Source organism: Leisingera sp. G5_S3_59_S7 (assembly GCF_054968485.1).
Window position 1 is genome coordinate 1 of sequence record NZ_JBQKUH010000025.1, and the last position, 53,005, is coordinate 53,005.

The 53,005-nt window shown below is 65.0% G+C and carries 59 protein-coding genes; 36 read left to right on the forward strand and 23 right to left on the reverse strand.

Annotated features, from left to right (window positions below):
- The 4 genes from ACTRWG_RS12465 to ACTRWG_RS12480 form a co-directional block, all read left to right on the forward strand.
- Positions 1 to 432: hypothetical protein (locus ACTRWG_RS12465; protein ID WP_462829375.1), on the forward strand; the 432-nt coding region annotated here is incomplete at its 5' end.
- Between the two features lie 122 nt (positions 433 to 554).
- Positions 555 to 923 carry a DUF6497 family protein gene (locus ACTRWG_RS12470; RefSeq protein ID WP_462829376.1) on the forward strand — a complete coding sequence of 123 codons (369 nt, stop codon included), beginning with the start codon at positions 555 to 557 and terminating at the stop codon, positions 921 to 923.
- Positions 924 to 1,137: 214 nt separating this feature from the next.
- Positions 1,138 to 1,278, forward strand: a complete 141-nt coding sequence (locus ACTRWG_RS12475; RefSeq protein WP_008556504.1) for a hypothetical protein — start codon at positions 1,138 to 1,140, stop codon at positions 1,276 to 1,278.
- 69 nt (positions 1,279 to 1,347) lie between these two features.
- The gene (locus ACTRWG_RS12480) at positions 1,348 to 1,692 is read left to right on the forward strand and encodes a hypothetical protein (protein WP_027238159.1); all 345 of its coding nucleotides are present in this window, start codon (positions 1,348 to 1,350) and stop codon (positions 1,690 to 1,692) included.
- An 86-nt stretch (positions 1,693 to 1,778) separates the two neighbouring features.
- On the opposite strand, the gene ACTRWG_RS12485 is transcribed toward ACTRWG_RS12480, so the two are convergent.
- On the reverse strand, positions 1,779 to 2,924 hold the full coding sequence (locus ACTRWG_RS12485; protein WP_027238158.1) for a DcaP family trimeric outer membrane transporter: 1,146 nt from the start codon (positions 2,922 to 2,924) through the stop codon (positions 1,779 to 1,781).
- Between the two features lie 677 nt (positions 2,925 to 3,601).
- Between ACTRWG_RS12485 and ACTRWG_RS12490 the strand changes: the two genes are divergently transcribed.
- The 3 genes from ACTRWG_RS12490 to ACTRWG_RS12500 all read left to right on the forward strand — a co-directional run bounded on the left by ACTRWG_RS12490 (position 3,602) and on the right by ACTRWG_RS12500 (position 6,630).
- Positions 3,602 to 3,805 carry a hypothetical protein gene (locus ACTRWG_RS12490; protein ID WP_008555836.1) on the forward strand — a complete coding sequence of 68 codons (204 nt, stop codon included), beginning with the start codon at positions 3,602 to 3,604 and terminating at the stop codon, positions 3,803 to 3,805.
- A gap of 128 nt (positions 3,806 to 3,933) precedes the next feature.
- Positions 3,934 to 5,979 carry an acetyl-CoA carboxylase biotin carboxylase subunit gene (locus ACTRWG_RS12495; RefSeq protein ID WP_435659869.1) on the forward strand — a complete coding sequence of 682 codons (2,046 nt, stop codon included), beginning with the start codon at positions 3,934 to 3,936 and terminating at the stop codon, positions 5,977 to 5,979.
- Between the two features lie 147 nt (positions 5,980 to 6,126).
- Positions 6,127 to 6,630, forward strand: coding sequence for a hypothetical protein (locus tag ACTRWG_RS12500; protein WP_462829377.1), 504 nt, complete (start codon positions 6,127 to 6,129; stop codon positions 6,628 to 6,630).
- Between the two features lie 19 nt (positions 6,631 to 6,649).
- Here ACTRWG_RS12500 and ACTRWG_RS12505 read toward each other — a convergent pair whose 3' ends face one another.
- The gene (locus ACTRWG_RS12505) at positions 6,650 to 7,084 is read right to left on the reverse strand and encodes a DUF4174 domain-containing protein (protein ID WP_435659868.1); all 435 of its coding nucleotides are present in this window, start codon (positions 7,082 to 7,084) and stop codon (positions 6,650 to 6,652) included.
- A 177-nt stretch (positions 7,085 to 7,261) separates the two neighbouring features.
- Between ACTRWG_RS12505 and ACTRWG_RS12510 the strand changes: the two genes are divergently transcribed.
- The 7 genes from ACTRWG_RS12510 (at position 7,262) to ACTRWG_RS12540 (ending at position 13,969) form a co-directional block, all read left to right on the forward strand.
- The gene (locus ACTRWG_RS12510) at positions 7,262 to 8,197 is read left to right on the forward strand and encodes a hypothetical protein (RefSeq protein ID WP_462829378.1); all 936 of its coding nucleotides are present in this window, start codon (positions 7,262 to 7,264) and stop codon (positions 8,195 to 8,197) included.
- Positions 8,163 to 10,292, forward strand: a complete 2,130-nt coding sequence (scpA, locus tag ACTRWG_RS12515; RefSeq protein WP_462829379.1) for a methylmalonyl-CoA mutase — start codon at positions 8,163 to 8,165, stop codon at positions 10,290 to 10,292. The genes ACTRWG_RS12510 and scpA overlap by 35 nt, the downstream gene beginning before the upstream one ends.
- Before the next feature lie 291 nt (positions 10,293 to 10,583).
- Positions 10,584 to 11,072, forward strand: coding sequence for an MAPEG family protein (locus tag ACTRWG_RS12520; protein ID WP_462829380.1), 489 nt, complete (start codon positions 10,584 to 10,586; stop codon positions 11,070 to 11,072).
- Positions 11,073 to 11,157: 85 nt separating this feature from the next.
- Complete coding sequence (locus tag ACTRWG_RS12525) at positions 11,158 to 11,766, forward strand: VOC family protein (RefSeq protein WP_462829381.1); 609 nt, start codon at positions 11,158 to 11,160, stop codon at positions 11,764 to 11,766.
- Positions 11,763 to 12,284, forward strand: a complete 522-nt coding sequence (locus tag ACTRWG_RS12530) for a GNAT family N-acetyltransferase (RefSeq protein ID WP_027238150.1) — start codon at positions 11,763 to 11,765, stop codon at positions 12,282 to 12,284. Before ACTRWG_RS12525 ends, ACTRWG_RS12530 begins: the two co-directional genes overlap by 4 nt.
- 10 nt (positions 12,285 to 12,294) lie before the next feature.
- Positions 12,295 to 12,993, forward strand: coding sequence for a molecular chaperone DjiA (locus ACTRWG_RS12535; protein WP_027238149.1), 699 nt, complete (start codon positions 12,295 to 12,297; stop codon positions 12,991 to 12,993).
- A complete protein-coding gene (locus tag ACTRWG_RS12540; protein ID WP_462829392.1) occupies positions 12,974 to 13,969 on the forward strand; it encodes an endonuclease/exonuclease/phosphatase family protein in 996 nt (331 codons plus the stop codon). The genes ACTRWG_RS12535 and ACTRWG_RS12540 overlap by 20 nt, the downstream gene beginning before the upstream one ends.
- 56 nt (positions 13,970 to 14,025) lie before the next feature.
- Here ACTRWG_RS12540 and ACTRWG_RS12545 read toward each other — a convergent pair whose 3' ends face one another.
- Positions 14,026 to 15,075, reverse strand: a complete 1,050-nt coding sequence (locus tag ACTRWG_RS12545) for a hypothetical protein (protein WP_462829382.1) — start codon at positions 15,073 to 15,075, stop codon at positions 14,026 to 14,028.
- 185 nt (positions 15,076 to 15,260) lie between these two features.
- Here ACTRWG_RS12545 and ACTRWG_RS12550 point away from each other — a divergent pair, with 185 nt between their 5' ends.
- Positions 15,261 to 15,641, forward strand: coding sequence for a hypothetical protein (locus ACTRWG_RS12550; RefSeq protein ID WP_259958901.1), 381 nt, complete (start codon positions 15,261 to 15,263; stop codon positions 15,639 to 15,641).
- Positions 15,642 to 15,670: 29 nt separating this feature from the next.
- Here the strand turns inward: ACTRWG_RS12550 and ACTRWG_RS12555 are convergent, their stop codons facing one another.
- The 4 genes from ACTRWG_RS12555 to ACTRWG_RS12570 form a co-directional block, all read right to left on the reverse strand.
- Positions 15,671 to 17,257 carry a Ppx/GppA family phosphatase gene (locus tag ACTRWG_RS12555; protein ID WP_027238145.1) on the reverse strand — a complete coding sequence of 529 codons (1,587 nt, stop codon included), beginning with the start codon at positions 17,255 to 17,257 and terminating at the stop codon, positions 15,671 to 15,673.
- A 52-nt stretch (positions 17,258 to 17,309) separates the two neighbouring features.
- On the reverse strand, positions 17,310 to 18,017 hold the full coding sequence (locus ACTRWG_RS12560; RefSeq protein ID WP_027238144.1) for an HdaA/DnaA family protein: 708 nt from the start codon (positions 18,015 to 18,017) through the stop codon (positions 17,310 to 17,312).
- Positions 18,018 to 18,022: 5 nt separating this feature from the next.
- Entirely contained in the window at positions 18,023 to 19,096 is a 1,074-nt protein-coding gene (locus ACTRWG_RS12565; protein WP_027238143.1) for an AI-2E family transporter, read from the reverse strand.
- Positions 19,097 to 19,321: 225 nt separating this feature from the next.
- The gene (locus ACTRWG_RS12570; RefSeq protein WP_027238142.1) at positions 19,322 to 20,686 is read right to left on the reverse strand and encodes an FAD-dependent oxidoreductase; all 1,365 of its coding nucleotides are present in this window, start codon (positions 20,684 to 20,686) and stop codon (positions 19,322 to 19,324) included.
- Positions 20,687 to 21,021: 335 nt separating this feature from the next.
- On the opposite strand from ACTRWG_RS12570, the gene proS reads away from it, so the two are divergent.
- From proS to ACTRWG_RS12600, 6 genes are all read left to right on the forward strand, one after another.
- Positions 21,022 to 22,380, forward strand: coding sequence for a proline--tRNA ligase (gene proS / locus ACTRWG_RS12575; RefSeq protein ID WP_027238141.1), 1,359 nt, complete (start codon positions 21,022 to 21,024; stop codon positions 22,378 to 22,380).
- Between the two features lie 139 nt (positions 22,381 to 22,519).
- Positions 22,520 to 23,035 (forward strand): carboxymuconolactone decarboxylase family protein, encoded by a 516-nt coding sequence (locus ACTRWG_RS12580; protein ID WP_027238140.1) that lies wholly within the window; start codon positions 22,520 to 22,522, stop codon positions 23,033 to 23,035.
- A 326-nt stretch (positions 23,036 to 23,361) separates the two neighbouring features.
- Complete coding sequence (locus ACTRWG_RS12585) at positions 23,362 to 24,648, forward strand: lipoprotein-releasing ABC transporter permease subunit (protein WP_027238139.1); 1,287 nt, start codon at positions 23,362 to 23,364, stop codon at positions 24,646 to 24,648.
- Positions 24,641 to 25,324, forward strand: coding sequence for an ABC transporter ATP-binding protein (locus ACTRWG_RS12590; protein WP_027238138.1), 684 nt, complete (start codon positions 24,641 to 24,643; stop codon positions 25,322 to 25,324). Before ACTRWG_RS12585 ends, ACTRWG_RS12590 begins: the two co-directional genes overlap by 8 nt.
- A gap of 134 nt (positions 25,325 to 25,458) precedes the next feature.
- On the forward strand, positions 25,459 to 26,103 hold the full coding sequence (locus ACTRWG_RS12595) for an efflux RND transporter periplasmic adaptor subunit (protein ID WP_259958909.1): 645 nt from the start codon (positions 25,459 to 25,461) through the stop codon (positions 26,101 to 26,103).
- Positions 26,104 to 26,242: 139 nt separating this feature from the next.
- Positions 26,243 to 26,566, forward strand: coding sequence for a bactofilin family protein (locus ACTRWG_RS12600; RefSeq protein WP_027238136.1), 324 nt, complete (start codon positions 26,243 to 26,245; stop codon positions 26,564 to 26,566).
- Here the strand turns inward: ACTRWG_RS12600 and ACTRWG_RS12605 are convergent.
- Positions 26,563 to 27,384, reverse strand: a complete 822-nt coding sequence (locus ACTRWG_RS12605) for a class I SAM-dependent methyltransferase (RefSeq protein ID WP_462829383.1) — start codon at positions 27,382 to 27,384, stop codon at positions 26,563 to 26,565. The two genes, ACTRWG_RS12600 and ACTRWG_RS12605, sit on opposite strands and share 4 nt — an antisense overlap.
- A gap of 97 nt (positions 27,385 to 27,481) precedes the next feature.
- Here ACTRWG_RS12605 and ACTRWG_RS12610 point away from each other — a divergent pair, with 97 nt between their 5' ends.
- Positions 27,482 to 27,823 carry a zinc ribbon domain-containing protein YjdM gene (locus ACTRWG_RS12610; protein ID WP_027238134.1) on the forward strand — a complete coding sequence of 114 codons (342 nt, stop codon included), beginning with the start codon at positions 27,482 to 27,484 and terminating at the stop codon, positions 27,821 to 27,823.
- Here ACTRWG_RS12610 and ACTRWG_RS12615 read toward each other — a convergent pair.
- From ACTRWG_RS12615 to parE, 6 genes are all read right to left on the reverse strand, one after another.
- Positions 27,820 to 28,254: a DMT family transporter gene (locus tag ACTRWG_RS12615; protein ID WP_027238133.1), complete on the reverse strand. Its 435-nt coding sequence runs from the start codon at positions 28,252 to 28,254 to the stop codon at positions 27,820 to 27,822. The genes ACTRWG_RS12610 and ACTRWG_RS12615 overlap by 4 nt on opposite strands.
- Before the next feature lie 152 nt (positions 28,255 to 28,406).
- Complete coding sequence (locus ACTRWG_RS12620; protein ID WP_027238132.1) at positions 28,407 to 29,087, reverse strand: hypothetical protein; 681 nt, start codon at positions 29,085 to 29,087, stop codon at positions 28,407 to 28,409.
- A 15-nt stretch (positions 29,088 to 29,102) separates the two neighbouring features.
- On the reverse strand, positions 29,103 to 29,759 hold the full coding sequence (locus ACTRWG_RS12625; protein ID WP_027238131.1) for a DNA-3-methyladenine glycosylase I: 657 nt from the start codon (positions 29,757 to 29,759) through the stop codon (positions 29,103 to 29,105).
- A gap of 30 nt (positions 29,760 to 29,789) precedes the next feature.
- A complete protein-coding gene (locus ACTRWG_RS12630; RefSeq protein WP_027238130.1) occupies positions 29,790 to 30,551 on the reverse strand; it encodes a hypothetical protein in 762 nt (253 codons plus the stop codon).
- Between the two features lie 1,115 nt (positions 30,552 to 31,666).
- Entirely contained in the window at positions 31,667 to 32,458 is a 792-nt protein-coding gene (locus ACTRWG_RS12635; protein WP_027238129.1) for an NYN domain-containing protein, read from the reverse strand.
- Positions 32,455 to 34,413, reverse strand: coding sequence for a DNA topoisomerase IV subunit B (gene parE, locus ACTRWG_RS12640; RefSeq protein ID WP_027238128.1), 1,959 nt, complete (start codon positions 34,411 to 34,413; stop codon positions 32,455 to 32,457). Before parE ends, ACTRWG_RS12635 begins: the two co-directional genes overlap by 4 nt.
- Positions 34,414 to 34,625: 212 nt before the next feature.
- Between parE and ACTRWG_RS12645 the strand changes: the two genes are divergently transcribed.
- From ACTRWG_RS12645 to ACTRWG_RS12670, 6 genes are all read left to right on the forward strand, one after another.
- The gene (locus ACTRWG_RS12645) at positions 34,626 to 35,000 is read left to right on the forward strand and encodes a hypothetical protein (RefSeq protein WP_154667866.1); all 375 of its coding nucleotides are present in this window, start codon (positions 34,626 to 34,628) and stop codon (positions 34,998 to 35,000) included.
- Between the two features lie 169 nt (positions 35,001 to 35,169).
- Positions 35,170 to 36,585 (forward strand): pyridoxal phosphate-dependent decarboxylase family protein, encoded by a 1,416-nt coding sequence (locus ACTRWG_RS12650; RefSeq protein WP_027238126.1) that lies wholly within the window; start codon positions 35,170 to 35,172, stop codon positions 36,583 to 36,585.
- A 369-nt stretch (positions 36,586 to 36,954) separates the two neighbouring features.
- Positions 36,955 to 37,563 (forward strand): carboxymuconolactone decarboxylase family protein, encoded by a 609-nt coding sequence (locus ACTRWG_RS12655; protein ID WP_027238125.1) that lies wholly within the window; start codon positions 36,955 to 36,957, stop codon positions 37,561 to 37,563.
- Between the two features lie 181 nt (positions 37,564 to 37,744).
- Positions 37,745 to 38,686: a polyphosphate kinase 2 gene (gene ppk2, locus ACTRWG_RS12660; protein ID WP_027238124.1), complete on the forward strand. Its 942-nt coding sequence runs from the start codon at positions 37,745 to 37,747 to the stop codon at positions 38,684 to 38,686.
- 63 nt (positions 38,687 to 38,749) lie between these two features.
- Entirely contained in the window at positions 38,750 to 39,385 is a 636-nt protein-coding gene (locus ACTRWG_RS12665) for a DUF1007 family protein (RefSeq protein ID WP_027238123.1), read from the forward strand.
- A 1-nt stretch (position 39,386) separates the two neighbouring features.
- Positions 39,387 to 40,301: a nickel/cobalt transporter gene (locus ACTRWG_RS12670; RefSeq protein ID WP_027238122.1), complete on the forward strand. Its 915-nt coding sequence runs from the start codon at positions 39,387 to 39,389 to the stop codon at positions 40,299 to 40,301.
- A 3-nt stretch (positions 40,302 to 40,304) separates the two neighbouring features.
- Here the strand turns inward: ACTRWG_RS12670 and ACTRWG_RS12675 are convergent, their stop codons facing one another.
- Positions 40,305 to 40,955, reverse strand: coding sequence for a TIGR02453 family protein (locus tag ACTRWG_RS12675; protein ID WP_027238121.1), 651 nt, complete (start codon positions 40,953 to 40,955; stop codon positions 40,305 to 40,307).
- 118 nt (positions 40,956 to 41,073) lie between these two features.
- On the opposite strand from ACTRWG_RS12675, the gene ACTRWG_RS12680 reads away from it, so the two are divergent.
- Positions 41,074 to 42,456 carry an MATE family efflux transporter gene (locus tag ACTRWG_RS12680; protein WP_051357892.1) on the forward strand — a complete coding sequence of 461 codons (1,383 nt, stop codon included), beginning with the start codon at positions 41,074 to 41,076 and terminating at the stop codon, positions 42,454 to 42,456.
- A gap of 25 nt (positions 42,457 to 42,481) precedes the next feature.
- On the opposite strand, the gene ACTRWG_RS12685 is transcribed toward ACTRWG_RS12680, so the two are convergent.
- Positions 42,482 to 42,850, reverse strand: coding sequence for a DUF1428 domain-containing protein (locus tag ACTRWG_RS12685; protein WP_036798033.1), 369 nt, complete (start codon positions 42,848 to 42,850; stop codon positions 42,482 to 42,484).
- A 172-nt stretch (positions 42,851 to 43,022) separates the two neighbouring features.
- On the opposite strand from ACTRWG_RS12685, the gene ACTRWG_RS12690 reads away from it, so the two are divergent.
- Complete coding sequence (locus ACTRWG_RS12690; protein ID WP_084299659.1) at positions 43,023 to 43,469, forward strand: nucleoside deaminase; 447 nt, start codon at positions 43,023 to 43,025, stop codon at positions 43,467 to 43,469.
- A 24-nt stretch (positions 43,470 to 43,493) separates the two neighbouring features.
- Here ACTRWG_RS12690 and ACTRWG_RS12695 read toward each other — a convergent pair whose 3' ends face one another.
- Positions 43,494 to 43,856, reverse strand: coding sequence for a PRC-barrel domain-containing protein (locus tag ACTRWG_RS12695; protein ID WP_027238117.1), 363 nt, complete (start codon positions 43,854 to 43,856; stop codon positions 43,494 to 43,496).
- Positions 43,857 to 44,034: 178 nt separating this feature from the next.
- Here ACTRWG_RS12695 and ACTRWG_RS12700 point away from each other — a divergent pair, with 178 nt between their 5' ends.
- Complete coding sequence (locus ACTRWG_RS12700) at positions 44,035 to 44,799, forward strand: hypothetical protein (protein WP_027238116.1); 765 nt, start codon at positions 44,035 to 44,037, stop codon at positions 44,797 to 44,799.
- A 21-nt stretch (positions 44,800 to 44,820) separates the two neighbouring features.
- On the opposite strand, the gene ACTRWG_RS12705 is transcribed toward ACTRWG_RS12700, so the two are convergent.
- Both ACTRWG_RS12705 and ACTRWG_RS12710 read right to left on the reverse strand, forming a co-directional pair.
- Positions 44,821 to 45,234 carry a hypothetical protein gene (locus tag ACTRWG_RS12705; protein ID WP_027238115.1) on the reverse strand — a complete coding sequence of 138 codons (414 nt, stop codon included), beginning with the start codon at positions 45,232 to 45,234 and terminating at the stop codon, positions 44,821 to 44,823.
- A 14-nt stretch (positions 45,235 to 45,248) separates the two neighbouring features.
- Positions 45,249 to 46,451: a pyridoxal phosphate-dependent aminotransferase gene (locus ACTRWG_RS12710; RefSeq protein WP_027238114.1), complete on the reverse strand. Its 1,203-nt coding sequence runs from the start codon at positions 46,449 to 46,451 to the stop codon at positions 45,249 to 45,251.
- 96 nt (positions 46,452 to 46,547) lie between these two features.
- On the opposite strand from ACTRWG_RS12710, the gene ACTRWG_RS12715 reads away from it, so the two are divergent.
- The 3 genes from ACTRWG_RS12715 (at position 46,548) to ACTRWG_RS12725 (ending at position 47,803) form a co-directional block, all read left to right on the forward strand.
- Complete coding sequence (locus ACTRWG_RS12715; RefSeq protein ID WP_027238113.1) at positions 46,548 to 46,964, forward strand: helix-turn-helix domain-containing protein; 417 nt, start codon at positions 46,548 to 46,550, stop codon at positions 46,962 to 46,964.
- A gap of 7 nt (positions 46,965 to 46,971) precedes the next feature.
- Entirely contained in the window at positions 46,972 to 47,229 is a 258-nt protein-coding gene (locus ACTRWG_RS12720; RefSeq protein ID WP_008554023.1) for a succinate dehydrogenase assembly factor 2, read from the forward strand.
- 76 nt (positions 47,230 to 47,305) lie between these two features.
- Complete coding sequence (locus tag ACTRWG_RS12725; protein WP_209320225.1) at positions 47,306 to 47,803, forward strand: MarR family winged helix-turn-helix transcriptional regulator; 498 nt, start codon at positions 47,306 to 47,308, stop codon at positions 47,801 to 47,803.
- 520 nt (positions 47,804 to 48,323) lie between these two features.
- Here the strand turns inward: ACTRWG_RS12725 and ACTRWG_RS12730 are convergent.
- Complete coding sequence (locus ACTRWG_RS12730; RefSeq protein ID WP_462829384.1) at positions 48,324 to 49,247, reverse strand: hydrogen peroxide-inducible genes activator; 924 nt, start codon at positions 49,245 to 49,247, stop codon at positions 48,324 to 48,326.
- A gap of 141 nt (positions 49,248 to 49,388) precedes the next feature.
- Here ACTRWG_RS12730 and ACTRWG_RS12735 point away from each other — a divergent pair, with 141 nt between their 5' ends.
- Positions 49,389 to 49,628 (forward strand): YdcH family protein, encoded by a 240-nt coding sequence (locus ACTRWG_RS12735; protein WP_027238109.1) that lies wholly within the window; start codon positions 49,389 to 49,391, stop codon positions 49,626 to 49,628.
- A gap of 13 nt (positions 49,629 to 49,641) precedes the next feature.
- Positions 49,642 to 49,833 (forward strand): hypothetical protein, encoded by a 192-nt coding sequence (locus ACTRWG_RS12740; protein WP_027238108.1) that lies wholly within the window; start codon positions 49,642 to 49,644, stop codon positions 49,831 to 49,833.
- 135 nt (positions 49,834 to 49,968) lie between these two features.
- Here ACTRWG_RS12740 and ACTRWG_RS12745 read toward each other — a convergent pair whose 3' ends face one another.
- The 3 genes from ACTRWG_RS12745 to ACTRWG_RS12755 form a co-directional block, all read right to left on the reverse strand.
- Positions 49,969 to 50,397, reverse strand: coding sequence for a VOC family protein (locus tag ACTRWG_RS12745; RefSeq protein WP_027238107.1), 429 nt, complete (start codon positions 50,395 to 50,397; stop codon positions 49,969 to 49,971).
- 75 nt (positions 50,398 to 50,472) lie between these two features.
- Entirely contained in the window at positions 50,473 to 51,909 is a 1,437-nt protein-coding gene (locus tag ACTRWG_RS12750) for a porin family protein (RefSeq protein WP_462829385.1), read from the reverse strand.
- Between the two features lie 3 nt (positions 51,910 to 51,912).
- Positions 51,913 to 52,818 (reverse strand): hypothetical protein, encoded by a 906-nt coding sequence (locus tag ACTRWG_RS12755; RefSeq protein WP_027238105.1) that lies wholly within the window; start codon positions 52,816 to 52,818, stop codon positions 51,913 to 51,915.
- Between the last annotated feature and the right edge of the window lie 187 nt (positions 52,819 to 53,005).

Genomic DNA, 53,005 nt, shown 5'->3' on the forward strand with positions numbered 1-53,005 from the left:
AGCGTGACCCGCAGCCGTTGGCATATCATCCGCACGGACAGCAGCCTGACGCTGTCGCGCCGCCTGCCTGCGCGGTTTGATGTGGCGGCAGAGACTGCGCTGCCCGCGGGCGACCCGCTGCGGCTGGCGCATCAGATCCGTCAGGACATGTGGCGCAAGCTGCAGTCTTTGCGCGGCTTCTCCCCGGTGGTGGAAATCACCACCGAAGGGCAGGGCCTCAAGGTGCGCGCAGGCGGGCAGGTGACGGGCCGGGTGCCCGGCAATGCCGCCGGGCAAATCGCTGAGATCCTGGAGAACCCGGCCAGCCGGGCCCGCTGGGTCCGCCATGCCGGCAGGCGGCAGGGGGGCGGGCTGCGTGATTCCCGGGCAGATGCGGGAGATTCGCACAGATTCGCGGCAAAAATTGACATGAAGAGCGAATCAGCGTCATGATCCGCTCCAGCCGATATCAGACAGCGCGCGCGATTTGCGCAGCGCCTGCAGCTCCGGCCGGAGGAGCCCGGGAAACCGGGGGCCGGGGCTGCGGATATCTGGCGGCCATCCCCTTTGCGTTCTTGGCCCAGGCCGCGCTGGCCGCAGACGCCATTGCCGTGCCCTCGGGCCAGCCCGTGACGCTGGCCGAGGTGCTGCTGGACCAAGCACCCGGCCAGCCGGGCCAGACCTGGGCGCGGTTCCGTTTCCTGGCGCCGCAGATCGCCCGCGGCATCGGCACCGTCAGCTATGACACCGCGGCCCCCGACATGGACCACCTGTGCGGCACCCTGGCGCTGCCTTACCTGGCCGACCGCGGGATGACGGCCGCGCGGGTGGTGATTTCGCTGTCCGACCGGGAGCTGCCCTTTGGCGCGCAGGACCCGGAGGCGACCCAGTTCTTTGAGGCCTACCGCCCCGACGGCGCGGCCTGCATGTGGGAGGCTTTCTGATGCGTCCACAATATCTTGCGGGGCAAAGCTCAGATCGGCGGAAACTTGCGGCATTGCAGCCACAGCGCTGCCAATTGCCGCGATTTGCATGTGACTCGGATGCAAACCGGGCTATCCTCGGCCCGGGCAGTCGTTTGGCTGCCTTCGCATTGAGGTTGAGGCAGGCGGCGGGCGCAGCCCCCGCAGGTTTCACAAATTTTATCAGGAGACAGAAATGTCCAAGAGCATCAAGCTTATCGCCCTGGCCGGCCTGCTGGCCGCCGTCACCGCCTGCGCCCAGCAGGAAGAAGAGTTCGTTGTGGTTGAGCCGCAGCCGGTCTCGCAAGAGCCGGAATTCACCGGCAAGTACAACTAATCACTACAGGGGTCCGGCCCTGCGGCCGGCCCCCGCCGCCCCGTGGGGTGCCGGACAGGAGGCACCCATATGCTGAAACACCGCGGGTTCCCGGGCCGTATGCCCGGCACTGATTTCCAATTCACCATCCGCCGCCCCAACCCCAAAGGGGTGACGCCGCTGATCCGGCGCGAGCGCTTCCGCGACCGCAAGAACGTCGACAGGCGCGTCGATGCCGTCTTCATGCAGGCGCTGTGGGAGCATTTCGGCGACCAGCCGTTTGAACGCGGCAACCTCGACGCAGGGCGTCTCAGCTGGCTGTTCGGCCGCGAGGTGATCCCGGCCGAAGATCCGTTTGATCCGGAAAGCTATGAGGCGCTGCTGGTCATTGACGAGTCCGCGGCGCGCGCCGCGTTCCCGGAGGCGTTCAGCTGATGCAGGCGCCCCGCACGCATATTACGCCCGCAACCCCGCAAGGTTTCTTGCGGGGCAGGGGTCTGCGCTGCGGGGCGGCCCGCCTTTCAGAAGTCCAGCTGCACCGCCAGCTGGATCCGGTCGCCGTCAAAGCTGTTGCCGGAGATCGTGTCGTTGCGCTCGCCAAAGATATATTCGGCGCTGAACGTCAGGTTGTCGGTCGGGCTGTAGAACGCATTCACGTGGATGGTTTCCAGCTCGGTGAACGACAGCGTGCCGGTCGAGGTCGGCAGATCGTAATCTTCGCGCCCGTAGGCGACGCCGACATTCCACTGGTCGTTGATCTGCTGCCGGAATTCCAGCGTATAGCCGTCCACGTCGTTGGCCTGGCCGCCGACAATGGCATCGCCAAGCCCGATCAGCAGCGGGCCGATCGCCTCGCCGGTGACATATGTGGCCTGGATCAGGCCGCCGGTCCACGGGGTGATCGCGCCCGACAGGGTGACGCCGGTCTGGTCGACTTCGACGGCGCCGCTCTCAGCATTGCCGACCAGTCCGGCAATCCGGGCCGTGAACAGGTCATTGCTGTACTGCGCCGCAGCGGTGAAAATCGGGTCGCTGGACGGAACCGCGCTTTCTTCGATCGACAGGCTGTAGTCGAAACCGTTGCCGAAGCTGTTGCTGTAGCGCACCTGCGGCTTGCGGGCGAAGGCGATGCCAACCGGGCCGTTGAATTCCACCGACACGGGATACTGGCCGATGGGCATGAAGTTGGTCCAGGTCTGGCCGATCAGCCAGTTGTCGCCGATCTGTATATTGGCGTGGCGCACCCGCAGTTCCGGGCTGCTGGCGGAGCCGCCGAACAGGTCCAGTTCGAGCTGGCCCTGAAGCAGGCCGATACCGGTTTGCGTGCTGGTGCGGATACCCAGCCGGGTTTGCCGGATGGTTGCGTCGAACCTGCCGTCGGTGGCGTTCACCGGTTCACCGATGTTGTTCACGAACGCGCTGTCGCCCTGGATGAAGTCGAAGTCATAGAAGAAATCGGCTTTGACATAGCCGTAGATATCGACCGACGTGCCGCCAAGCCGGAAGTCGCCGGGGATACTGCCGGCCTGCTGGTTTTCCGCCTCCAGCGCCTCGACGCGGGCCCGCAGGTCCAGCAGTTCGGACTGGGTGTCCGCCTGCGCCAGCCCGGCACTGGCGGCAAGGGCTGCAGCAGCCAGGGTGAAATGCCCTTTAAGCACTTTTTTCATGGGGTTATCCCTCCTCCTTATTTGGTGTTCTTCAAGGCTCCCATGCAGGTCAAACAGGGGGAAGTGACATCAAAGAGAGCAGCCGTGATCCACAGCGCCGCTAAAGGTGATGGAAACTCACGCTCTGCTGCCGGATTTGTGAACCCGTGCCCCAAGGCCATGCCTGGCAACCGGAATCCTGTCCCCGGCAAAGGGGTCTGTTCACGCGCGGCCTTGCGCGGCAGCCGCCGCGGTTCACGGCAGCGTCACCTGCGTCACGGATATGTGACGCCGCTGATGCGCTCCCGCGGCAGTTGCCGGGGTGCGGTCCGTAACATCGGCGTGAACTCGCACACGGCCCCTGTGAAACAGCGGGAATCTGCCCAAATCCGCGGCGCCGGATTTCAGGGGCTTACACCCGCGGCCATGGCGTGCATCGTGAGTCAAGCAGCGCAGCCACGCTGCTGTGCCGAGCATCTGTTCCGGCCCCTTCGCCTGAACGGGCAGGTACGCGACCCCATCCGCGGCCTGCCCGTCTTTTATCCCCTTCAGGCAGCGGCGGAAGCTTGCCGTTACGCCCCCCCGATACGGCAAGCCTCCGCCCAACAGAGGGTCCCTGCCGCTCGGCCGTTGCGCCTGACTGCCTTGCCTGCAAATTCCGCCGGGACACTTACGTCCCCGGAAGAAGGAACATGGACATGCGGGCAAAATCTCTTATCGCAGCGCTCTCGCTGTGCGGCCTGGCGGCGGCCTGCGGCGACACCACCGGCGAACGCGTCGTCTATGGCGCAGGCGCGGGCGCAGCGGGCGCTGCGCTCTTGGACGCCAACCTGGTCACCGGCGCCGCTGTCGGCGTTGCCGCAAACCTTGTCTACTGCGAACAAAACCCCCGCAAATGCTGAGGCTGCCGCCGCAGCTTTGAACAGCGGCCCCGCCGGGGCTGCACATCCTATCGCGCTTACGCCGTGCCTGGGCTTGCCCCGGGCGCGGCGTTTTGCATTCCGGAATACCAAGAAACAAGGGACTGCCTATGTTTGATAAGATCCTGATCGCCAACCGGGGCGAGATCGCCTGCCGCGTGATCAAAACCGCGCGGAAAATGGGCATCAAGACCGTTGCCATCTACTCCGACGCCGACAAACAGGCTCTGCACGTGCAGATGGCCGACGAGGCCGTCCACATCGGCCCGCCGCCGGCCAACCAGTCCTATATCGTCATCGACAAGGTGATGGAGGCGATCCGCCAGACCGGCGCCCAGGCGGTGCATCCGGGCTACGGTTTCCTCTCTGAGAACTCCAAGTTCGCCGAGGCGCTTGAGGCCGAAGGCGTTGCCTTTGTCGGCCCCCCGAAGGGCGCGATCGAGGCGATGGGGGACAAGATCACCTCTAAAAAGATCGCCCAGGAGGCCGGCGTCTCCACCGTGCCCGGCTACATGGGCCTGATCGCCGATGCCGACGAGGCGGTGAAGATTTCCAATGAAATCGGCTATCCGGTGATGATCAAGGCCTCCGCCGGCGGCGGCGGCAAGGGCATGCGCATCGCCTGGAACGACGAAGAGGCCCGGGAAGGCTTCCAGTCCTCCAAGAACGAGGCCGCGAACTCCTTTGGCGACGACCGGATCTTTATCGAGAAATTCGTCACCCAGCCGCGCCACATCGAAATCCAGGTGCTCTGCGACAAGCACGGCAACGGCATCTACCTGGGCGAGCGCGAATGCTCGATCCAGCGCCGCAACCAGAAAGTCGTGGAAGAGGCCCCGTCGCCGTTCCTGGACGAAGCAACCCGCAAGGCGATGGGCGAGCAGGCCGTGGCTCTGGCCAAGGCCGTGGGCTACTCCTCCGCCGGCACCGTGGAATTCATCGTCGATGGCGACAAGAACTTCTACTTCCTGGAAATGAACACCCGCCTGCAGGTGGAGCACCCGGTCACTGAGCTGATCACCGGCGTCGACCTGGTGGAGCAGATGATCCGTGTCGCCGACGGCGCCGAACTGCCGCTGCGCCAGGAAGACGTGAAGCTCACCGGCTGGGCGATTGAAAACCGTCTCTATGCCGAAGATCCCTACCGCGGCTTCCTGCCCTCCATCGGCCGCCTGACCCGCTACCGCCCGCCGCAGGAAACCGCCGCTGGCCCGATGCTGGAAAACGGCAAATGGCAGGGCGATGCGCCGGCAGGCGAAACCGCCGTGCGCAACGACACCGGCGTCTATGAGGGCGGCGAGATCTCGATGTACTACGACCCGATGATCGCCAAGCTCTGCACCTGGGCGCCGACCCGCGAGGACGCAATCGACGCCATGCGGATCGCGCTCGACAGCTTCGAGGTGGAGGGCATCGGCCACAACCTGCCGTTCCTGTCGGCAGTGATGGATCACCCGATCTTCATCGAAGGCTCGATGACCACCGCCTTCATCGAGGAGCAGTATCCCGAGGGCTTCGAGGGCGTCGAACTGCACAGCGACGACCTGCGCAAGATCGCGGCCGCCTGCGCCGCCATGCACCGGGTTGCCGAAATCCGCCGCACCCGCGTGTCGGGCCGGATGGACAACCACGAGCGCAAGGTTGGCACCGATTGGGTTGTCTCGCTGCAGGGCCAGTCCTTCGCCGTGGTGATCGACGCCGACCGCGAGGGCGCAACCGTCAACTTCGAGGGCGGCGGCAGCTACCGGGTGTCCTCCGACTGGACCCCGGGCGACCATCTGGCAACCCTGCAGGTGAACGGCGAAACCCTGGTGCTGAAGACCGGCAAGGTCACCCAGGGCTTCCGCATCCGGTCCCGCGGCGCCGATCTGAAGGTCCATGTGCGCACCCCGCGCCAGGCCGAACTGGCGGCGCTGATGCCGGAAAAACAGGCGCCGGACACCTCCAAGATGCTGCTTTGCCCGATGCCCGGCCTGATCGTGAAGGTCGATGTCGAAGTGGGGCAGGAGGTCCAGGAGGGCCAGGCGCTCTGCACCGTCGAGGCGATGAAGATGGAAAACATCCTACGCGCCGAGAGGAAGGGCGTCGTCTCCAAGATCAACGCTGCCGCGGGCGACAGCCTGGCGGTCGACGATGTGATCATGGAATTCGAATAATGCACTTCGGGGCAGGCGCATATGCAGCCGGGCAGGCGGGTTTCCCCGCCCCCGCGGCCGTGCCTGCCCCGGCCCCCGGTGCGCCATGCACCGAATCTTCAGGAATTTCTGACAGCTTGAGGGCGTTTGAAGACCTCAAGGTGCCGCATGACCCGTCTCCTGACCTGCCTGTTGACCGCTCTGGCGCTGCTGTCCGGCTGCGCGCTGGACAAGGAGGAGGCGCTGCGCGCCCAGCTGTCCGCCTGGGTGGACCTGGGGGAGACGTTTTTCTTCCAGAGCTCTATGAGCTGCACCGCCGCGGTGTTCCACACTGCGGAAAACCCGCGCATCACCTCGCTGGTGGGCCGGGCCCGCTCGCTCAACACCGGCATGAAGATGCTGGAGGCGGGCCAGCCGGTGCTGTTTGCGGTGTCCGGCAAATCCCCCAACGCGGTGACAGAGGACATCATGTCCCGCGACCTGCCGCAGGGGCTGGGGGTGCTGAACTCCGGTCTGGCCGGGGTCAGCTGCATGACCGACCTGGTCAAATCGGTGTACTATCAGGCGATCCGCAACCCGGGTTCCAGCCTGGTCTTCGTGCCGGAAACCGGCGCGATGGTGGTCTTGGACAAACAGGCAATGGCGCTGATCTACGTCCGCGGCAACGGCTGACCGGAGCTGCCGGGCGGGCTCAGCCGCCGCGCCGCTCTTCCACTTCGCGCAGCCGTTCCGGGAACTTGTCGATGGTGCGGGACAGTTCGCGCACCGTCCAGGGATGCGGCTTCCTCAGCTTGACGCCGCCGTCCTTGCCCACCAGCACCAGCATGAAACCGCGCGGCCGCAGCTTCTTGCGCAAGGCGGATTTGGCCGCCGGATCGGTGTCGGTCAGCACCACCACATCGCGCTCGCGCAGGGCGTCGGCGCCCTGCATCAGACGCTCGATCTGCTCGTGGAACCGCGGGTCCTCGGGGCTGTCGGCAAACACCACAACCGGGCGGTGCGTCCACTGGAACTCCTCCAGCTCCACATCATACCCGGGCTGGATCAAGTCGGATGTGCTGCCGTCGGCGGCCACTGACGCCAGCGGAATAAAGCCTGCCAAAACAACGGATAGGATTGCTTTCATGATCTCTCCTGTCCCGTTGAATATATGTGCGGCGGCGGCAAATGCGACCGTGAATTCCGCGGCCCGGCCAAAAAATATCATCGTTAACGGGATAATGAGGGGTTGCCGGCCATGATTGTGCAATTCCCCACGACCGGGCTGCGGCCTGCGGCCCTCCAGCAGAGGTCCCGTAACACGATGAAAGTCATCCTTCACACCGGCGCGCACCGCTGCGCAACCACATCGTTTCAGGAATACATGCGCCAGAACGCGCAGCCGCTGCACCGCCGGGGCATTGGCTTCTGGGGGCCGTACCGCACCCGCGGCGGGGGGCTGTTCCATGGCATCCAGCCAGGCCCGGTTCCGGTCACCGGCCGTGATCTGGTGCAACGGGCCCAGGGGCGGCTGCAAATCCAGATGGCGGCCAGCCGCGACGCAGGCGTGCAGCAGCTGCTGGTCAGCGAGGAAAACATGCTTGGCGCGGTCCGCGCCAACCTGCGCATCGGCGACCTCTACAGCGGCGCGGGGGAGCGCATGGCGCGCTTCGCCGAGGCCTTTGGCGGTGCGGTGACGGATGTCGCGCTCAGCATCCGCAGCCTTGATGCCTACTGGACTTCGGCGCTGGCCTATGCCGTCGCGCGCGGCCACAAGATGCCCACGGAGGCCAGCCTGGACCGGCTGGCGCAGGCGCCGCGCAGCTGGCGCGACGTGATCACCGACATTGCCTGCGCGATGCCCGGCGTGCGCCTGCACGTTCTGCCGTTCGAAACCTTCGGCACCCGGCCCGAAGCGGCGCTGGAGGCCCTCACCGGCATCGAGGCGCCGCGCACCCACGCGCGGGTGCGCTTGAACGCGTCGCTCTGCCTGCAGGACCTGCGCGCCAGCCTGCCGTCCTCCGCGGCGGCTGAGCTGCCGGAGGGCACAGGCCGCTGGCGGCCCTTCACCGGCGCGCAGACCGCATATCTGCGCGAGGCGTATGCCGACGACATGATGTGGCTTGCGGGCGGGGCGGACGGCCTCGCCGCGCTGGCACAGGACCCGGATAAACAGGCGGCGGGCACGAACCCGCCCCGTATCGCACTGACAAGAGGAAGACCTGATGACAAACAAAGACGAATGGCGGGCTCTGGCTGAGAAAGAGCTGCGCGGACGGGCGGTTGACGACCTCAATTGGCAGACCCTGGAGGGCATCGAGGTCAAGCCGCTCTATACCGAAGACGACACCAAGGACCTGCCCCACATGGGCACGCTGCCCGGGTTCGGCCCCTTCACCCGCGGGGTGAAGGCCACCATGTACGCAGGCCGCCCCTGGACCATCCGCCAGTACGCGGGATTCTCCACAGCGGAAGAATCCAACGCCTTCTACCGCCGCAACCTGGCCGCGGGCCAGCAGGGCGTCTCGGTCGCCTTCGACCTCGCCACCCACCGCGGCTACGACAGCGACCACCCGCGCGTGGTCGGTGATGTCGGCAAGGCCGGCGTGGCCATCGATTCAGTCGAGGACATGAAGATCCTGTTCGACGGCATCCCGCTCGACAAGGTCTCGGTCTCGATGACCATGAACGGCGCGGTGATCCCGGTGCTGGCGTCGTTCATTGTCGCCGGCGAGGAGCAGGGCCACGACCGGTCCCTGCTGGCGGGCACCATCCAGAACGACATCCTCAAGGAGTTCATGGTCCGCAACACCTATATCTATCCGCCCAAGCCCTCGATGCGGATCATCTCGGACATCATCGAATACACCTCGAACGAGATGCCCAAGTTCAACTCCATCTCGATCTCCGGCTACCACATGCAGGAGGCCGGCGCGAACCTGGTGCAGGAGCTGGCCTACACCATCGCGGACGGGCGCGAATACGTGCGCGCGGCGCTGGACGCGGGCATGGACGTGGACAAATTCGCAGGCCGCCTGAGCTTCTTCTTTGCGATCGGCATGAACTTCTTCATGGAAATCGCCAAGCTGCGCGCCGCCCGCACCCTGTGGCACCGGGTGATGACCGAATTCGGCGCCAAGTCCGAACGCTCCAAGATGCTGCGCACCCACTGCCAGACCTCGGGCGTGTCCTTGCAGGAGCAGGATCCCTACAACAACGTGATCCGCACCGCCTATGAGGCGATGAGCGCAGTCCTCGGCGGCACCCAGTCCCTGCACACCAACGCGCTCGATGAGGCCATCGCGCTGCCTACCGACTTCTCCGCCCGCATCGCCCGCAACACCCAGCTGGTGCTGCAGGAAGAAACCGGTGTGACCAACGTGGTCGACCCGCTGGCCGGCTCCTACTACATCGAAAGCCTCACCAACGAGCTGGTCGAGAAGGCCTGGGCGCTGATGGAAGAGGTTGAGGAGATGGGCGGCATGACCAAGGCGGTCGAGTCCGGCATGCCCAAGCTGCGCATCGAAGAAAGCGCCGCCCGCCGCCAGGCGATGATCGACCGCGGCGAAGAGGTGGTCGTCGGCGTCAACAAGTACCGCAAGGACAAGGAAGACCCGATCGACATCCTGGATGTCGACAACCACGCGGTGCGCGAGGCGCAGATTGCCCGCCTTGAGACCATGCGCAAGACCCGCGACGAGGCCGCCTGCCAGGCGGCGCTGAAAGAACTCACCCGCCGCGCCAAGGAAGGCAGCGGCAACCTCCTGGAAGCCGCAGTAGAAGCCGCCCGCGCGCGGGCCTCAGTCGGAGAGATCTCCATGGCAATGGAAAAGGAATTCGGCCGCCACCGCGCCGAGGTGAAAACCCTGGCCGGCGTCTACGGCGCTGCCTACGAGGGCGACGAGGGCTTTGCCGCGATCCAGAAATCGATCGAGGACTTCGCTGAGGAAGAAGGCCGCCGCCCGCGTTTGCTGGTGGTGAAAATGGGCCAGGACGGCCATGACCGCGGCGCCAAGGTGATTGCGACGGCGTTTGCCGACATCGGCTTTGACGTCGACGTGGGCCCGCTGTTCCAGACCCCTGAGGAAGCCGCCCAGGACGCCATCGACAACGACGTCCATGTGATCGGCATCTCGTCGCAGGCCGCAGGCCACAAGACCCTCGCACCGCAGCTGGTCGAGGCGCTGAAGGCCGAAGGCGCAGAGGACATCATCGTGATCTGTGGCGGCGTGATCCCGCAGCAGGATTACGAGTTCCTGTACTCCAAGGGCGTCAAGGCGATCTTCGGCCCCGGCACCAACATCCCGGAAGCGGCACAGGACATCCTGCGCCTGATCCGCGAGGCACGCGGCTAAGCAAACGAGGGCCGCGCGGGGCAGGGGAGCTCTCCCGCACCCGCAGGTGCCCGCCCTACGGGCCGCCCCCTTGGCGGCTTTGGGTCAGGCAGCCCGCCCCGTTGGGGCGGGCTGCCTGCATCGCGCGGAGGCGCGATGCCGCGCCCAACGGGCGCGGATGTGCCTTTGGCACAGGCCGGCGCCGGGCGGGAGCGCTTGTTTTCACGGCCTTTGTGCCGCGTGCTGCAGGTTTCTGCCGCGGCCAGCGCGCTGCGCCTTGGCAAACCCGTGGGGCGGTGGTTGAGTGGCGTCATGCTGCGCTCAAAACGCCCCCAGATCCTCATTGGCATGGCCCTCGGCGCCCTCTGGGGGGGTGTCGTCACCGGCCTGCCGCAATGGCTGGGCCTGCCGTACATCCCGGCCCCCATCGCCTTGCCCGGTGCCTTTCTTGCGCCGGGACTGGTGCTGGCCCTGATCATAGGCCGCCTGGCGCAGCGGCGGTTCTTCGATGACGCCATCATCGACGGAGAGCCCTTCGCGCCCGGCACCGCGGCAGAGATCGACCAGCGGGTGCTGGCCAATACAGTCGAGCAGCTGGTGCTGGCGCTGGCCGTCTGGCCCTTTGCTGCCGTCACTCTGGGCGGCGCCGTGGCGATTGCCCTTGGCCTCTCGTTTGCGCTGATGCGGGTACTGTTCTGGTCCGGCTACCACCTGTCGCCGCCCTTGCGGGGGCTCGGTTTCGCCGGGACGTTTTACCCGACGGTGATTGCCGGTATCTGGGCGGCGGCGGTCTGGGTCTGAAGGAACCGCCGCATCCGGCCGCATTTCCCGCCTTGCACCCCGCCGCCGTCCGGCTAGTCTCACGCGCAAAAGGGGGAGGGCGGATATGATACTCGATCATCTGGCGGTGGCAGGGCAGACGCTGCAAGAAGCTGTTGCCCATACAGAAGAGGCTTTGGGCCTCCCCCTCGGCCCCGGCGGCCAGCATGCCCGCTATGGCACCCATAACCGGCTGATCGGGCTGGAGGACGGGCTCTATCTGGAGGCCATCGCCATCGACCCGGAGGCCCAGCCGGAGGAGCAGCCGCGCTGGTTCAATCTCGACCAATTCACCGGCCCCGCACGGCTCAATAACTGGATCCTGCGCAGCGAAGACCTAGCGGCGGAGAAACACATGCTGCCGCCCCATGCGCAGCGGCATGTCTCGATGCAGCGCGGCGATCTCAGCTGGCTGATGACGGTGCCTGCGGACGGGCTGCTGCCGTTTGATAACCTCTTTCCTGCAGTCCTCCAGTGGCAGGCAGAGCCACCTGCGGGCAAGCTGCCGCAATCCGGCTGCCGGCTGACCCGTCTGGTTCTCAGCCACCCGGAGGCGGCAGAGCTGCAAACCGCACTGGACCGCATTCTCAATGACCCGCGCCTCAAGATGGAGGCCGGGGAGCCGGCAATGATGGCGGAATTCGCTACGCCGCACGGGCAACGGGTGCTGCGGTGATCATCCGCCCCGCAACCCCCGCCGACGCGGAGGCCGTCTGCGCCATCGCCAACTGGGTGATCCGCGACACGCTGGCCACCTTCAACACCATCGAAAAAACGCCGGAGCAGGTGCGCGCGCAGATCGCCGCCTGCAACGGCAGCTATCTGGTGGCGGAACAGGACGCCCGGATCCTCGGCCACGCGTATTTTTTCCCCTTCCGCTCCGGCCCCGGCTACCGCTTTACCGCCGAACACACCATCCACCTGCTGCCCGCGGCACAGGGGCAGGGCGCGGGGCGCAGGCTGATGCAGGCGCTGGAGGAGAAGGCAAAACAGGCAGAGATCCACGTGCTGATTGCCAGCGTCAGCAGCGCAAACCCCGGCGCCATCGCCTTTCACGCCGCCCTGGGCTATGCGGAAACCGCCCGGATGCCTGAACTTGGCTGCAAGCAGGGGCGCTGGCTCGACACTGTTTTCATGCAGAAAATCCTGACCCCGGGGATTCCCGCCCCTGACAGCGCCCCCAAACCCCGATAGGCTCGCCTCCATGTCACTTTGGACCCGCATATCCGACGCGCTGGCCGCGCTTGCCGCAGGCGAAAGCCTCAGCGAAGTCTTCGACCGCCTGCGCGCCCCGCCCGAACGCACCGTGGCCTTTGCCATTGCCGTTATTGCGCTTGGCGCCAAGATGGCCAAGGCCGACGGCCAGGTCACGCGGGACGAGGTCACAGCCTTCCGCGAGGTGTTCCAGATCGCCCGCGATGACGAGGCCGGCGCGGCGCGGGTTTTTGACATGGCGCGCACCGACGTTGCGGGCTACCAGGAATACGCCCGCCGCATCCAGAAGATGTTTGCCAACGACCCCACCACCCTGTGCGACCTGATGGAGGGGCTGTTTCACATCGCCATGGCGGACGGGTTCTACCACCCCGGCGAAAACGAGTTTCTGGAGGAGGTGAGCCGCATCTTCGGCCAATCCCCGCAGCAGTTCCAGGCCCTGCGCGCGCGCTTCGTGCCGGATGCGCCCAAGGATCCCTATACGGTGCTGGGCGTCTCTCCGGACATGCCGCGCGAGGAGATCCGCAAGCACTGGCGCAAGCTGGTGCGCGACACCCACCCGGATGCGATGATCGCCCGCGGGGTGCCGGAGGAAGCGGTGCGGCTGGCGGAAAAGCGGATGATCGACATCAACCGCGCCTGGGATGAAATCAGCGGGTGCGGCGGCAATGCGGCTGGCCACGTATAATATCGAATGGTTCGCCTACCTGTTCGACAAGAACGACCGGCTGATGCTGGACGGCAAGCCGTCCGGTGTGCACGGGGTGGACCGCTACACCCAGGGACGGGCGATTGCCCATGTGCTGCGCCGACTGGATGCCGATGCCGTGATGGTGATCGAAGCCCCTAATACGGGACGCACCCAGCGCACCACCCGCGCGCTGGAGGCGTTCGCAGCGGAGGCGGGCCTGCGCGCGCGCGAAGCGGTCAGCGGGTTTCCCAATGACACCCATCAGGAAATCGCGCTGCTCTATGATCCCGATGCGCTGGATGCGGTGCATGACGCCCGCGCCAGCGCCGCCGCGCCGCAGTTCAACGGCGCGTTCGAGATCGACCTCGACGTGGACGACCATCTGGACACGGTCGCGTTTTCCAAGCCGCCGCTGGAGCTGGCCGTCACCACCCGCGGCGGCACCGCGCTGCGGATGATCGGCGCGCATCTGAAGTCCAAGGCGCCGCACGGGGCCAACGGGCCGGAGGAGATCACCGCGCTGTCAATCGCCAACCAGCGCAAGCAGCTGGCGCAGGCGAACTGGCTGCACCGGCGGGTGGCGGAACATGCGGCGGCGGGAGAGCATGTGATCGTTCTGGGCGATCTGAATGACGGCCCCGGCGCCGACGAATACGAAAAGCATTTCGGCCAGTCCTCGATCGAGATCGTGCTGGGCGACCTGCTGAACGACCCCCATGCACAATCCCTGCTGCAGCCGCGCGCCACCTCGCTGCCCAGCACCTCGCGGTTCTACAACCCTGACAGCAAACGCTATTTCCCGGCGCTGCTGGACTATGTGATGATCTCGCACAGCCTGATGCGCTTTGACCCGCAGTGGCGGATCTGGCACCCGTTCGACGACGCCGAATGCTACGCCGACGAGGAGCTGCGCGACGCGCTGCTCAACGCCTCCGACCACTTCCCGGTGACGCTGGACATTGCGCTGGAGTGAGGGGGCGGAGGCCGGGGCGGGCTGTATTCCAAGGCTATGTCACCGCCAAAAAGAGCTTATTCAGCGATGGTTGTCGTGACGATCACTTCAGCCGCCGCAACGTCTCCGATACGATCCCAGGCTTCTTCAGGAACATCCAAGTCTGCGGCCTTCTCCACAAAATCTGCATCTTCTGACGCAAACAGCCGTTCCCTGTACCGGGTGAGGCTTTCTTCAGGCTGGTCGAGTCTTTCCCATAGCGACCAGATTTCTTTTTTGATGTCTGCCAGCAGGCCGGGCTCTTCGCCCGAAATATAGCTTTCGATCAACGCTTCCAGCTCCGCCCAGGTTTCCAGATTATTCTGAGCCAGCGCATAATAGTCCATCAAGGCGCGGCGGCTGATAAAGGCGGACTGCACAGCGATGCTGCCTTCCGGGCGAAGATGGGCAATGACGGATGTTGTGCTGGTGCTCGCATCCACTTCGCCGGTAACTTCCACGGGCAGCCCTCTGGGTGTCAGCTTGGCGCTGGCGTCAATCCCGGCTGCAATTTCGCTGTCGATTGCCTGCTGCGTGATCAGTTTGCCGGTGAATACGGACGACACCAGCAGTCCGGGGCCCATTGGAATGCTGGCAGGCGGAAAAAGTGCCTCGCAGTCAGCACTATCCCCCGTAGGGGACACCAATTCGATTGCACCGGCCATCGGGTAAGCCAGGGAGGTTCTCACCAGTACCGACTGGACGCTCCTGCGAACATTCCTGTTGAATTGAGCCTCGGCGGAAGCAGGGATCCCGTAAACACTTGCGCTCCCCCCAAGACCCAAGGCAACCGCCGATTTCCGCGACAGCGAAACTGATACGGATTCTGTCGTGCTGTCTTCCTCAATCTCAAGTCCCGGGTAGCATTTAGCGCTTTCGAACAGCCGCTGTTCATCCTGGATGCGGATGACTTCACCAACTTCCACGTCGTACCGGAGGTGCAGAGGCATGGCCTTGAAATGAGAAAAAGCCGTGCGCGCAAAGGACGCCCGAAGCTTTGTCAGTGCCTCGGCTATTTCACTTGCTTGAACCGCAGCAGGGGAAACGGCGAGGACCAAAGTTAATAGGGAAACCCAAAGGGAGCGCATGAAGTGGTCTCCTTGTACAAATAACATACCAAGTCAGATTACACTAATTTGTAGTGGCTTAGTATCTATAAGGTTGTGCCAGTGACAAAGTGCTCTGACTGTTTGCGGGCCGAGAACACGCCCGGCCCGGCACCCTTTCCCGCCCCCCTCTGTTCGCGCGGCGCGGGTGGCCCTATATTAGCCCCATGAAACAGATCCTTCTGCCCGCCGCCCTCATTGCCCTCCTCTCCAGCCCGCTTGCCGCCCAGGACGCGGACGCGGAGGACAGCGGACCCTCGCTGATGGAGCGCGGGGCGGAGCTGTTCTGGGAGGGCTTGCGCCAGGAGATGGCGCCGGCGCTGGAGGGCCTGCAGGGCATGATGGAGGAAGCCGGTCCCTCGATGGCTGAGTTCCTGTCGCAAATGGGGCCTGCGCTGGCCGGTATCGCCAAGGAGGTGGAGGACTGGAGCGCCTATGAGCTGCCCGAGATCCTGCCCAACGGCGATATTATCATCCGCAAGAAACCCAAGGACAACGTGCCCGCCGACAAGGAAACAGCCGAAGAGGAAGGCGTCACCGAGATCTGACGCCCGCCGCCCGGGTTATGCCGCCTGGGTTATTCTGCCCCGGACTCCGTGTCCGGCGGCGGGGCGGGCTTGCTGAACTTCAGCTCAATCTCCGCCTCCAGGGCTTTGGCCAGCGATTTCAGCCGCGCCTCCGCAACTTCGCCGTAAAGCGGCCGCGCCGCGCCCGGCAGCTCCACGTGCAGAACCCGCTTGCGCGGCTGCCAGCGCAGCGATCCGATATCGCCGTTTCCGGTCATCATCATCATGGCGCCGAACCGCATCGCCTTGCCCAGCACCTCGGCTTCGTGCTGGTCTTTTTCGTCCAATAGCCCGTAAAGGTATTCGAATGAGCTGCCCTGCCGCTTGTTGCTGTAGCGGTGCAGCAGCGCCAGCCCCAGGAACACCCGCTCCGAATGTTTGAGCCCGCCCAGGTTGGCGCGGGTGGCGTTGTCGAAACAGACCTCGGCGCGGTAGTCGGGATGCGCCCGCCAGCTGACGTCATGCAGCAGGCAGGCGGCCTTGACCAGCCGCCGCTTGCTGTGGCGGGCGCCGCTGAACAGGGGGCTCACGAAATCAAAGAGCGTCTTGCCGAAACCGGGGACGCGCGCGTCCTTCATCTCGGCAAAGCGCGACGCCTCGATCAGCGGATCGCGGGCGCGCAGCCGCTGCGGCATCTGCTCGTACAGCAGCCCCTCGCGGATGCCATAGCTGGACACTGCAATGTCCTTGGGCTTGAAGGTCTTGATCAGCCGGGTCAGCACGTCGATGGCATAGGGCACCAGCGACATCCGGCTCGAGGAGACGCCGCAGGCCTCGCGCAGCTTGTCCAGGCTGCGGGTCTCGATATAGCGGGCGGTTTCGCGCACGTCCTTGGCGGTCATCCGGTATTCGTGCAGCACCTTCAGCGGATAGCCGCGCCGGTGCATGTCGATGCGGGCAATGGCGCGCCAGCTGCCGCCGACCAGGAACAGCCGGTCGCGCTGGGTGCCCATCTCTTCCTTCAGCTGCTCGATGACAGTCTTGATGTACTCCTTGCGGCCCTTGCGGCCGCCCTTGACGTCGCGCAGCTTCAGCGGCCCCAGCGGCGAGGTCACCCGGCGGCCGACGGTGTTTTCCTGGATCTCCGCCAGTTCCATCGAGGAGCCGCCGATATCGCAGACCAGCCCATAGGCACCGGGCCAGCCCAAGAGCACCCCCTGCGCCGACAGCCGCGCCTCCTCGCGCCCGTCGATCACGTGGATCTTGAGGCCGGTCTCGCGCAGCACTTCTTCGCAGAACTCCGGCCCGTCCTCGGCGTCGCGCACCGCGGCGGTGGCCACCGCGGACAGGGGCGGCAGCCCCATGCCCTTGGCCAGGTACTGGAACCGGTGCAAGGCCGACAGGGCGCGGGCGCGGCCCTCGGGGTTCAGGCGGCCCGATTCCGACAGGCCCGCGCCAAGCGCGCACATGATCTTTTCGTTGTAGAAATAGGCCGGGCTGCGGGCGGCGCCGTCGAACACCACCAGGCGGACCGAGTTGGAGCCGACATCGACCACCCCCACCCGGGACAGCGCCCGGGCGCCGGGATCGTGGAAAATCGGACGCCCGAAGGGGCCCCAATCGGTGCTGGCGGCGGCGGGGTCCTGGGTCACGGTCATGAGGGCTCCGTCTTGCAATCCGCGGTCAGGATCGCCGAAGGGCGGGCAGGGGTCAACCGCTTGCGGCTGCGTCATTTTCCGTGCCCTCTTCGCGGATCTCCGACAGCGCCCGCACCGCCAGAGGGCGGGACAGGCTGCGTTTTTCGGCCAGCGACAGGTGGTCCAGCCGCCGCACGATCTGCGCCGCGGCGGCAAAGGAGCGGTCCATATGCGCCACCAGATAGGGAATCACATCCGGCTTGGGGGTGATCTGGCGGTCGTTGAACAGCTTGGCCAGCACCACCGCCAAAAGCTGGTCGTCCGGCGGCTGCAGCTCTGCATGGGTGGCGGCCTGCACCCGGCTTTGCAGATCGGGCAGGCTGAGACCCCATAGGTTCGGCGCGGGCTGGCCGGTCATCACCAGCGCATGGCCCTGCGCCAGCACCAGGTTGTGCAGGTGGAAGAGGGCGTTCTGCCGTTCAGGGTCGCAGGCGATCTGCGGCACGTCCTCCACCGCGATGGGGCCGTGCGCCAGCTGCGGCACCGCCTCCGCCGTCAGCTCTGCCGCAGGAATGATGCGGGCGCCGGTCTGGCTGGCCCAGACATGCACCAGATGCGACTTGCCGGCGCCCTTGGGGCCGGTCAGCACCAGCTTGCCGCTGGGCCAGGCGAACTGCGGGTCCAGAAGCGCCACCGCCATCGCATTGGAGGGCGCGACAAAGAAATCCTCCCGCCCCAGCGCCGGTTTCGCCGGGAGATCAAAGCTCAGCTGCTGTGCCATCTGGTTCAGTCCGTTTCCGCGTCCCGGTGGCCCTGGCCCTGATACAGGCGGCTGTCCAGGTACTGCTCGGTCACAAAGCGGGCAACCACCCCCAGCGCTGCCGCCACCGGCACCGCGATCAGCATCCCGACAAAGCCGAACAGGGCGCCGAACACCGACAGCGCCAGCAGCAGCCAGACCGGGTGCAGCCCGACCGAGTCGCCCACCAGCTTGGGGGTCAGCAAGTTGCCCTCGACCACCTGGCCGACGACAAAAATCAGCGCCACCAGCCCGATCGAGATCCAATCGCCCCAGAACTGGAACAGCGCCAGCCCGATCGCCAGCGCGCCGCCGATCAGCGCGCCAAGGTAGGGAATGAAGGTGACCAGCCCGGCGATAAAGCCGACGGCGAGGCCGAAGTTCAGCCCGACCAGCATCAGCGCCACGGCATAGTAGGTGCCCAGAATCAGGCACACCGTGCCCATGCCGCGGATAAAGGAGGCCAGCGCCGCGTCGATGTCACGGGCCAGGCGGCGGATCACCGGCTGGTGGTCGCGCGGCAGCAGCTCGTCGATGCGGGCGATCATCCGGTCCCAATCCAGCAGCAGATAGACCGCCACCACCGGCACGATCACCAAAAGCACCACCACATTCAGCAGCGACACCGCGGAGCCTGCCACCGATTGCAGCACCTGCACCGCGCGCGATTGCAGGGTTTCGGCCAGGGCGGTGATTGCCTGATGCACGCGGCTGTCCTGTTCAAACACCGCCGGGAAGCGCTCATTGACGAAGCTGCGCGCATCGCCGATCAGCTTGGGCACCACGTTGAACAGGTCGATCATCTGATAGATCAGCGTCGGCACCACCAGCAGAATCACCAGCACGAACACCACCAGCGTGCCCACCGTGATGGTGGCGGTGGCGCCCGCGCGGCTCATGCCCCAGGCCTCCAGCCGGTCGGCAATCGGGTCGATCATATAGGCAATCGCGGCGCCCAGGATGAAGGGCAGCAGCACATGGCCAAGCGACCACATCACCACGGCAAAGACCAGGGCGGCAACGCCCCAGTATTTCAACTGTTTCTTTGCTGGTAGCGCCATGTTCAGACAACCCGCCCTTGGCCTGTTTGGTTCAGGATCCTTGGCGGTAGTCTTCCCTGATGGGGCAGGCGCTTGCAAGGGGCGCGGGCAAATCGCCTGTGGGCAAGGCGGGGATAAGGCGCAAAAGGCCGGGGGCAAATTCTGGATAGCCTCAGCCGTGCCGCGGGCTGCTGGCGTTCAACCTTCTGCTGCGGACCGCGCCCCGCGCCGGGGCGCGGTCCCTTATCAGTGAATTCTCACCCCTTGGCGCTGCAGCTCCCGCTGCAGATCGGAAATGTTCACTGCGTCAAACCCGCAGCCCGATTTCACCGACAGCGCCGCGGCGATGCCTGCGCCCTGTCCTGCAACGGCGCAGCAGGCCATGTTGCGGGTCGCCGCATGGGCGATCTTGCCGCCGCCGATGGCGCGGCCGGTGACCAGCAGCCCCTCCACCCCCTTCGGCAGCATCGACCGGTAGGGGATCTGCATGTAACGCCCTGTGGTCGGCAGGATCAGCACGCCGTAGCCGTCGATGAACTCCGGATAGATGCCGATGGTGTCCTCGAACCGGCCCTGATTGCGGGTCTCATCCTCGGTGATGTTGTGATGCGCGTCGATCTTGCGGGTGTCGCGGATGCCGATGGTCATGCCGAAGTTCCGCAGGCGCGCGCCTTCGCAGCCCGGCGTGTAGGCGCGCAGCGCGTCAATCGCGTGCATCGCCTGCTTGCGCCCCTCGATCTCGCCCTTGGTCATGCTGTCGGGGTCGGTGCCGTCGATGCCCGCCAGATGCACCAGGTTCATATAGGTCATCTCGCCGCTGTCATGCACCGCGCCCCAGGTGCCGCCGATGGTGTTCAGATGCGCCGGGATCACCCCGTCGCGGATCGCTTGCGAAAACGGCTTGGCCAGGAAGGGAGAGAACATCCCGTCCTCCTTGCCATCGGTCTCCACCTGCCATTCGCCGGTTGACCAGTTGGCATAGGTCTGCGGATCGGCCTTCACGCCCTCCATGAACTTCTGCTTGTCGACGCCTGCGATGTGAAACATCACGCTGGCCGCCTGCATCTGCTCGACCGGGGTTTTGACGGTCGGCGCGCCCATCATATGGGCGATGTCGGCGTCGCCGGTGGCGTCGATCACCCGTTTCGCCAGAATGGCCTCGCGGCCCGCCTTGCTCTCGACGATGACGCCGGTGATCCGGTTGCCCTCGCGGATCGGCGCCACGAACACCCGGTGCAGCATCGGGTGGATGCCGGCCTCCTCGACCAGTTTGTCCGCCACCAGCTTGAAGCCCTCGCTGTCCAGTTCATAGGACAGCGACTGGCTCTCCGGCACCGCCGCGCCCATCGCCTTGGCGCGTTCCTCGAACTCCCAGCCGATGCCGCCGGCCTCCACTGTTTCCTCGTGCCGGTACCAGGCAAAGCCCTCGACGCCGACGGTGGTGATATTGCCGCCAAAGCAGCCGAAGCGGTCCAGGAGGGTAACCTCCACCCCCGCCCGCGCCGCCGCCAAGGCCGCCGCCAGCCCGCCGGGGCCGGAGCCCACCACCAGCACCTCGGTTTCGTGGATGACCGGAATCTCGCGCGCCGGCTCATGGATGGTTCTGGTCACGTCTCTCTCCCCACGGACTCTTTGCGCCCCGGTCTGTCCGGGGCGTTTCCGCTAACACTTCCGAATCTTGAATGACGATTCAAGTTCTTTTGCGCCGGGGTGTTCCAAAAACGACATGCAGGGAGGAGCATTTTTCTGGGCCGTGCCGCGCAGCGGCACGGCCCGCGCCTGACCTTGTGTTCCGGTGGGGGCGCTGCGGCCCGGCGCCTTTAGCTTCATCCGGGGGAACTCGGCCCCTGCGGATTGGACCCCCCCGCCACCTCCGCCCTTGCCCGCACTCCTCACACCCACTAAACCGGGCGGGAACGAGAACCCACATCACCGATGGAGCCAAGATGCGCCTGTCCCGCTATTTTCTGCCGGTTCTGAAAGAGAACCCCTCGGAAGCCCAGATCGTCAGCCACCGGCTGATGCTGCGCGCCGGGATGATCAAGCAATCCTCCGCCGGGATCTATTCCTGGCTGCCGCTGGGCTTCAAGGTGCTGAAGAAGATCGAAAGCATCGTCCATGACGAGCAGATCCGCGCGGGCCACATCCCGATGCTGATGGCCACCATGCAGCCCGCCGACCTGTGGCGCGAGTCCGGCCGCTATGACGACTACGGCCAGGAGATGCTGCGCATCAAGGACCGCCACGACCGCGACATGCTGTTCGGCCCCACCAACGAGGAGATGATCACCGACATCTTCCGCGCCCATGTGTCCTCCTACAAGGACCTGCCGCTGACCATGTACCAGGTGCAGTGGAAGTTCCGCGACGAGATCCGCCCGCGCTTCGGCGTGATGCGGGGGCGCGAGTTCTACATGAAGGACGGCTACAACTTCGACCTCAGCAAGGAAGACGCGCTGCACGCCTACAACCGCCACCTGGTCAGCTACCTGCGCACCTATGAGCGCATGGGCCTGCAGGCGATCCCGATGCGCGCCGACGGCGGCCCGATCGGCGGCGATTACACCCACGAATTCCTGGTGCTGGCCGAAACCGGCGAGTCCGAGGTGTTCTATGACTCTGCGGTGACCGACCTCACCTTCGGCGACCGCGACATCGACTATGACAGCGTCGAGCAGTGCCAGGCGGTGCTGGAGGAATTCACATCCCGCTACGCCCGCACCGACGAGACCCACGACGAGGTGGTGTTCCAGGAGCAGGTTCCGGAAGAGCGCCGCCGCTTTGCCCGCGGCATCGAGGTGGGGCAGATCTTCTACTTCGGCACCAAGTATTCCGAGTCGATGGGCGCCACCGTGCAGGGCCCCGACGGCAAGCCGGTGCCGGTCCACATGGGCAGCCACGGCATTGGCGTCTCGCGCCTGCTGGGCGCCATCATTGAGGCCAGCCACGACGACAAGGGCATCATCTGGCCCGAGGGCGTGACCCCGTTCCACTGCGGTATCGTCAACCTCAAGCAGGGCGATGACGAGGCGGATGCCGCCTGCAACCAGCTCTATGCGGCGCTGAGCGCGGCCGGGCTGGATCCGCTCTATGATGACCGCAACGAGCGTGCGGGCGGCAAGTTTGCCACCATGGACCTGATTGGTCTGCCCTGGCGCATCACCGTCGGTCCGCGGGGCCTGAAGAACGGCGTGGTGGAACTGACCTCCCGCCGCACCGGCGAAAGCGAAGAGCTGAGCCCGGAAGAGGCGGTCAAGAAGGTGGTTGCCATCTACGAGAAGCACCGCACCGGCCGCGGGTTCTGAGCCGGTCCGGAAGTCAGGGAACAAAAGCCCCGCTGGCAAAAGCTGGCGGGGTTTCCTTATGCCAGGCAGGGCAGCGGACCGCTGACTGCGCACGGCCTTGCTGCTAGCCTTGTCATGATTCCAAGCGGGCGGAGCGCAAATGGCCAAATTCAGCGGTATAGAAGCGGACAGCGGGCTGACGCATGTGCTGTCATCCTTTCCGCGCAATTCCGAACAGCTCATGCGCCTGCTGGACAGCATCATGTGCGGCAGCGGCGCCCTGCCGCGGGGCGAGCGAGAGGCAATTGCTGCCTATGTCTCCGGTCTGAACGGTGTGGCTTACTGCGTCCATTTCCACAGTCTGTTCTCCGAGGTGTTCTGCTGCAGCCCGGCGGCGGCACAGGACCGGATCAGGCCCCTGCTGGACTATGCCCGCGCCCTGCACGCCGGAAAGGACGATGGCATCTCTCAGGCTTTTGCCGCCGCCATGGACGCGGGCTGGAGCGAGGCCGCGCTTTATGAGGTGGTTGAGGTCTGCGGCGTCTTCAGCTTTATCAACACCATCGTCAAGGCTGCCGGGCTGGCCGCGCCGGGACAGGCGCCGGACCCGCGGCCAACGGCAGAGGAGCTGGAAAACTCCTATTCCGCGATGGCGGCGGCGGTGCGCGGTAACTAGGTCTTTACACGGCGGAAATCGCCGCCAGCGCAACGGCGCCCGCGGGCGGATGGGGCAGGCAAGACGCGCTCATCCCGGGTATCGGCAGGCCCGCCGCCAGTGCCCGCCAGGCACCGGTCAGCAGTAACAGGCAGAGAACCCGGTGCTGCCGCCAAGAGTTTTAGGAAAAACTCTTGGCAAATCTTTTCCTTAAAAAGATTTCCGCGTGCGGCGGCGGCCTGAACCTGCCGCGGCAGGCGGATATCCGGGCGGATATGCAACCGCACCTTGACCCCGCGCGTTATGCAGCACAGGTTGCAGGCAAATTTCCCGGGCAGGACCCCCACATGGCCACGACACCACCGCCGTTTTCCCGTTTCGAATGGATCATCGCCTGGCGCTACTTGCGCGCCCGCAAGGCCGAGGGCGGGGTCAGCGTGATGACCTGGATCAGCCTGATCGGCATCACCCTTGCGGTCTTTGCGCTGATTGCCACGCTGGCGGTGCGCTCCGGCTTCCGGTCGGAATTCGTTGGCACCATCCTGGGCGCCAACGCCCATGTGACCCTCTATTCCTATGGCGAGGTGAACGAGGCGGGCGTGCTGGACCGCTCGCTGAAGGATTACGAGGCGCTGGCGGAGACCGTGGCTGCGGTGCCGGGCGTCACCCGCGCCGCGCCGCTGGTCAAGGGGCAGGTGATGGCAAACCTGCGCCAGCGCAATGCGGGCGTCGAGGTCTATGGCATCTCCGCCGCTGACATCCAGGGCATCCCGGGCGTGGCCCAAAGCGAAGAGGCCGTGGGCGATCTGGCCCGCTTCGAAGACGGCATCGCCATCGGCTCCGGCGTCGCGCGGGAGCTGGGGGTCTCGGTCGGGGACAAGATCAAGCTGATCTCGCCCAATGGCGTCAAAACCGCCTTTGGCACCAGCCCGCGGGTCAACGCCTATGAGGTGGTCTATGTCTTCACCGCCGGGCGCTGGGACATCGACCGCACCCGGGTCTACCTGCCGTTTGCCGAGGCGCAGGCCTTTTTCAACCGCGAAGGCATCGCGGATGAGATCGAGGTGATGGTGGAAGATCCCGAAAACGTTGACGCAATGGCGCTGGCGATCCAGCAGGCGGCGGGCGGCACCGCGGGTGTGTGGACCTGGCGCGATGCCTCCGGCGGCTTCCTGCGGGCGCTGGAGGTCGAGGACAACGTGATGTTCATCATCCTTTCGATCCTTGTATTGATCGCGGCGATGAACATCGTCTCGGGCCTGATCATGCTGGTCAAGAACAAGGGCCGCGACATCGGCATCCTGCGCACCATCGGCCTCAGCGAAGGGTCTATCATGCGGGTGTTCTTCATCTGCGGCGCCTTCACCGGCGTGATCGGCACCATCTGCGGCGTGGTGCTGGGCTGCCTGTTTGCGCTTTATATCGACCCGATCTTCTCCTTTGTGAACTACGTCATGGGCGGCGGTGTCTGGGATCCGTCGATCCGCGGCATCTATGCTCTGCCGGCACAGCTGCGGCTGGCGGATGTGGTCTCGGCCACGGCGCTGTCCTTGGGGCTGTCGTTCTTCGTGACCATTTTCCCGGCCCGCCGCGCGGCGCGCCTCAACCCGGTGGAGGCACTGCGCTATGAGTGAGATCACGCTGGAGCTGAAGGGGATCACCAAATCCTACCTGACCGGCACGCCGGGGCAGGTCGACGTGTTGCGCGGTGCGGATCTGAGCCTGCAGGCGGGCGAGGTCGTGGCGCTGGTGGCACCGTCCGGTGCGGGCAAGTCGACGCTCTTGCACATCGCAGGGCTTCTGGACACGCCGGACGCGGGCGAGGTGCACGTGGCGGGCGAGGACGTGACCCGCAAGGGCGACCGCCGCCGCACCCGGGTGCGCCGCCAAGAGGTTGGCTTTGTCTACCAGTTCCACCACCTGCTGCCGGAGTTTTCGGCGCTGGAGAACATCGTGCTGCCGCAACTGGCGAATGGCGCCTCGCAGAAGGCCGCGGTGTCGCGGGCGGCGGATCTTTTGGGCACTGTCGGCCTTGCAGGGCGCGCCGATCACCGTCCGGCGGCGCTGTCGGGCGGCGAGCAGCAGCGGGTCGCCTTCTGCCGGGCGCTGGCCAATGCGCCGCGGGTGCTGCTGGCGGATGAGCCGACCGGGAACCTGGACCCCGGCACCTCCGACCAGGTGTTTGCGGCGCTGATGGAGCTGGTGCGCGGCACGGGCCTGTCGGCGCTGATCGCCACCCACAACTTGGAGCTGGCGGCGCGGATGGACCGGCAGGTGAAGCTGGAGAACGGGCTGCTGGTGCCGGTTTAGGCGGGGCAGTGCCAGCCTGTTGATGTTCCACCATCACGCCCGGAACAAGGCACGTAGCGCCGCCGGGCGATTTGACCCAGGCTGTAGCGCTGGTTCACAGTGGCCTCGTAGGGTTCCAGTGACGGTGGGTTCAGATGCAGAAAACGGTCTCGGTCCTGAAGGATCTGGTGGTGCTGTTGCGCGATATGTCGGTGATTGCGCTGTTTGCGGTCTTCCTGCTGTTTCCGCAGACGCTGAACGGCATTCTGGTCAGCGCGGGGTTTGAGGAGGGCAGCTTTGCCGGCTTCAAGTGGAAATCCAAGCTGGTCGAATACGACGCCGCCGTGGCCGAGCTGCAGACCGCGCTGGCGGAGGCGCAGAAGGTGAACGCCCGGCTGACGCAGGCGCTGCAGGCCGCCGGGGGCGGCACCGGGGAGCTGGAGCGCGAGGCCGAGCTGGTACAGCAGGACGCCGCCGTGGCGCTGGAGGCGGCCAGCAAGACGGTGGCAGGCAATCAGCAGCTGGTCGAACAGGCCCGTGCCCAGCTGCAGGAGGAAGCGATCCGCTATTGCTATCAGGAGGACAGCGGCAAGAAAGGGCCGCAGGCCTATCTGGTGGCCTGTCACAGCACGCCGGAACGCTGCGAGCGGGCCAAGGAGAACCCGGCCACAAGATCCTCGCCCTGCGCGGCGCTGGACATGAACAGCGCGCCCTGGCAGCCCAGCCCGGGCGGGTTCTGGGGGTCGCTCTACCAATACAGCGCCGCGCCGCTGCCAGCCCCCTTTCCGCAGGTGGAGTAGACCCGCAGCAGGGCGGGGCGGCGGAACCTTGCCTGCCAGGCCGGGGCAGCTTTGGCCCTGGGACGGCAGTTTGCTATCTGCTGTTCAAATTGGCCCGGGCGGGCTAGGCTGTCCGGGGATGCGCAGAAAGGGCTGAGACGTGGTGAATTCGGTAATCGAAAAAGATGTGACGGTCGAAGGCAATATCACCTCCAGCAAAGGCAGCGTCGAGGTCCGCGGCCGCGTCGTGGGGGATGTGTCGGCGCAGGCGGTGACGGTGCTGGAAGGCGGCACCGTCGATGGCGCGCTGAGCGCCAAGTCTGTCACCGTGGAGGGCATCTACAGCGGCAAGATCCAATGCGAGGACCTGCAGCTGGCGGCCAGCTCTCAGGTGCAGGCGGATGTGTCGGCGCAAAGCATGTCGACCGAAAGCGGCGCCCAGCTGCAGGGCAATATCAAGGTCAGCGGCAAGTCGGCCTCCTAAGCCGCGCAGAGGAAGCTGCAGGTCAGCATCCGCCGCTCGCGCAGGGCGCGCAGCTGGTTTTGAACCATCTCATTGTAGCTGGTGCCGAACAGCAGCTTGGCGGTAACCGGCACCGCCTCCGCGGTACCGCCGCTTGCGGTCCGCTGCTCCAGCCAGCGCAGGCTGTCATGTGTTGAATCGATGGTTTTCAGCAGTGTGAACCCGGCTCCCCGCAACAGGGTTTGCATCTCCTGCGGGGTGGCCAAGTGGCTGATTGACGGCTCCGCCGCCCAAGGCGCGGGGTACAGCATGGCCCCGCCTTCGCCCTGCAGAATATCATAGGCAACAAAACTCCCGCCCGGCCGCAAAACCCGCCGCGCCTCAGTATACATCCGGTCTTTGCGGGGGATGTTCATGGCCGCGTGCGCCGTGATGGCGCCATCAAAGGCACCGTCCGCAAACGGCAGGCTTGTTGCGTCGCCTTGAACAAACTCCGTTTGATCTGACATGCCAAGCCAGCCGGAAATCTCTGCCGCCGCTGCGCACAGTTCCGGCGTCAGGTCGATGCCAGTGACATGGCAGCCGGCTGTTTCCGCAAGGGTCCGTGCAACGCCGCCAAGCCCTGCGCCGATGTCGAGCACCTTGGACGACGCTGTCAGCTGCATGAGTGAAGCCAGTTCCAGAGTTGCGGCCCGGCCGCGGAAGTGGAATTCATCCACCGCCTCGAAATCGGCGGGCGTGAGGCTTGAGGGCTCCAGCCCCTTGGCGCGCAGCGCCCCGGCGATCCGGTCCGCCAGGCTGCCGCTGCCGCTGTAATGTTTTTTCACACCGCCGGTCATGATCCTGGCCCTCCGCTGGTCCGGGGCAGTCTAGCACAGTCGGGCCCGGGCGGATCTGTCTCTGGCCTTGCGCCGGGTTCCGGGCTATTGGCGGGGCATGACTGATACCTTGCCGCCGTGCCCCGAATGTTCCTCTGCCTATACTTATCAGGTGGATGCCCTGCTGATCTGCCCCGAATGCGCCCATGAATGGGCGGCCGGGGAGGCCGCGGGCGAGGCCAAGGAGGTGCGCGACAGCGTTGGCAATGTGCTGGCGGACGGCGACACCGTGACGGTTATCAAGGATCTGAAGCTGAAGGGCACGTCCTCGGTCATCAAGGTCGGCACCAAGGTGCGCGGCATCCGGCTGGTGGATGGTGACCACGACATCGACTGCAAGGTGCCGGGGGTGGGGCCGATCGGGCTGAAATCGCAGTTCGTGAAGAAAGTGTCCGGTTAGGCCATCTGGGTGATCCAGACCCCCAGCGCCATCACCGAAATTCCTGCGGCGCGGGTGAGCGTCAGCGGGCTGACCTGGGCGCCGAACCAGCCGAAATGGTCGATGGCGGCGGCGGAGATCAGCTGGCCGATCAGCACGAAGAACACCGCGTTGCCGACGCCGAAATGCGGCGCCACATGGGTGATCGACAAGACGTAGAAGGCCACCAGCACACCGGCCAGCAGCAGGTGCTTGGGTGCGGCGGGGATTTGCGCCAGGGCCTGCGGGCCGGAGATCAGCGCATAAAGGATGGTGGCAACCAGCGCGATCAGGAACAGCACCACCGCGGCCGAGGCGGGGGAGCCGATCAGCTTGCCGAGCGCAGCGTTCAGCGCCGCCAGCACCGGGATGCCAAGGCCTGCGGCCAGCATGATGAGGGCGTATTGGGTCATGGTGCGGCTCCTGCAGGGGTGTCAGCAAAGTTGTGGCCGCAACCCTGGTGGTAAGACAAGTGCAACGTTGCGGCGCGGCGCCGGAATCCGGCCTGGATTCCGGCCACAAAAACCGATTGTCTTAGCCGTTTTCCGCGGCGGAAAACGGCGGGTCAATTGCAGATGCCGTCCAGCTCTGCCCCCTTCCACGGCAGGTAGACATCGCTTTCGCGGCTTTGCGGCAGCGGGCTGACCGGCATCGCGGCGGCCAGCATGCTGTGCAGCCGTCTGGTGCGCGCGGCTTGCGGGGCCAGGGCGCGGCAGCAGACGTATTCCTCCATGATTGCGCCTTGCTGTTCAAATCCGTAGGCGAGGTAGTCGGCCTCCCCCTCCAGGTCGAACAGGTAGGGGTCGCGGTCCGGGCCGTGCTCTGCCGCTGCCCGCAGCGGGGAATACCCTGTGCGGCCGCGGTTCTGCCATTGCCAGACGTGGGTGGCCTCATGCGCCAGCAGCATCGCCTCCACCAGGTGCAGCCGCTGCGGGTATTCCGGCAGGTAGTTGTCCACGTACCACTCCCGGGTGAAGAAGATCCGGTTGAACAGGGCGACGGCGGCGGGTTTGGTGGTGATGATCTCGTCCCTGACCGGGGGCAGGATGCGCTCGCGGCAGGTGACGCGGGGCCGCGGGGTGCGGCGCAGGGTGACAGGCCCCAGGGGGGCGCCGTCCACGACGCGGACCCTGTCCGGGTTCAGGCTGGTCCCGTGCAGGGTGCCCAGATAGGCGCGCTCTGTCTCTGTCAGCGGGCGGCCGCAGGCGGCGAGGAGCAGGAGCGCGAGGAGCAGGCAGCGGATCATGGGCATCGCCTCAGCTCAGCAGCTCAGCGCCAGCACGCGGCTGATTTCGGTGAGCGAGCGGCCCGACTGCTGCATCCATTCGTTGAAGGCCGCCTGCACCGCTTTCAGCGCGGTTTTGGAGGCGGCGGGCTTGTCGATCACACCCTCGGCGATCAGCCGGGCGGTGACGTCCTGGCTGAGGATGAAGCTGTCGCGGCCGGCAAAGCGCATGGCGTATTGGCCGGTGTTGCCGCCCAGACGGCTGCCGCGTTTCTTGAGCATCTCCAAAAGACCGGTGTAGTCGGCGGAGGGCCAGCCGCCCAGCACCTGGCCTGCGCCGCCCTGGTCGCGGAGTTCCATCAGGAAGGCGGCGTTTGCGCGCACTGTGGCCAGTTTGGCGCCGTTGCGGACCACGCGGGTGTCGCTGAGGATCCGGTCGAATTCATCCTCGCTCATGAAGGCGCAGGCGCCGGGGTCGAAGCCGTGGAAGACCTCCTCGAAGCCGTCCCATTTCGCCTCGATCACTTTCCAGTTGAAGCCCGCCTGGAAGATGCATTTGGTCATCACGGACAGCCAGCGGTCCTCGGGCAGCTCCGTCACATCGGGATCGGGTTTGCTGAGCTTTGCCTCCAGCGCCTCCGGCCCGCCGTGGCGGTCTGCGGAAATGGCGTGGATCTCGTCAAAGCTGCGCATGGGCGGGGTCCTGTTGGCGGTCCGGTCAGGTTAGCGGGGGCGGCGCAGCTCGACAATGGATTTGCCGAGGCGGAAGGGGGCGGCGAAGCTGACCAGGCACAGCGCGATGATCTGCAAGACCAGGATATGGGCGTTGTCCTGCAGGTATTCCCACTCGTCCTTGAGCTTGGACACATGGGCGATGAGGTCGTCATAGGCCCGCGCGATGATCAGGTAGTCGCCGGCGATGGCGGGCACCTTGCGGCGCATGTTGTCGACCGCGGCCTGGGCGGGTTCGTCGAGCGAGGTGAAAACCAGAAACGCCGCGGGGTCAAAGGCGCTGGCCTGGGCTTCCATTTCCGACATCTCCTCCATCCCGCTGCGGCTGCCGAACAGGAAGCTGAGGCCCTGCAGGGGCGCGACTTCATCGGTGACCGCGATGAACAGCGGCAGTTCGGCGTTGCCCGCAGTGGAAGCCGACAGGAATTCGACCTTTTCGCACAGCACCGCGATGTCGGCGTCATAGGCGGGGTCGCAGAAGCGCAGGCGGAAGCGGGCGGCGTCACGGTCGAAGGCCGCGGTGGCGGCATAGGCGATGTCGATCTGGCGTTCGAGCTTGGAGCTGTCGGCGGCGTAAATGCCGGAGATCACCGCCACCAGCGCGCCGAAGCCGCCCAAGACCACCCAGACGAGGTCCGCCAGTTTCCAGGCGCGGTGGCCTGCGGGTTTGCGGAACAGAAAGGCGGTGCCGATGAGGCCGGTGAGGAAGAACAGGATCAGCAGGGGCAGCTGGTTGTCCGCGATGAAGCTCATGACCGTTCCCGTGCTGTGAATGCCTGGCCTAACCTTAGGAACGGACAGGGGTTTCAGGCAACAGCCCTCACGAAGCTGTCACCGGATGCGCGGGTTCGGCCGGGCGGGAGGGCATCCCTGTCCGGTGGCTGGCTGTCTGGGGCCGGTGGGCCGTTATGCTGCTTGGCCGTGTCGTGCTGGCCGGTTAAGAGGTGGCGGCGCCGCCAGATGGCGGAGGGCCGGCGGGGGTCGCAAGCCCCCATGTCCGCTCGAAAGCTCTCGTTTTGCGGAGACCCCCTGCACCCGATGAAGATGTGGTCTTGGGGGTTCCCGTATCTCCTGGTGGTGCGGGGTGTCAGCCCGCACCGGTGTCGCGACGCATTGGAGTATGGCAGAGCGGGGTTAAGGGCGCGCAAGCGGGGCGTGCGGTGGATTGGGGTTTGGCGCAACGGGTGCGAGCCGTCTTGACCGGGTCGCTTGCGGCCCGGTCTGCGCCTGCCTGCCCGTCAAACCGGAGGTTTGCCTCCGGCAAAACGGACAGGCGCATTCGCGCCCGCCCAGGCAGGTGCAGACCTATCGTGGGATGCCTCCGGCGGGAGTATTTTGCAAAGGTGAATAGGGGCGCGGTGTGCCCCCTTGGGGCGTGGCGCGCAGCGGTAGGGCCTGTGTGTGGCCTTACCTTCGGGAGTTCACGCCGGTTCCCACAGGGACAAACAGTCCGGGGACTGTTTGAGACGTGGACGGGCGGAGCCCTTCGCTGGTGCCGGTGCTTTGGAACGTGACGGTGGCGGTGTGTGCCTTTGGGGCGTGGTGCGCAGCGGCACGGCCCGCGCCTGACCTTCCCCCCGGGAAGGCGCTTCACGCCTCCCCAAGGTCAGGCGCGGGCCTTGTGGTGCATGACCTGTGCAGGAAAACGCGCCTTGGGCTCCGCCCGTTCAGGCCTGAAACGCTCCCCCGGAGCGTTTCCGAGACGGCCTTCACTCCCCCCGGGAAGGCGCTTCGCGCCCTCCCAAGGTCAGGCGCGGGCCTTGAGTCACTGGAGGGTGGCAAGAAAGCGTGCTACGAGATTGAAAATAGTATCAAACGCAAAATAAGTGTGAACCGGGTTTTGAGTGAGCGAAAGTAAGATTTTACTGTTACCCTCTAGGAGCGTAGTGCATTTTTACCCAAGTGATTAACTGTTCGATATTGCTGGCCCCATACATACTACTTGGAGCGTCTGGTCCTATCTGGGCAACATATTCGCCGCCCAGTCTTGCGATTTCAATTTTCTGATCGTGAACAAACTCGAAAGTTTTTTCAGGGCATCGCCGGAAATCGTGGTAACGTTCCATGCGCTGATTGACTGAAGACGAAAACGTGTTGGCAAAATATAGCCAAGGGCCGTTTATTCTCGTGTAAGTATCAGCCTCGGCTTGTAGTAATGGTGCAACTCTGCCTTTCTTCGGGTCATTGAAAGAGACAATGTTGACTTTGCAGCCGGCGTCGCTGACAGCCTCAACTAAAGGGATAAAGTCGCCGTCCGCACCGAATAGAGTGCAAGAGCGCATTGTCGAAGTGTAAGCAAATCTTGTTGCGTCAATCGCCAGTTTGACGTCAACACCCTCTTGTTTGATTTGCTTACCTTTCTTTGTGAGCGTTCCTAGCTTCAAAACAAAGCCATCTTGAGATCGTATCTCTTCCAGCCAGTCTGGGAGGTTGTTCATGTCCTCAACAGCTGAATAAAAATAAACTCGATCAAATCGGTGAGCCGTGAAAAGCTTGGGAAAAGAGAAGTATTTCTTTTGTTCTGACGGGACCTTGAAATTGTCCAGCCAGCTCGAAAAGCTTTTGTGCATGTTGTCAGCATCCACAAAAGCAAAGTGCGGTAGTCGATGTTGGTCAACTTCAAGAGTCTGCTGAAGCCGTTCGAGTTTTCTAAGATTCAAACATCCAGCTCCTCCACGAACTTCGCGTTTTCCTGGATATACTGGAAGCGGAGCTCGGGTTTCTTGCCCATCAGGCGCTCGACCAGGTCGCCGGTCTCGCCGGGCTCGTCCTCGTCGATGGTGACGCGGATCAGCTTGCGGGTCTTGGGGTCCATCGTGGTCTCCTTCAGGTCCTTGGCGTCCATTTCGCCAAGACCCTTGAAGCGGGAGACGTCGATCTTGCCCTTGCCGCCCAGGCCCTTTTCCAGCCAGTGGTCGCGCTCGGCCTCGTCCAGGCAGTAGACGCGGCGCGCGCCCTGGGTCAGGCGGAAAAGCGGCGGGCAGGCGAGGTAGAGGTGGCCGTTGTCGATCAGCGGGCGCATCTGGGTGAAGAAGAAGGTCATCAGCAGCGAGGCGATATGGGCGCCGTCGACGTCCGCGTCGGTCATGATGATGATCTTGTCATAACGCAGATCATCAAGGTTGAACTTGGTGCCAAGGCCGACGCCAAGCGCCTCGCAGAGGTCGTTGATTTCGGCGTTTGAACCCAGCTTGTTGGAGGCCGCGCCAAGGACGTTGAGGATCTTGCCCTTGAGGGGCAGCAGCGCCTGGTTTTCGCGGTTGCGCGCGCCCTTGCCGGAGCCGCCCGCGGAGTCGCCCTCGACGATGAACAGCTCGGTGCCGGCGCGGTTCTTGGCGGTGCAGTCGGTGAGCTTGCCAGGCAGGCGCAGCTTCTTGGTGGCGGACTTGCGCTGGGTCTCTTTCTCCTGCTTGCGGCGCAGGCGTTCCTCGGCGCGCAGGATCAGGAAGTCGAGGATGGCGCCCGCGGATTTGGTGTCGGCGGCCAGCCAGTTGTCGAAATGGTCGCGGACCGAGTTTTCCACCATCTTGTTGGCGGCCTCAGTCGACAGGCGGTCCTTGGTCTGGCCGACGAATGCCGGGTCGGCGATGAAGCAGGACACCAGCGCGCAGCCGCCCGTCATCAGGTCGTCGCGGGTGATATTGCCGGCCTTCTTGTTGCCCACCAGCTCGCCGTAGGCCTTGATGCCCTTGAGAATCGCGGCCCAGAAGCCGGCCACATGGGTGCCGCCCTCGGGCGTGGGGACGGTGTTGCAGTAGGATTGGGTGAAACCGTCGCGCGAAGGTGTCCAGTTGATCGCCCATTCGACATAGCCCGGCGCGTTGAATTTCTCGCGGAACTCGACCTTGCCGGCAAAGGGCGCCTCTGCGTAGACGGAGGATTTGCCAAGCACCTCTGTCAGGTAGTCCTTGAGGCCGCCGGGGAAGTGGAAGGTGGCCTCGGTCGGGGTCTCATTGTCGTCGATTTCGGATTTCCAGCGGATTTCGACGCCGGAGAACAGATACGCCTTGGAGCGCACCAGGGTGAACAGGCGCTTGGGCTTGAAGCGGTGGGAGCCGAAGATCTGCTCATCGGCGTGGAAGGTCACGAAGGTGCCGCGCTTGTTGGGGGCGGCGCCGATCTTCTCAACCGGGCCAAGCGGCAGGCCGCGGGAGAAGCGCTGTTCGAACAGTTCCTTGTTCTTGGCAACTTGCACGACCATCGAATCCGACAGCGCGTTCACCACAGAGGAGCCGACGCCGTGCAGGCCGCCGGAGGTCTGGTAGGCCTTGCCGGAGAACTTGCCGCCCGCGTGCAGGGTGCAGAGGATCACCTCCAGCGCGGATTTGTCGGGGAACTTGGGGTGCGGGTCGATCGGGATGCCGCGGCCGTTGTCGGAGATGGTGACGGAATAGTCCGCGTGCAGTGTCACCTCGATGCGGTTGGCGTGGCCCGCGACGGCCTCGTCCATGGAGTTGTCGAGGATCTCTGCCACCATGTGGTGCAGCGCGCGCTCATCGGTGCCGCCGATATACATGCCGGGGCGCTGGCGGACCGGTTCGAGGCCTTCCAGAACCTCGATGGAGGAGGCGTCATAGGTATCGGCTGCAGGCGTGCTGAGGAGGTCGTCGGCCATGTGCGGGAACTGCTCTTCCTTGGTGTTGATTGGCGGCCATTATGGCAGGTGTCGCAGCCGGGTGGAAGAGGGGGGCTCGGGGCTGTGGATAAGGCGCTGGGGCGGGCAGCCTGTCAACCGCAGGGCTACTTCTTTGAAAGGAAAGTGCAACTGTGGTAAGATGCCGGTCTGTTAACCATTCATCTTTTACCAGTAACTCAAGGGAGGGAGCCATGCAGTTTGCACGGGCAATTTCCGTATTTCTAGTTGCAGTTTCACTGGCACTGCCAGCTGCAGCCGGTCCATCCTTTTCAAAGAAAGAAGTAAGGAAGCTGCTGACCGGCAACACATATCCGTTGGGCAAGAACAACGAGGGGGCGATGTATGTCAAACCTGACGGGACCATGGATGTGATATGGGAAGGTCAAACTGAGACCACCACCTACAAGTTGAGGTCCAGAGGGCGCATTTGTTATGAGCTGAAGATGTTTGGAGGCGCCGAGTGTATCGGTTTCGAGAAGATCGACGAGCAGAGCTTCTATCAGGTTTTCGGCACTACGAAGCGCAAGAAGCAGTATTCCGAAATCAGGCCAGGCAAGGCGTTCTGACGCCGCCGCAGCCGCATATTCTACGGCGTTCCGCCGTTTCGGCCCAGATCTGAGTTTCGGATTTTTCGAAGCGCGCCTGCGGTTATCCGGGTGCGTCGATATTTTCCGTGCGGCGCAAGGGGCTGCGCGTTAGACCTCTGCCAGCGAAGGGCATGAGGAGGGCGCGCGGGTGGCTGAGAAGGGGATCAAGACGCAGGACTGGGCGGCGTTCCGGGCGGAAGCACAGCGGATGCTGGAGGCGGCGCTGGACCAGATGCAGCAGGCTGCGGAGCGCCCCTGGCAGCCGGTGCCGGACGACATTGATGCGCGTTATGCGGTGACGGCGGAGGCGCTGGGGCCGCAGGCGGCGGTGGACCGGATCATCCGCGATGTGCTGCCCTATCATGGCGGCAATACCCATCCGCGGTTCTGGGGCTGGGTGCAGGGGTCGGGGCTGGCCTCGGACCTGATCAGCAGCGTGGCCGCGGCGGCGGTCAATGCTAACATGGGCGGGCGCGACCACGGCGCGAATTACATGGAGCGCGCGGTGGTCGACTGGACCCGCCGCAAGATGGGGATGCCGGAGGGGGCCAGCGGCATTCTGGTGACGGGCACCTCGCAGGCGACGGTGATTGCCTTTCAGGCGGCGCGGCTGCGGGTCTTGAAGGATTTGCGCAAACAGGGGCAGGGCGATGTGCGGCTGACCGCCTATGCGGGCGAGGGCGTGCATAATGCGACGCTGAAGGCGGTGGAGCTTCTGGGCATCGGCTCGGACAACCTGCGCAAGGTGCCGTTGGCGGATGGGTGCATGGATTGCAGCGCGCTGGCGGCGATGGTGGCCGAAGACAAGGCTGCAGGCGCGGTGCCCTTCCTCGTGGTGGGCAATGCCGGCACGGTGGACCTGGGGCTGTTTGATGATCTGAACGCCTTGGCGGATGCGGCGGCGTCGCTGGGGCTGTGGCTGCATGTGGACGGGGCCTTTGGCGCCTGGACGCGGATCGCGGCAGAGCCTTTCCGGTCGCTGTCCGACGGCATCGGGCGGGCAGACAGCATCGCGCTGGATTTCCACAAGTGGATGTATGTGGGCTATGACTGCGGCATGGCGCTGCTGCGCAACGAGGAAGAGCACAGGGCAGCCTTTGCGGCGCGGCCTGCGTATCTGGAGGGCGCTGAGCGCGGGCTGGCGGGCGGCGAGCCGTGGTTCTGCGATTACGGCATCGACCTGAGCCGCGGCAACCGGGCGCTGAAGGTCTGGACGGCGCTGGAGACCTATGGCGAAGCGGCGTTTTCGGAGGCGATCACCGGCAATTGCGAATTGGCGGCGTTTATGGCCGCTGAGGTGGAGGCGCAGCCCGGCATGGCGCTGGGGGCGCCGGTGGTGTCGAATGTCTGTGTGTTCACTGCGCGCAGCGATCTGCCGCGGGAGGCGCAGTCGGAGGTGAATGCCCGCATTGCCCAGACCCTGCAGGAAAGCGGCGAGGCGGTGTTCTCGACCACCCGGGCAGGCGGCCGGGTGATGCTGCGCGCCGCGATCACCAACCACCGCAGCCGCGAGGCGGACGTGCGGGCGGCCATTGCGGCGGTGGCGCGGGAAGCGGCGGAATAAGGCATGCTGTTAACACGCCGCGACACAAGGCCAGCGCCTGACCTTGGGGAGGCGTGAAGCGCCTTCCCGGGGGGAAGGTCAGGCGCGGGCCGTGCGGCTGACGCCTCACGTCCCAAGAGAAATTCTGCCAGTACCGTTCTTTGATTTGCGCGGTTGGTTGCGAGGGGCTCCGCCCGTCCACGCCTCAAACAGTCCCCCCGGACTATTTGTCCCTGCAGGAACCGGCGTGAACTTCCGGGGGAAGGTCAGGCGCGGGCCGTGCGGCCGGCGCCTCACGTCCCAAGGCCAGGTGGGATCTGACGCTCCGTTTTTCCTTCCATTGCCGTTGGCAGCCGCTACTCTCCCGGCCAAACAGTCAGGGAGAGAGACATGGCCTGGATCAGGACCGTTCCGTTTGAAGAGGCAACCGGCAAGCTGAAGAAACTCTATGAGCGGGTGACCGGGCCGGGCGGCAATGTCGACAACATCATGATGGTGCATTCCCTGCGGCCGCATTCGATGGAAGGCCATATGGCGCTGTACAAGAACGTTCTGCACCATACGGGCAACAAGGTGCCGAAGTGGTTTTTGGAGGTGCTGGGGGTGTGGGTGTCGTCCTTGAACGACTGCGCCTATTGCGTCGAGCATCACTTTGCGGGCTTGCAGCGGCTGTTGGGGGACGAGGCGCGCGGGCAAGCGATCCGGGCGGCGATCGAGGCGCGCGAGCCGGAGGCGGCGCCGCTGGAGCCTGCGCAGGTGCTGGCGATGGGGTATGCGCGGATGCTGACGGAGGAACCCGCCAGCGTGACCGCGGCGGATATCGAGGCGCTGCGGGAGGCGGGGTTCGAGGATGGGGAGATCCTGGAGATCAATCAGGTGACCGCCTATTTCGCCTATGCCAACCGGACGGTGCTGGGGCTTGGGTGCTCCACCAAGGGGGATGTGCTGGGGCTGAGCCCGAACAATTCCGAGAACCCGGACGACTGGGGCCACACCTGAGGGGCGCTGCCCCTCGGCCCCTGCGGGCCTCACCCCGTGATATTTGCAGCCAGATGAAGCGGATCAAGCGGCCCGGGGGGCCGCTTTTGATGTGCAAACCGCATATCTTTTGATGCAGGTCAGGGCAGGGCGGCGGCGGCGGCGGTATGGTTGCGGCGCAGATTGGAAGAGGGAGTTTTTTATGGACGCCGCAGCAGAGAAGATTGTGAACAGCGCCGCAGGGACAGCGGTAGGGACAGTGCAGGAGCCGGTGCCGGCCGCGCCGCGGGCGCCAAGCGCGGAGGATATCCGGCGGGCCTTTGAAAGCGGCGAGTATCCTTACCCGCGCAAGATGGCGCGCCGGGCCTATGAGGCGGAGAAGGCGCGGCTGCAGGCGGAGCTTTTGAAGGTGCAGCTGTGGGCGCAGGAGACCGGGGAAAAGTTCGTGATGCTGTTCGAGGGTCGCGATGCGGCGGGCAAGGGCGGCACCATCAAGCGGTTCACCGAGCACCTGAACCCGCGCTCGGCCCGGGTGGTTGCGCTGAACAAACCCTCGGACGAGGAGCGCGGGCAATGGTATTTCCAGCGCTATGTGCAGCATCTGCCGACCAGCGGCGAGATCGTGTTCTATGACCGCTCCTGGTACAACCGCGCAGGCGTCGAGCGGGTGATGAGCTTTTGCGAGCCTTACGAGTATCTGGAGTTCATGCGCCAGGCGCCGGAGTTCGAGCGGATGCTGGTGCGCTCGGGCATCCGGCTTTACAAATACTGGTTCTCGGTCACCCAGGAAGAGCAGAAGCGGCGGTTCGACTCGCGCGAGACCGACCCGCTGAAGCAGTGGAAGCTGTCGCCGATCGACAAGGCGTCCCTGGGCAAGTGGGATGACTACACCGAGGCCAAGGAGGCGATGTTCTTTTACACCGATACCGCGGATGCGCCCTGGACGGTGATCAAGTCGAACTGCAAGAAGCGGGCGCGGCTGAACTGCATGCGGCACTTCCTGGCGTCGCTCGACTATCCGGGCAAGGACCCGGCGATTGTGCAGGCGCCGGATCCGCTGATTGTCGGGCAGGCGCATCACGTGATCCATCAGTCCGACCACATCCTGGGCAAGGCGCTGCATCCCGAGACCCGGGCGCGCTGATCCTTGCCTGCGGCGCGGCCCTGCGGTTGCGGGGCTGCAGCCGGGCGCGTAAAGCTTTGAGCCATGAAGCGTATTGTTCCCTTGCTTGCCGCCGCAGTGCTGGCCCCGCAGGATGCCGGGTCGCATCCGCATATCTTTGTCGATACTGCCATGAAGGTGATTGTCTCGGACACCGGCCAGCTGGAAGCGGTCGAAATCACCTGGGCCTATGACGAGTTCTATTCGCTGCTGATCTTTGAGGACCGGGGGCTGGATGGCGATTTTGATGGCGCGCTGACGGCGGATGAGCTGTCAAAGCTGCAAGGCTTCGACATGGCCTGGACTGAGGGGTTTCAGGGCGACACCTATCTGACCCGCGCGGGTGAAGCGCTGGCGCTGGGGGCGCCGGTGCATCTGGCCACCGAAGTGGCGGACGGGCGCATCACCACCCGGCACCGGCGGGTGCTGGCAGAGCCGCAGGCGGCGGACGGTGTGGTGATCAAGGCCTTTGATCCGACCTATTACACCGCCTACACGCTGACAGGCGGGCTGGAGGTCACCGGCGGCTGCACTGGCGAGGTGACACCGCCAAACCTGGACGCGGCGTACACCAAGGTGGAGGAGCTTCTGTATGCGATGCCGGCCGGTCAGGCGGAGGAGGCTTATCCGGAGGTGGGCGAGGCCTTTGCCGATACCGTGCGGTTGAGCTGCGGCGCGTAAGGTGAAGATTTTATTAACGATAGCGGCGCTGGGCGTGGCGGTCTTGGCGGTCTGGCTATGGGGCTTTGGCGGCGCAGGGACCATTGCGGTTTGGGCTGCTGAAGGCCAGCGGGAGGCACAGAACGCGATGGCGCGGGGGCTGCGGGCCTTGCGTGCGGGCGAGCCGGGGGCGCTGACGGCGCTTTTGTCCCTGTGCTTTGCCTACGGGTTTTTCCACGCCGCGGGGCCGGGGCATGGCAAGCTGGTGATCGGCGGCTATGGCATGGGCAAGCCTGTGCCCTTGCTGCGGCTGGCCGGGCTGGCGCTGGCGTCCTCTTTGGCGCAGGCGGCGACGGCAGTGCTGCTGGTCGCGGGCGGGCTGATGCTGCTGGACTGGGGCCGCGAGCAGCTGACCAGCGCGGCCGAGGATGTGCTGGCGCCGCTGTCCTATGGGCTGATTGCGCTGGTGGGCCTGTGGCTGCTGGCGCGGGGCCTGCGGCGGCTGCTGGGCAGCCGGGCTGGCGCACATGGCGCTGATGACCATCACCACCACCATGATGAGACCGGGGAGGTCTGCGCCTCCTGCGGGCACCGGCACGGGCCGACGGCGGAGGAAGCGGCCAATGTCCATTCGCTGCGTGATGCGCTGGCGATTGTGGGCGCGGTGGCGCTGCGTCCCTGCACCGGCGCGGTGTTCCTGCTGCTGCTGACTTGGCGCATGGGCGTGCTGTGGTCCGGGATCGCCGGAGCCTTTGCCATGGGTTTAGGGACGGCCACTGTCACCGTTGCCGTGGCTGTTGCTGCCGTCACCATGCGCAAGGGGACGCTGGCGCAGATGCAGGGCACCGGCGCCCTGCGCGCAGCCGCGGTGCTGGAGATCCTGGCGGGCGGGGTGGTGGCCGTGCTGGCCAGCCAGATCATGCTGCGGGCGCTGTGACGGTTACGCCTCCAGCGCCTCCTGCAGCAGAGTGAACATCGGCTCCAGCGTCAGATAGGCGGACATCAGTGCTGCCATCGGAGCGGCCTGTTCGCGCGGGCTCATCTCATGCCAGAAGGTGAGGGACTTGCGCTGCAGCAGGTGGCCGTGGGGGTGCGCCTTGCCATAGGGGGCGGGGACGCGCTTCAGCTCGGGTTCATTCGTGGCAAAACCCTTGAGCGCGAGGATATCCACCAGGGCTGCGGCCTCGTCCCCGGTTTCACCGTCCACCGCCTCGCGCCAAAGGGGGATCTGCGGCTTGGTGAAGTTCATGATGCCGCCGCCGGTGGTGCAGGAGCCGGGGTCGATGCCGAAGAACAGCGCGCAGCCCGCGCCATTGACCGTCCACATCATGTGCAGATGGGTCTTGTAGGGCGTCTTGTCTTTGGAAAACCGGATGTCGCGCTGGGGGCGGAACAGCCTGGGCACGGCCTGCACACCGGTCCGTTTGGTGATTGCCTGCGCGACCTCGTCCAGCAGCAGCAGGGCGGGGGATTTGAGCTGCGCCTCATAGCGGTCCTTGTGCGCAGTGAACCAGTCGCGGCTGTTGTTCTGCGACAGCTCCGTCAGAAAGGCGCGGGCGTCGGGGATCAGCTGCGCAAAGGGGTTGGTCATTTGAAAAGGCTCCTGCAAGCGGTGGGGCGGTCTGTGCAGAATACCAACATGGGCCTGTACGGGGGGCAAGGAGACTCTGCTCTTGCCGGAACCGTCCGGCGGGCCTAAGGCTGGCATTATGAGCACGTTAACCACCAGACACACCGAAATGTCACCGGGCGGCCATGCCCGGGCGATTGCCGTTCTTGGCCTGCCGCTGATCGGCGGCCATGTGGCGCAGTTTGCCATCGGCCTGACCGATACGGTGATGCTGGGCTGGTACGGGGTGGAGGAGCTGGCGGCGGTAACGCTGGGCGCGACCTATTTCTTCTCGATCTTCCTGTTGGGGTCCGGATTTGCCTTTGCGGTGATGCCGATGGTGGCGGCGGCGGCCGGCGCGGGCGAGGAGCGGCAGATCCGCCGGTCCACCCGCATGGGGCTGTGGCTGTCGCTGGCCTATGGCGCGCTGGCGATGCCCTTGCTGTGGTGGTCCGAGCCGATCCTGCTGCTGCTGGGGCAGGAGCCGGAGGTGGCGTATGCGGCGGCGGCGTATCTGCGGATTGCCGGCTGGGCGATTTTCCCTGCGCTTCTGTACATGGTGGCCAAATCCTATCTGGCGGCGCTGGAGCGGACCCAGATCGTGCTGTGGCTGTCGGTGATCGGCGCGGTGCTGAATGCGCTGGTGAACTATGCGCTGATTTTCGGCAACTGGGGCGCGCCGGAGCTGGGCATAACCGGGGCGGCGATTGCGTCCCTGGTGACCAACGGGGTGTCCTTTGTTCTGGTGCTGGCCTATGCGCTGAAGGCGCTGCCGGAGCATGAGCTGCTGAAGAATTTCCAGCGCCCCGACTGGGAGATGCTGGGCCGGGTGTTCCGGATGGGCACTCCGATTGGCCTCACCACGCTGAGCGAGAGCAGCCTGTTTGCGGCCTCGGCGATGATGATGGGGTGGCTGGGCACGGTGCCGCTGGCGGCGCATGGGATTGCGATCTCGCTGGCGGGGCTGACGTTCATGGTGCACCTGGGGCTGTCCAATGCCGCCACCATCCGGGCAGGAAACGCCTTCGGGCGCGGCGACCGGGCGCATATGGCGCGCGGCGGCAAGGTGGTGACGGCGATGTCGCTGGGGGTTTCAGTGGTGGGGATCACCCTGTTCCTGACCATTCCCGGCCCGCTGATGTCGCTGTTCCTGGATTCGGCCGACCCGCAGAAGGATCAGATCCTGCTGATCGGTGCGGGCCTCTTGGCGGCGGCGGCGCTGTTTCAGATGATGGACGGGATGCAGGCGATTGCGCTGGGCCTGTTGCGGGGCGTGCAGGACACCGGCGTGCCGATGGTGATTGCCGCGCTCAGCTATTGGGCGGTGGGCATCCCGGCCTCTTATGTCATGGGGTTTGTGCTCGGCTGGGGCGGCGTCGGTGTCTGGATGGGACTGGTTGCGGGCCTGTCGGCGGCAGGGCTGTTCCTGATGCGGCGGTTCTGGGGCAAGTCGATCAAACGGGTGGGTTTGCAGGCCGCGTAAGCCGGGCGGCGCTGTTCCCTGCGTCTCAGCCCCCGGCGGTGCTGCGGCCCATTGTGTGAATGGGAGAGAACGCGCCCAGGATCAGGCGGCGGTGGTCAAAGGGGATTTCGACCGGGATGTCGAACCGGGTGTCTTTGGCGATCCGGGCTTCGGCCTCCTCCATCTCCTTCCGGCTGGGCCAGACCTGCCAGGAGAGGACGATGCGCTCCCCCTTACGGGCGGCAACGGCGCGGCGGAAATCGGTGTGCTGGCCGTCCGGCACGTTGTCCTCCCAGGAGTCGACGATCTCCAGACAGCCGTATTCGCGGAACAGTTCGGCGCTGGCTTGGGCCCAGGCCTTGTACGCCTCGAAGTTTTCTTCGGGGACGGGGATCACGAATCCGGCGACATACATGGCGGCCCTCCCAAGGCTTGGCCCGGGCAGCCCCCGGCCTTGGCGAGTGTGGCATGGGGAGGCGTTTCACTCCAGCCTCTTGCTGAGGAGCGCGGGGCAGGGTTGACCGCCATCTGCGCTGGGGGCAGGGTCTTTGAACAGTCTGATTTTGCAACCGGAAGGCCCATTGCCCATGATGACCGACGACGACAAGCGCCTGCTGCGGATCGCCTATGAAGAAGCCAAGGCGGGATTTGATGAGGGCGGCTGCCCGATCGGATCGGTGCTGGCGCGGGGCGGCCAGGTGGTGGCGCAGGGGCGCAACCAGCGGGTGCAGAAGGGCGACCCGATTGCCCACGGCGAGATGGATGCGCTGCGCAAGGCGGGGCGGCAGGCGTCCTATCGCGATACGGTGCTGTACACCTCGCTGTCGCCTTGCATGATGTGCAGCGGCACCATCGTGCAGTTCGGTATCCCGCGGGTGGTGATCGGCGACGCGCAGAATTTCGGCGGCAACGAAGAGTTCCTGCGCTCCCGCGGGGTCGAGGTGGTGATTGCCGAGGACCCGGACTGCATCGCGCTAATGCAGCGGTTCATCCGCGAAAAGCCGGAGCTGTGGGCGGAGGACATCGCCGAATAGGGGCGCCGGGCTGGGGCTGGGCGATCAGAACCAGTAATAGGGTACGTGGTAATGGTCGTAGATGCTTTCCTCGTGCTTGCGGTCACGGTGCCAGCCCTCGTACTGGGCCGGGGCGCTTTCCAGCTGGTCCGGGGTAATGCTGGTGCGGTACCCGTCCAGGCCGCTGTCGTATGAAAGTGCACCCCAGGGAATGACGAATTCCTGTTCGCCAAGGCCCAGGAAGCCGCCGAATGTCATGATTGCATAGGCTGCCTTGCCCGACGTCTTGTCGATCATCAGGTGGTCAATGGTACCGGCTTTTTCGCCGGTTTCGCCGTAGACCGCGGTGCCGGTGATCTCATTTGTCGAGACGAGGCTGCCGCCAGAGCCGTGTTGAGCCTGTTGCATGGTCTTGCTCCTGTTTCTCGTGTGGATGGAAAACCAACGTCCCGGCTGGCTGATTGTTCCGGCGGGGCGGTCTGGCCGGGGGCAGAAACCGCAGGGTTTGCAGGGCGGCTGCGCTGGCCGCGCGGCATTTGTGTTAGTCTGGCAGCAGCCGCGCAGCAGTGGCGGTAAGGAGGCTGCGATGACATTCAGATGTGCTGAAAAAGGCGCAGGCCGGCTGCTGGCCGTGCTGCTGGCCTGCCTTGTGCCGCTGGCACTGATGGCAGCGCCGCCGCGGGCCGGGCTGATGTGGAACCGCACCGGGCTGCCCGCGGTGTTTCCGCTGCAGGTCAGGACGCCGGCGGGGGCGGATTATTACCTCATCCTCAGCGATGCGGGAACCGGCGCGGCGGCTTTGGGGGCCTATATCGAGGGCGGCAAGTTCTTCAAGGTGCTGGTGCCGCCGGGGCGCTATGTGCTGCGCTTTGCCAGCGGCAAGCGCTGGCAGGGCGAGGAGCGGCTGTTCGGGCCGGGGGCGCAAACGCAGCGGTTTGAGCTGCCGTATCCGCTGGAATTTGCCATCCGCGGGGCCGGTATCAAAGGCGGCCATGTGGTGACCCTGTCGCGGGAGCCGCCGGGCGGCGGCCTGCAAGCGGCGGTGAAGGCGCAGTACATCTGCCAGATCGCCAGCCTGGAGGCGCCGGAGCTGCTGCCAGGGCGCGCGCAGCCCTTGCGCCAGTTCCATTTGGGCGGCGATGCGCGGTCACGGGGCATATTGCATCTGCAGTGGCGGCTGCAACTGGGCGGGCCGCGGGCCGGAACGCCGCTGGAGCAGTGGCAGCGCAGCCTGTTTCTGCTGGGCAACCCGCTGCTGCCGCCGCGTGCTTCGGGGCTGGAGAGCCGGGTCGGGCAGCGGCCGCCGGCGCGGTTCCGGTCTTATACGGTGCGCTCGCTGTTCTGCGGCTGAACCGGCCGCGCGCCGGATGGCTTATGCGCCGCCTCGGGCCTTGATCAGCCGGTCGGCCTTCTTGCGCACCAGCACGCTTCGCAGGTCGTGCATTGCCAGCAGCAGGGCGTCGGTGACGTCTTCCAGTTGCTCATCCGTGGCGCGGCTGTTGGCCCAGTGGGCGGTCAGGTTCAGATGGTCGATGGCCCGGTGAATGTCGTCGGTATCGCGGGCGGCGAGGGTGGCGGTGCGGGCCGCCATCCACGACTTGATCTCGGCCATGTCCTGATCGCTGAGCTGGCGCTGGCCGTGCGGTTTGATCTCGCCGTTGCGGATGTTCACAACGGCGATCTGGTCCATCTCGATCCGCCGCTGGCGGTTCTCGGTATCGACGCGGAAGACAAAAGCGCCGTTTTCACGGACGCGGAAATAATACTCCGGCAGATCTGCGCTCATGCCTGGTCTCCTGTCTACGTCAGCGCAGCGCAGAATTTCTGGATGCGGCGGCAAGCCTCTTCCAGCGCTGCGTCAGAGGTGGCGTAGCTCACGCGGAAGTTCGGCGACAGGCCGAAGGCGGCGCCAAAGACCACGGCGACGTCCGCCTCTTCCAGCAGGGCGGTGGCAAAATCCTCATCCGTTTCAATGCGTTTGCCCGCGGGGGTGGTCTTGCCGATCAGCCCGGCGATGGAGGGGTAGACGTAGAACGCGCCCTCCGGCGTGGGGCAGGAGATGCCGTCGATGTCATTCAGCATCGAGACCACCAGATCGCGGCGGCGGACGAACATCTCATTGTTCGGGGCCAGGAAGTCCTGGGTGCCATCGAGCGCCTCCACCGCGGCCCATTGGCTGACCGAACAGGGGTTGGAGGTGGACTGCGACTGCACCTTGCGCATCGCTGCGATCAGTTTCTCCGGGCCTGCGGCATAGCCGATGCGCCAGCCGGTCATCGCATAGGCCTTGGAGACGCCATTGCAGGTCAGGGTGCGGTCATAAAGCCGCGGCTCCACCTGGGCCGGCGTGCAGAACTCAAACCCGTCGTAGGCGAGGTGTTCATACATGTCGTCGGTCATCACCCAGACATGCGGGTGGCGCATCAGAACGTCTGTCAGCTCCTTCAGTTCCGCCCGGCTGTAGCCCGCGCCGGTTGGGTTGGAGGGGGAGTTGAAGATGAACCATTTGGTGTTCGGGGTGATTGCCGCTTCCAGCTGATCGGCGGTCAGTTTGAAATTGGTCTGCAGTGATGTTTCGGCAATCACCGGCGTGCCGCCGGCCAGCAGCACCATGTCGGGGTAGGAGACCCAGTAAGGCGCGGGAATCACCACCTCGTCGCCTTCGTTCAGGGTGGCCATCAGCGCATTGTACAGCGTCTGCTTGCCGCCGGTGCCGACGGAAACCTGGGCCGGGGTGTAGTCGAGCCCGTGGTCGCGCTTCATTTTGGCGCAGACCGCCTGCTTCAGCTCCGGAATGCCGTCGGGGGCGGTGTATTTGGTCTTGCCCGCGGCGATAGCGGCGACGGCCGCGTCCTTGATGTTTTGCGGCGTGTCAAAGTCCGGCTCGCCGGCGCTGAGGCCGATGACGTCGCGTCCGGCAGCCTTCAGTTCGGCGGCCTTGGCCGTCATTGCGATGGTCGGTGACGGTTTGACGCGGGATAAGGTCTCGGACAGGAAAGACATGGTCTGCGGCCTCGGTTTGTATGTTGCTCGCAACTGTCATAGGGTGCGGCTTAACGGCGATCAAGCCGCGTTCAAACTGGATTAGGAGAACTGGCAATGACGGAGCAGACTACAGACTGGTACGGCCCGGACGCAGCGACATTTGGCGACCGCGTGGCGGCTGCACGGGAAGCTGCCGGGATGACCCAGGGCCAGCTCGCGCGCCGGCTTGGGATCAAGAAGTCCACGCTCAGCGCCTGGGAACGCGACCTGGCGGAGCCGCGCGCCAACAAGCTGACGATGCTGGCCGGCGTGTTGAACGTGTCGATGTCCTGGCTGCTGACCGGCGAAGGCGAAGGCATGTCGGAACCGGCGCCGCTTGAGCTGGAAGCAGGCGATTTCACAAGCGTTCTGAACGAGTTGCGTGATCTGCGCAGCGAAATGCGCCAGAATGCGGAGCGGGCTGCACGGCTGGAGAAGAAGCTGCGGACCCTGCTGCAGGTCAATGACGGCCAGACCACAGAAGTCGCCTGAGACCAGGATGCAGGAAGACCGGACCATCCGCCTGAAGCGGCTGCAGATGCGCTCTATGCGCCGGGGTATCAAGGAAATGGATATTCTGCTGTCGGCCTTTGCAGCCGCGAATCTGGAGCAGATGGACGCTGCGCAGCTGGATCTTTATGACCAGCTGCTGCACGAAAACGACCAGGATCTGTACCAGTGGGTGACCGGCCAGGCGGAGCCGCAAGAGCGGTTCCGCGCACTGGTCGCGGACATAGCGCAAACCTACCAAAAATAATAAAATACCGGCTTAACCGATTTTTCGGGAATTGTTGGCATCTTGTCTTAGAAGCAAATTCGAGTCGGAGATGCGAATGAGTATGGAAATGCCAATTGGCCAGACAGACCGGAAAGGTTTCATGACTGGCTACCTGGAGGCGCTGGCCCTTGTCGAGCGTCTCCACCGTCTGCTGCTGGATGTCATCAAGGACGAGTTTGAACGCGTTGGCGTGCTGGAAATCAACGCGGTTCAGGCGCTTTTGCTGTTCAACATCGGTGACAACGAGGTGACTGCCGGGGAATTGAAGACCCGCGGTTACTATCAGGGCAGCAATGTCAGCTACAACCTGAAGAAGCTGGTCGAGATGGGTTATATGCACCACCAGCGCTGTGAAATCGACCGCCGCTCGGTGCGGGTGCGGCTGACCCCGCGCGGCCGCGAGATCCGCGATATCGTGTCGGCGCTGTTCTCCCGCCATGCCGAGGGGCTGGAGGGCAAGAACGTGATCTCCTCGCAGGGGATTGAGGATATCACCGCCTCGCTCAAGCGGGTGGAGCGCTACTGGTCGGATCAGATCCGCTATATCTACTAAGGCGCTGGCCGGGAGAGGGTTCCGGCGGGCAACGGGCCGCAAAACGCCGGCAAAGCACCGGCAGGCCAAATCGGGGCATGAGGGGAAACCGTGCTCCGGCTGTATTGAAGGGCAAAGCGCCGGGACCCGCACGGGGCCACGGCTGAAGGTTGCAGAAGTGACCGCCCTTGCTGCCGCGAGAGGATTTTGTCCCGGGGCGGCTGGTCCCGCGGGAGCGGGAAATTGTTATAGGTTTGTGTTTTTCAGAAAACCGGAAGGCGGGTCATTGCACCGCCAGGCACGGACAGCACCGGACAGGCGCTGTGCCGGTTTTTTGCGTTATGCGGGGTCATTTGCGCTGTGCGGGGCCATTTGCATTGTGCGGCGTCACGCAACTGCTGACGCTTGCGCAGCACCGGCTGCCGCGCTTGCAACGCCCGGACGGGTCGGCAGCGTGCCGGGTTCCGCCCGGTTCCCCATGCCCAAGGGGGCAGCAGACTGAGACTGGCTAAGGGCAGCCCGGCGGCGGTGCCCCTCTGCCTCACAAAATCACCTGATTGGCAAACTCCTGTTCGATGACGCTGCGGATGAAATCTGCAAGCTTCAGGAAGGCAGGCGGGCTGCCGCTGCTGCGGCGCCAGGCGAGGCCTGCCTGCCGGTAAAGCAGCGGTTGCATGGGAACCACGGCGACATCGCCTTCGCCGCGTTTCACCTCGGACTCGACATAAAGCGCAGGCAGCAGGGTTGCGCCCATTCCGAGCGATACCATCTGGCGGAGCGCATCGAGGCTGGTGCCTTCGAAATCCTCGCGCAGGTTCGCCCCTGATGCCGCGCAGAGCTGTGATACCTGGCGGCTCAGCGTGTAAGACGGGTTGAGGCTGAGCAGGTTCTCCCCGTCCAGATCTGCGGTCTTCACCCGGCTCCGGCCGGCCAGGGGATGATCCCGGGCCACGGCCAGGCTCAGCGGCTCCCGGAACAGGAAGGTGTGGCGGATGTCATCGCGCGGCACCGGCAGCTGGGTCAGGATCAGATCGTGCCGGCCCGCCAGCAGATCCTCGGTCAGCTCGCGCGGGGGGGCGTCGCGGATGACCAGCTTGAGGTCCGGAAAAGACTGATGCAGCCGCCGCAGCACCCGCGGCAGCAGGTAGGGGCCGATTGTCGGCGAAGACCCCAGCCGCAGGGTGCCCTCCAGCGCATCGCCGGAGGCGCCGGCGGTCTGGCTGAGCCGTTCCACGTCCTGCAGGATCCTTTCGGCCTGGGCCGCGGTGTCGCGCCCTGCCGGGGTCAGGATCAGGCCGTTGCGCCGCCGTTCGATCAGCCGGGTATCCAGGACTTTCTCCAGGGCGGCGATCTGCAGGCTGAGGGAGGGCTGGCTGATCCCCAGCTGCCGGGCCGCGCTGCGGTACTGCAAGGCGTTGCTGAGGACGGCGAAATAGCGGAGCTGGCGCAGGGTGATTTCCGGCATCTGTGGCTCTCCTCGCAAGATATAGGAAAAACCTATCTTAAAGGACAATAGTATTGGGTTCTTAAAATGCAATGCCTGCCCATCTTGACTGTGAGGCCGCGGCTTGCCGCGCCGCCTGACACAGGAAAAAGGAGGCAATTGATGAACAACAGTCCACGGGTAAAGGTTTTCTCGCTGCAGGTGAGGCTGGCGAAGCTGCGCCTGAAACATCAGTCGCTGAAGGCGAAAATCGCCAAGGAGCTGAAACGCCCGTCGCCGTGCAGCATGATGCTGCAAGGGCTGAAGCGCCAGCGCCTGCGGACCAAGGATGAGATCATGCGCTGCCTGGGTCAGTTGCGCCGCAGCGGGCTGCCGGGCTTCAATCAGCAGCAATCGGCATAGGGAGGCGGCGGTAATGTTCCAGTTCACCCATCCGCTGAGCGGCGCGGGCTTTCTGCACAGCGCCGATCTGGAGGATATGCAGGCGGCCCTGCTTGATGATGGAGAAGAGGAGGACGATGACGGTCCCGATGGCGGCAGCCCCTGCATCGCAGGAAAGCGCACGCAAGTGACGCTGACGTTCGGATACCAGAACCGCCGGGCGTGACGGTCCGGACAGAAGCGCGGCGTGCGAAGCCGCCTGATCGCCCTCCGGTGCAAGCCGGAGGGCTGATTTCTTTTAAGCCGATCCAAAACACAGGCCGCACCCGGGGCCCTGCCGGGCCCCGCGGCCTGCCGGCTCTTACCAGTGGCCGGTGTTTTCCATGCTCGCCCAAGGTTCCGCCGGGGCCAGCGAGTCGCCGTTCTGCAGCAGCTCGATCGACACATTGTCGGGCGAGCGCACAAAGGCCATATGCCCGTCGCGCGGCGGCCGGTTGATAGTGACGCCATTGTCCATCAGGTGCTGGCAAGTGGCATAGATATCGTCCACCCCATAGGCGAGATGGCCGAAATGGCGGCTGTCATCGGGCAGCGCGTCGTCGCCATCCCAGTTGTAGGTCAGCTCCAGCGGGGTTTCCTCCTGGCCCGGCGGTGCCATGAAGATCAGGGTGAAGCGGCCCTGTTCGTTTTCCCAGCGGCGGGTCTCCTTGAGGCCCAGCAGTTCATAGAAAGCCATGGATTTCTCCAGATCCTTCACCCGGACCATGGTGTGCAGGTATTTGAGGGGCATGGGGGTCTCCTGTTATCGCTGTCAGGGACTTTAGCGGGCCACGGCGCGAAGGCCAGCAAAAGCGCCGGGGCGGTCTTAGAATTTTGACTCGATCCCCAGCGAGACGGAGAATTCCGAACTGTCAAAGCGGCTGTGGTTGGAGCTGCGCTTGCCGGCCCGGACCCGCAGCATCGGCGCAAAGCCTGCATAGTCGTAGTCTTCGAAGAACAGGTTCAGATCGGCATAGACGGAATGGTCCTGGCGGCCGCCCGGGATGGGCTGCCAGTCGCTGCCGTCAAAGAAGGTGTGGTCGGGGTAATCCGCGGTTCCCAAAATCAGGCCGGTGCTGATCCTGGCAGGGCCGACCAGCTGCCCGAAGGCATAGCCGACGTGAACGGTGGCGGTATGGCCGCTGGAGTTCACGCTGTTTGCCCGGGTGTCGCGCAGGCCGAGGGTGAAGCTGAGGCTGTCGCCGTTTTCGAGCTTGCGCGACAGCGACGCCCCAAGGCCGAAGACATCGGCTTCCAGGCTTTTCAGGCGCGGATCCAGCCGGTGCTCGGCGCTGCCGTTGAGGGTGAGGCGGCTGCGGGGCGAGAGGGCCCAGCTGCGGGCGGCAGACAGTTTTGCAAGATTGTAGTTTCGCTGCCCGCCGTACCAGGAGGTGGCGGCAGTGAGGGCGATCCGGGCGTTGCCGCCCTTGTCTGCAGGCCCGGCGGCGAAGGCGTGGCTGAGGGTGATCTCGCCGTAGGTGGATCCGAATTCCGAGTTCCGCGGTGCTGTGGTCATGGTGCGGGCTGCAAGGTCTGCCGCCTTTGCCTTGGCGCTGGAGGACAGGGCCACGCGCTGCACGTAAAGGCGTCCGCTGAGCGTGGTCAGGCTGGTGTCGCTCTGGCGCAGGCGGCGGGTTATGCCGGCATCAAGGGTGCCGGTGAGGCCGGACAGCGCAATCGCCCGCGGCCCGAACCTGTTTTCATGCGAGGACAGCCCGTCGATTTCCTGCGTCGCGGCGTCAGAGCCGTTGTTCACGTTGTTCGATGGCTTCAGCCCGCCGCTCAGCCGGAAGGTCCAGGGGCTGATGCGGCGCAGCGCCTGATAGTCCTTGGCGATCAGCTCTTCGGCTTTGCTGTCGGGCGCGTAAACGGCCGTGCGGCGCAGCCAGTACTGCGACAGCACCGGGCTGCCGCCCTGAAAGGCCAGCCGCGAGGCAAGCTGGGCCATCTGGTACTTGGTGGCGTCGTCGGGGGCAAAGCGGAAGGCGCGGGCGGCGGATTTGCGGCCCCTGGCGGGCTGGCCGGCCTGGGCATAGGCGGCGGCCTGAAGATGCCAGGCCAGGTGGTTCTTGCGGTCGGCCTGCAGCAGCGCGTCCGACAGCCGCAGCGCCAGCTGCGGGTTGCCGGAATTCAAGGCGTGCACCGCCAGAATATGTCCCTGCTGGAGCGACAGGTGAGCCTGTTGCCGTCCGGTTTCCTGCGCTTGGGGCTGCGCAGAACACAGCCCCAGTCCCAGCAGCGCGGCGGCGGCTGCCTTCCGCATGATTTAAGGCGTCGGCTGGTCGCAAAGCGGGTCGCTGCTGGCGCCCCCGCATTGGCCAAGCACAAAGACGCCGTATTCCTCGATATCCGAACCGTATTCGGTGATATGGCCGGTGGCGTGGACACCGCCGGCGACCGACGCGGCATTCGTTCCGGAGAACACACCGCCATATTCGCCGACAGATTGCTGCCCGATCGTTGCCGAACCGGAGAACGTGCCGTCCGAAGCAATGGCAGTCGGCGCCAGTTCCAGATTTGTCGGCGACACTGATCCGTCATCCCTGACGGCGCGGTTGTAGATCAGGCCATTGACCACATTGTCGGTGAAGTCTGCGTTGACCAGAACATCGCCAGTGATTTCGGCGGCTTGCGACGGCAGCACGTCGGTTGGAGTGCCGGGCGTCACGGGCAGCAGGTCCTCGCCGCTGCCGGCGGTATTCAAAAGGCCGACGTAGGACCCTGCGTAGCTGACGAGACCGCCGGAGGGCTGATCTGTGACGGGCGCGGAATAAGCGCCGCTGCGGCCGTAGTTGGCGCCGGCGAAATAATAGCCGAACTGACCGCCCGTTGCGACAACAACAGCATACCCGCCCTCGATCTCGCGCGCATAGGCGGTGGAGTGGCGGTCGAGCGAAGAATCCTGAACCGTGTAGGCCTCGTAGCCGTTGCGGTCCAGTGACGGCTTGCGCACGTAGGTGGCGGAGAAGGGCGTTTCGTCCAAGCTGACGCCAGTCACGGTCAGGGTCTGGCTTGCGGGATTGTAGCTGACGCTGTCGAGATCGTTTGCAACAGCTTCCGGGATCGTGCCGGTGACGTCATCCGGATCATCTGTCCCGGTGGTAAACGGGTTGCCCCCGCCGCACGCGGACAGCGCGGACGCCGCCGCGATCCCTAGCCAAAAGCGCCTCATCTGCCTTTACCTCAATATCTTTATCGTTTTGCGCCACCATCGGGCGCGGCCGTGGCAAAGTCAATTGAACACTTCTGTTTCCGGCGCAACCGTGGCGGATGCGCTACCTGTATATAGGTCTTTTTGGGGTCGGTCTGAGCATATCTTGTGCTGCGGGGCAGGCGCAAAGGTGATTTTTGCTCTTGGC

Bases quoted from the DNA above. Each gene is read 5' to 3' on its own strand.
- ACTRWG_RS12475 (WP_008556504.1), top strand. From the start codon at position 1,138: ATGTCCAAGAGCATCAAGCTTATCGCCCTGGCCGGCCTGCTGGCCGCC.
- ACTRWG_RS12480 (WP_027238159.1), top strand. From the start codon at position 1,348: ATGCTGAAACACCGCGGGTTCCCGGGCCGTATGCCCGGCACTGATTTC.
- ACTRWG_RS12485 (WP_027238158.1), bottom strand. From the start codon at position 2,924: ATGAAAAAAGTGCTTAAAGGGCATTTCACCCTGGCTGCTGCAGCCCTT.
- ACTRWG_RS12490 (WP_008555836.1), top strand. From the start codon at position 3,602: ATGCGGGCAAAATCTCTTATCGCAGCGCTCTCGCTGTGCGGCCTGGCG.
- ACTRWG_RS12495 (WP_435659869.1), top strand. From the start codon at position 3,934: ATGTTTGATAAGATCCTGATCGCCAACCGGGGCGAGATCGCCTGCCGC.
- ACTRWG_RS12500 (WP_462829377.1), top strand. From the start codon at position 6,127: ATGACCCGTCTCCTGACCTGCCTGTTGACCGCTCTGGCGCTGCTGTCC.
- ACTRWG_RS12505 (WP_435659868.1), bottom strand. From the start codon at position 7,084: ATGAAAGCAATCCTATCCGTTGTTTTGGCAGGCTTTATTCCGCTGGCG.
- ACTRWG_RS12510 (WP_462829378.1), top strand. From the start codon at position 7,262: ATGAAAGTCATCCTTCACACCGGCGCGCACCGCTGCGCAACCACATCG.
- scpA (WP_462829379.1), top strand. From the start codon at position 8,163: ATGACAAACAAAGACGAATGGCGGGCTCTGGCTGAGAAAGAGCTGCGC.
- ACTRWG_RS12520 (WP_462829380.1), top strand. From the start codon at position 10,584: ATGCTGCGCTCAAAACGCCCCCAGATCCTCATTGGCATGGCCCTCGGC.
- ACTRWG_RS12525 (WP_462829381.1), top strand. From the start codon at position 11,158: ATGATACTCGATCATCTGGCGGTGGCAGGGCAGACGCTGCAAGAAGCT.
- ACTRWG_RS12535 (WP_027238149.1), top strand. From the start codon at position 12,295: ATGTCACTTTGGACCCGCATATCCGACGCGCTGGCCGCGCTTGCCGCA.
- ACTRWG_RS12540 (WP_462829392.1), top strand. From the start codon at position 12,974: ATGCGGCTGGCCACGTATAATATCGAATGGTTCGCCTACCTGTTCGAC.
- ACTRWG_RS12545 (WP_462829382.1), bottom strand. From the start codon at position 15,075: ATGCGCTCCCTTTGGGTTTCCCTATTAACTTTGGTCCTCGCCGTTTCC.
- ACTRWG_RS12550 (WP_259958901.1), top strand. From the start codon at position 15,261: ATGAAACAGATCCTTCTGCCCGCCGCCCTCATTGCCCTCCTCTCCAGC.
- ACTRWG_RS12555 (WP_027238145.1), bottom strand. From the start codon at position 17,257: ATGACCGTGACCCAGGACCCCGCCGCCGCCAGCACCGATTGGGGCCCC.
- ACTRWG_RS12560 (WP_027238144.1), bottom strand. From the start codon at position 18,017: ATGGCACAGCAGCTGAGCTTTGATCTCCCGGCGAAACCGGCGCTGGGG.
- ACTRWG_RS12565 (WP_027238143.1), bottom strand. From the start codon at position 19,096: ATGGCGCTACCAGCAAAGAAACAGTTGAAATACTGGGGCGTTGCCGCC.
- proS (WP_027238141.1), top strand. From the start codon at position 21,022: ATGCGCCTGTCCCGCTATTTTCTGCCGGTTCTGAAAGAGAACCCCTCG.
- ACTRWG_RS12580 (WP_027238140.1), top strand. From the start codon at position 22,520: ATGGCCAAATTCAGCGGTATAGAAGCGGACAGCGGGCTGACGCATGTG.
- ACTRWG_RS12585 (WP_027238139.1), top strand. From the start codon at position 23,362: ATGGCCACGACACCACCGCCGTTTTCCCGTTTCGAATGGATCATCGCC.
- ACTRWG_RS12590 (WP_027238138.1), top strand. From the start codon at position 24,641: ATGAGTGAGATCACGCTGGAGCTGAAGGGGATCACCAAATCCTACCTG.
- ACTRWG_RS12595 (WP_259958909.1), top strand. From the start codon at position 25,459: ATGCAGAAAACGGTCTCGGTCCTGAAGGATCTGGTGGTGCTGTTGCGC.
- ACTRWG_RS12605 (WP_462829383.1), bottom strand. From the start codon at position 27,384: ATGACCGGCGGTGTGAAAAAACATTACAGCGGCAGCGGCAGCCTGGCG.
- ACTRWG_RS12610 (WP_027238134.1), top strand. From the start codon at position 27,482: ATGACTGATACCTTGCCGCCGTGCCCCGAATGTTCCTCTGCCTATACT.
- ACTRWG_RS12615 (WP_027238133.1), bottom strand. From the start codon at position 28,254: ATGACCCAATACGCCCTCATCATGCTGGCCGCAGGCCTTGGCATCCCG.
- ACTRWG_RS12620 (WP_027238132.1), bottom strand. From the start codon at position 29,087: ATGATCCGCTGCCTGCTCCTCGCGCTCCTGCTCCTCGCCGCCTGCGGC.
- ACTRWG_RS12625 (WP_027238131.1), bottom strand. From the start codon at position 29,759: ATGCGCAGCTTTGACGAGATCCACGCCATTTCCGCAGACCGCCACGGC.
- ACTRWG_RS12630 (WP_027238130.1), bottom strand. From the start codon at position 30,551: ATGAGCTTCATCGCGGACAACCAGCTGCCCCTGCTGATCCTGTTCTTC.
- parE (WP_027238128.1), bottom strand. From the start codon at position 34,413: ATGGCCGACGACCTCCTCAGCACGCCTGCAGCCGATACCTATGACGCC.
- ACTRWG_RS12645 (WP_154667866.1), top strand. From the start codon at position 34,626: ATGCAGTTTGCACGGGCAATTTCCGTATTTCTAGTTGCAGTTTCACTG.
- ACTRWG_RS12655 (WP_027238125.1), top strand. From the start codon at position 36,955: ATGGCCTGGATCAGGACCGTTCCGTTTGAAGAGGCAACCGGCAAGCTG.
- ppk2 (WP_027238124.1), top strand. From the start codon at position 37,745: ATGGACGCCGCAGCAGAGAAGATTGTGAACAGCGCCGCAGGGACAGCG.
- ACTRWG_RS12665 (WP_027238123.1), top strand. From the start codon at position 38,750: ATGAAGCGTATTGTTCCCTTGCTTGCCGCCGCAGTGCTGGCCCCGCAG.
- ACTRWG_RS12675 (WP_027238121.1), bottom strand. From the start codon at position 40,955: ATGACCAACCCCTTTGCGCAGCTGATCCCCGACGCCCGCGCCTTTCTG.
- ACTRWG_RS12680 (WP_051357892.1), top strand. From the start codon at position 41,074: ATGAGCACGTTAACCACCAGACACACCGAAATGTCACCGGGCGGCCAT.
- ACTRWG_RS12685 (WP_036798033.1), bottom strand. From the start codon at position 42,850: ATGTATGTCGCCGGATTCGTGATCCCCGTCCCCGAAGAAAACTTCGAG.
- ACTRWG_RS12690 (WP_084299659.1), top strand. From the start codon at position 43,023: ATGATGACCGACGACGACAAGCGCCTGCTGCGGATCGCCTATGAAGAA.
- ACTRWG_RS12695 (WP_027238117.1), bottom strand. From the start codon at position 43,856: ATGCAACAGGCTCAACACGGCTCTGGCGGCAGCCTCGTCTCGACAAAT.
- ACTRWG_RS12700 (WP_027238116.1), top strand. From the start codon at position 44,035: ATGACATTCAGATGTGCTGAAAAAGGCGCAGGCCGGCTGCTGGCCGTG.
- ACTRWG_RS12705 (WP_027238115.1), bottom strand. From the start codon at position 45,234: ATGAGCGCAGATCTGCCGGAGTATTATTTCCGCGTCCGTGAAAACGGC.
- ACTRWG_RS12710 (WP_027238114.1), bottom strand. From the start codon at position 46,451: ATGTCTTTCCTGTCCGAGACCTTATCCCGCGTCAAACCGTCACCGACC.
- ACTRWG_RS12715 (WP_027238113.1), top strand. From the start codon at position 46,548: ATGACGGAGCAGACTACAGACTGGTACGGCCCGGACGCAGCGACATTT.
- ACTRWG_RS12720 (WP_008554023.1), top strand. From the start codon at position 46,972: ATGCAGGAAGACCGGACCATCCGCCTGAAGCGGCTGCAGATGCGCTCT.
- ACTRWG_RS12725 (WP_209320225.1), top strand. From the start codon at position 47,306: ATGAGTATGGAAATGCCAATTGGCCAGACAGACCGGAAAGGTTTCATG.
- ACTRWG_RS12730 (WP_462829384.1), bottom strand. From the start codon at position 49,247: ATGCCGGAAATCACCCTGCGCCAGCTCCGCTATTTCGCCGTCCTCAGC.
- ACTRWG_RS12735 (WP_027238109.1), top strand. From the start codon at position 49,389: ATGAACAACAGTCCACGGGTAAAGGTTTTCTCGCTGCAGGTGAGGCTG.
- ACTRWG_RS12740 (WP_027238108.1), top strand. From the start codon at position 49,642: ATGTTCCAGTTCACCCATCCGCTGAGCGGCGCGGGCTTTCTGCACAGC.
- ACTRWG_RS12745 (WP_027238107.1), bottom strand. From the start codon at position 50,397: ATGCCCCTCAAATACCTGCACACCATGGTCCGGGTGAAGGATCTGGAG.
- ACTRWG_RS12750 (WP_462829385.1), bottom strand. From the start codon at position 51,909: ATGCGGAAGGCAGCCGCCGCCGCGCTGCTGGGACTGGGGCTGTGTTCT.
- ACTRWG_RS12755 (WP_027238105.1), bottom strand. From the start codon at position 52,818: ATGAGGCGCTTTTGGCTAGGGATCGCGGCGGCGTCCGCGCTGTCCGCG.